Source organism: Ekhidna lutea (assembly GCF_900188325.1).
Classification (GTDB): domain Bacteria; phylum Bacteroidota; class Bacteroidia; order Cytophagales; family Cyclobacteriaceae; genus Ekhidna; species Ekhidna lutea.
Genome location: NZ_FZPD01000001.1, coordinates 575,294 through 632,964, shown reverse-complemented (window position 1 = coordinate 632,964; position 57,671 = coordinate 575,294). Strand labels below are relative to the sequence as shown.

At 39.7% G+C, this 57,671-nt stretch carries 54 protein-coding genes and 2 tRNA genes (2 of these 56 running past the window's edge); 15 read left to right on the top strand and 41 right to left on the bottom strand.

Translation table 11 applies throughout. The features are described 5' to 3' along the window. The 9 genes from atpA to CHB71_RS02740 all read right to left on the bottom strand — a co-directional run. Positions 1–66, bottom strand: the beginning of a protein-coding gene (gene atpA, locus CHB71_RS02780; RefSeq protein WP_089355346.1) for a F0F1 ATP synthase subunit alpha. 1,515 nt of this gene lie to the left of the window's left edge; only the first 66 of its 1,581 coding nucleotides appear in the window; the start codon lies at positions 64–66; its stop codon lies beyond the left edge, outside the window. 34 nt (positions 67–100) lie between these two features. Further along, the gene (gene atpH / locus CHB71_RS02775) at positions 101–640 is read right to left on the bottom strand and encodes an ATP synthase F1 subunit delta (protein WP_089355345.1); all 540 of its coding nucleotides are present in this window, start codon (positions 638–640) and stop codon (positions 101–103) included. Between the two features lie 2 nt (positions 641–642). Continuing rightward, entirely contained in the window at positions 643–1,137 is a 495-nt protein-coding gene (atpF, locus tag CHB71_RS02770; RefSeq protein ID WP_089355344.1) for a F0F1 ATP synthase subunit B, read from the bottom strand. Between the two features lie 86 nt (positions 1,138–1,223). Continuing rightward, complete coding sequence (atpE, locus tag CHB71_RS02765; RefSeq protein WP_089355343.1) at positions 1,224–1,427, bottom strand: ATP synthase F0 subunit C; 204 nt, start codon at positions 1,425–1,427, stop codon at positions 1,224–1,226. 41 nt (positions 1,428–1,468) lie between these two features. Beyond that, on the bottom strand, positions 1,469–2,503 hold the full coding sequence (atpB, locus tag CHB71_RS02760) for a F0F1 ATP synthase subunit A (protein WP_089355611.1): 1,035 nt from the start codon (positions 2,501–2,503) through the stop codon (positions 1,469–1,471). 33 nt (positions 2,504–2,536) lie between these two features. After that, on the bottom strand, positions 2,537–2,875 hold the full coding sequence (locus CHB71_RS02755) for a hypothetical protein (RefSeq protein WP_089355342.1): 339 nt from the start codon (positions 2,873–2,875) through the stop codon (positions 2,537–2,539). Beyond that, complete coding sequence (locus CHB71_RS19165) at positions 2,872–3,039, bottom strand: AtpZ/AtpI family protein (RefSeq protein WP_089355341.1); 168 nt, start codon at positions 3,037–3,039, stop codon at positions 2,872–2,874. The genes CHB71_RS02755 and CHB71_RS19165 overlap by 4 nt, the downstream gene beginning before the upstream one ends. Before the next feature lie 28 nt (positions 3,040–3,067). Next, a complete protein-coding gene (locus CHB71_RS02745; RefSeq protein WP_089355340.1) occupies positions 3,068–3,484 on the bottom strand; it encodes a bactofilin family protein in 417 nt (138 codons plus the stop codon). A gap of 9 nt (positions 3,485–3,493) precedes the next feature. Beyond that, positions 3,494–4,360 carry a M23 family metallopeptidase gene (locus CHB71_RS02740; RefSeq protein WP_089355339.1) on the bottom strand — a complete coding sequence of 289 codons (867 nt, stop codon included), beginning with the start codon at positions 4,358–4,360 and terminating at the stop codon, positions 3,494–3,496. A 104-nt stretch (positions 4,361–4,464) separates the two neighbouring features. On the opposite strand from CHB71_RS02740, the gene porW reads away from it, so the two are divergent. The 3 genes from porW to uvrC are packed head-to-tail and all read left to right on the top strand — an operon-like array spanning position 4,465 to position 11,135. Then, positions 4,465–7,014 carry a type IX secretion system periplasmic lipoprotein PorW/SprE gene (gene porW / locus CHB71_RS02735; protein ID WP_144017308.1) on the top strand — a complete coding sequence of 850 codons (2,550 nt, stop codon included), beginning with the start codon at positions 4,465–4,467 and terminating at the stop codon, positions 7,012–7,014. Beyond that, positions 7,014–9,281: a penicillin-binding protein 1A gene (locus CHB71_RS02730; RefSeq protein WP_089355337.1), complete on the top strand. Its 2,268-nt coding sequence runs from the start codon at positions 7,014–7,016 to the stop codon at positions 9,279–9,281. Before porW ends, CHB71_RS02730 begins: the two co-directional genes overlap by 1 nt. A 54-nt stretch (positions 9,282–9,335) precedes the next feature. Next, entirely contained in the window at positions 9,336–11,135 is a 1,800-nt protein-coding gene (gene uvrC / locus CHB71_RS02725; RefSeq protein WP_089355336.1) for an excinuclease ABC subunit UvrC, read from the top strand. A gap of 32 nt (positions 11,136–11,167) precedes the next feature. Here the strand turns inward: uvrC and CHB71_RS02720 are convergent, their stop codons facing one another. The 9 genes from CHB71_RS02720 to CHB71_RS02680 form a co-directional block, all read right to left on the bottom strand. Then, positions 11,168–11,752 (bottom strand): FISUMP domain-containing protein, encoded by a 585-nt coding sequence (locus CHB71_RS02720; protein ID WP_089355335.1) that lies wholly within the window; start codon positions 11,750–11,752, stop codon positions 11,168–11,170. 33 nt (positions 11,753–11,785) lie between these two features. Continuing rightward, positions 11,786–12,643: a type IX secretion system ring subunit PorN/GldN gene (porN, locus tag CHB71_RS02715; protein WP_089355334.1), complete on the bottom strand. Its 858-nt coding sequence runs from the start codon at positions 12,641–12,643 to the stop codon at positions 11,786–11,788. Positions 12,644–12,665: 22 nt separating this feature from the next. Then, positions 12,666–14,297 carry a type IX secretion system motor protein PorM/GldM gene (gene porM / locus CHB71_RS02710; RefSeq protein ID WP_089355333.1) on the bottom strand — a complete coding sequence of 544 codons (1,632 nt, stop codon included), beginning with the start codon at positions 14,295–14,297 and terminating at the stop codon, positions 12,666–12,668. 19 nt (positions 14,298–14,316) lie between these two features. Next, on the bottom strand, positions 14,317–15,132 hold the full coding sequence (porL, locus tag CHB71_RS02705; RefSeq protein ID WP_089355332.1) for a type IX secretion system motor protein PorL/GldL: 816 nt from the start codon (positions 15,130–15,132) through the stop codon (positions 14,317–14,319). A 44-nt stretch (positions 15,133–15,176) separates the two neighbouring features. Further along, positions 15,177–16,211: a T9SS ring complex lipoprotein PorK/GldK gene (porK, locus tag CHB71_RS02700; RefSeq protein WP_089355610.1), complete on the bottom strand. Its 1,035-nt coding sequence runs from the start codon at positions 16,209–16,211 to the stop codon at positions 15,177–15,179. Between the two features lie 145 nt (positions 16,212–16,356). Further along, a complete protein-coding gene (locus CHB71_RS02695) occupies positions 16,357–17,310 on the bottom strand; it encodes a PorP/SprF family type IX secretion system membrane protein (RefSeq protein ID WP_089355331.1) in 954 nt (317 codons plus the stop codon). Positions 17,311–17,431: 121 nt separating this feature from the next. Then, positions 17,432–18,223, bottom strand: a complete 792-nt coding sequence (locus CHB71_RS02690; protein ID WP_089355330.1) for a uroporphyrinogen-III synthase — start codon at positions 18,221–18,223, stop codon at positions 17,432–17,434. A gap of 21 nt (positions 18,224–18,244) precedes the next feature. Next, positions 18,245–19,327 carry a DUF4271 domain-containing protein gene (locus tag CHB71_RS02685; RefSeq protein ID WP_089355329.1) on the bottom strand — a complete coding sequence of 361 codons (1,083 nt, stop codon included), beginning with the start codon at positions 19,325–19,327 and terminating at the stop codon, positions 18,245–18,247. Next, positions 19,327–20,934: a BamA/TamA family outer membrane protein gene (locus tag CHB71_RS02680; RefSeq protein ID WP_089355328.1), complete on the bottom strand. Its 1,608-nt coding sequence runs from the start codon at positions 20,932–20,934 to the stop codon at positions 19,327–19,329. Before CHB71_RS02680 ends, CHB71_RS02685 begins: the two co-directional genes overlap by 1 nt. 26 nt (positions 20,935–20,960) lie before the next feature. Here CHB71_RS02680 and hemW point away from each other — a divergent pair, with 26 nt between their 5' ends. After that, positions 20,961–22,088: a radical SAM family heme chaperone HemW gene (hemW, locus tag CHB71_RS02675; RefSeq protein ID WP_089355327.1), complete on the top strand. Its 1,128-nt coding sequence runs from the start codon at positions 20,961–20,963 to the stop codon at positions 22,086–22,088. 58 nt (positions 22,089–22,146) lie between these two features. Beyond that, the gene (locus CHB71_RS02670) at positions 22,147–22,512 is read left to right on the top strand and encodes a hypothetical protein (RefSeq protein WP_089355326.1); all 366 of its coding nucleotides are present in this window, start codon (positions 22,147–22,149) and stop codon (positions 22,510–22,512) included. A 131-nt stretch (positions 22,513–22,643) separates the two neighbouring features. Here CHB71_RS02670 and CHB71_RS02665 read toward each other — a convergent pair whose 3' ends face one another. Together CHB71_RS02665 and CHB71_RS02660 are read right to left on the bottom strand one after the other, a co-directional pair. Continuing rightward, entirely contained in the window at positions 22,644–23,354 is a 711-nt protein-coding gene (locus CHB71_RS02665) for a LytR/AlgR family response regulator transcription factor (RefSeq protein WP_089355325.1), read from the bottom strand. Positions 23,355–23,398: 44 nt separating this feature from the next. Next, a complete protein-coding gene (locus tag CHB71_RS02660; protein ID WP_089355324.1) occupies positions 23,399–24,430 on the bottom strand; it encodes a sensor histidine kinase in 1,032 nt (343 codons plus the stop codon). Positions 24,431–24,619: 189 nt separating this feature from the next. Here CHB71_RS02660 and CHB71_RS02655 point away from each other — a divergent pair, with 189 nt between their 5' ends. Next, complete coding sequence (locus tag CHB71_RS02655; protein ID WP_089355323.1) at positions 24,620–24,922, top strand: hypothetical protein; 303 nt, start codon at positions 24,620–24,622, stop codon at positions 24,920–24,922. A gap of 188 nt (positions 24,923–25,110) precedes the next feature. On the opposite strand, the gene uvrA is transcribed toward CHB71_RS02655, so the two are convergent. The 3 genes from uvrA to CHB71_RS02640 are packed head-to-tail and all read right to left on the bottom strand — an operon-like array spanning position 25,111 to position 29,599. Next, entirely contained in the window at positions 25,111–27,933 is a 2,823-nt protein-coding gene (gene uvrA / locus CHB71_RS02650; protein WP_089355322.1) for an excinuclease ABC subunit UvrA, read from the bottom strand. 3 nt (positions 27,934–27,936) lie between these two features. Then, positions 27,937–28,668 (bottom strand): LOG family protein, encoded by a 732-nt coding sequence (locus tag CHB71_RS02645; protein ID WP_089355321.1) that lies wholly within the window; start codon positions 28,666–28,668, stop codon positions 27,937–27,939. A 4-nt stretch (positions 28,669–28,672) separates the two neighbouring features. Next, positions 28,673–29,599 (bottom strand): TIGR01777 family oxidoreductase, encoded by a 927-nt coding sequence (locus CHB71_RS02640; RefSeq protein WP_089355320.1) that lies wholly within the window; start codon positions 29,597–29,599, stop codon positions 28,673–28,675. On the opposite strand from CHB71_RS02640, the gene CHB71_RS02635 reads away from it, so the two are divergent. Next, on the top strand, positions 29,598–30,176 hold the full coding sequence (locus CHB71_RS02635; protein WP_089355319.1) for a hypothetical protein: 579 nt from the start codon (positions 29,598–29,600) through the stop codon (positions 30,174–30,176). The two genes, CHB71_RS02640 and CHB71_RS02635, sit on opposite strands and share 2 nt — an antisense overlap. Before the next feature lie 69 nt (positions 30,177–30,245). Then, a complete protein-coding gene (locus CHB71_RS02630; protein WP_089355318.1) occupies positions 30,246–30,641 on the top strand; it encodes a lysozyme inhibitor LprI family protein in 396 nt (131 codons plus the stop codon). 50 nt (positions 30,642–30,691) lie between these two features. On the opposite strand, the gene CHB71_RS02625 is transcribed toward CHB71_RS02630, so the two are convergent. The 8 genes from CHB71_RS02625 to arsB all read right to left on the bottom strand — a co-directional run bounded on the left by CHB71_RS02625 (position 30,692) and on the right by arsB (position 40,106). Beyond that, positions 30,692–33,553, bottom strand: a complete 2,862-nt coding sequence (locus tag CHB71_RS02625; RefSeq protein WP_089355317.1) for a TonB-dependent receptor — start codon at positions 33,551–33,553, stop codon at positions 30,692–30,694. An 82-nt stretch (positions 33,554–33,635) separates the two neighbouring features. Beyond that, positions 33,636–34,823 carry a hypothetical protein gene (locus CHB71_RS02620; protein WP_245811205.1) on the bottom strand — a complete coding sequence of 396 codons (1,188 nt, stop codon included), beginning with the start codon at positions 34,821–34,823 and terminating at the stop codon, positions 33,636–33,638. A gap of 223 nt (positions 34,824–35,046) precedes the next feature. After that, positions 35,047–36,039, bottom strand: coding sequence for an AAA family ATPase (locus CHB71_RS02615; protein ID WP_089355316.1), 993 nt, complete (start codon positions 36,037–36,039; stop codon positions 35,047–35,049). 93 nt (positions 36,040–36,132) lie between these two features. Then, a complete protein-coding gene (locus CHB71_RS02610) occupies positions 36,133–37,452 on the bottom strand; it encodes an NAD(P)/FAD-dependent oxidoreductase (protein ID WP_089355315.1) in 1,320 nt (439 codons plus the stop codon). A gap of 51 nt (positions 37,453–37,503) precedes the next feature. After that, positions 37,504–38,100: a low molecular weight phosphatase family protein gene (locus tag CHB71_RS02605; RefSeq protein ID WP_089355314.1), complete on the bottom strand. Its 597-nt coding sequence runs from the start codon at positions 38,098–38,100 to the stop codon at positions 37,504–37,506. A gap of 92 nt (positions 38,101–38,192) precedes the next feature. Further along, on the bottom strand, positions 38,193–38,654 hold the full coding sequence (locus tag CHB71_RS02600) for an ArsI/CadI family heavy metal resistance metalloenzyme (protein WP_089355313.1): 462 nt from the start codon (positions 38,652–38,654) through the stop codon (positions 38,193–38,195). Between the two features lie 67 nt (positions 38,655–38,721). Further along, the gene (locus tag CHB71_RS02595) at positions 38,722–39,045 is read right to left on the bottom strand and encodes an ArsR/SmtB family transcription factor (RefSeq protein ID WP_089355312.1); all 324 of its coding nucleotides are present in this window, start codon (positions 39,043–39,045) and stop codon (positions 38,722–38,724) included. A gap of 23 nt (positions 39,046–39,068) precedes the next feature. Beyond that, positions 39,069–40,106 carry an ACR3 family arsenite efflux transporter gene (arsB, locus tag CHB71_RS02590; RefSeq protein WP_089355311.1) on the bottom strand — a complete coding sequence of 346 codons (1,038 nt, stop codon included), beginning with the start codon at positions 40,104–40,106 and terminating at the stop codon, positions 39,069–39,071. 66 nt (positions 40,107–40,172) lie between these two features. Here arsB and CHB71_RS02585 point away from each other — a divergent pair, with 66 nt between their 5' ends. The 3 genes from CHB71_RS02585 (at position 40,173) to CHB71_RS02575 (ending at position 42,908) form a co-directional block, all read left to right on the top strand. Next, a complete protein-coding gene (locus CHB71_RS02585) occupies positions 40,173–40,823 on the top strand; it encodes a DUF4230 domain-containing protein (protein WP_089355310.1) in 651 nt (216 codons plus the stop codon). Positions 40,824–41,051: 228 nt separating this feature from the next. After that, positions 41,052–41,864, top strand: a complete 813-nt coding sequence (locus CHB71_RS02580) for a hypothetical protein (protein WP_089355309.1) — start codon at positions 41,052–41,054, stop codon at positions 41,862–41,864. 114 nt (positions 41,865–41,978) lie between these two features. Further along, positions 41,979–42,908 (top strand): GNAT family N-acetyltransferase, encoded by a 930-nt coding sequence (locus CHB71_RS02575; protein ID WP_089355308.1) that lies wholly within the window; start codon positions 41,979–41,981, stop codon positions 42,906–42,908. Between the two features lie 8 nt (positions 42,909–42,916). Here CHB71_RS02575 and CHB71_RS02570 read toward each other — a convergent pair whose 3' ends face one another. The 4 genes from CHB71_RS02570 to CHB71_RS02555 form a co-directional block, all read right to left on the bottom strand. Beyond that, complete coding sequence (locus CHB71_RS02570; protein ID WP_144017307.1) at positions 42,917–44,434, bottom strand: hypothetical protein; 1,518 nt, start codon at positions 44,432–44,434, stop codon at positions 42,917–42,919. Between the two features lie 175 nt (positions 44,435–44,609). Beyond that, a complete protein-coding gene (locus tag CHB71_RS02565; protein ID WP_089355306.1) occupies positions 44,610–45,545 on the bottom strand; it encodes a mechanosensitive ion channel family protein in 936 nt (311 codons plus the stop codon). A 2-nt stretch (positions 45,546–45,547) separates the two neighbouring features. Beyond that, complete coding sequence (locus tag CHB71_RS02560) at positions 45,548–48,508, bottom strand: ATP-binding protein (protein WP_089355305.1); 2,961 nt, start codon at positions 48,506–48,508, stop codon at positions 45,548–45,550. 124 nt (positions 48,509–48,632) lie between these two features. Then, the gene (locus CHB71_RS02555) at positions 48,633–49,073 is read right to left on the bottom strand and encodes a hypothetical protein (RefSeq protein ID WP_089355304.1); all 441 of its coding nucleotides are present in this window, start codon (positions 49,071–49,073) and stop codon (positions 48,633–48,635) included. Positions 49,074–49,420: 347 nt separating this feature from the next. Between CHB71_RS02555 and CHB71_RS02550 the strand changes: the two genes are divergently transcribed. From CHB71_RS02550 to CHB71_RS02540, 3 genes are all read left to right on the top strand, one after another. Next, positions 49,421–49,493: transfer RNA gene (locus tag CHB71_RS02550), tRNA-Gly, on the top strand. Positions 49,494–49,619: 126 nt separating this feature from the next. Beyond that, positions 49,620–49,853 (top strand): GIY-YIG nuclease family protein, encoded by a 234-nt coding sequence (locus CHB71_RS02545; RefSeq protein WP_089355303.1) that lies wholly within the window; start codon positions 49,620–49,622, stop codon positions 49,851–49,853. A gap of 3 nt (positions 49,854–49,856) precedes the next feature. Beyond that, positions 49,857–49,941 (top strand) — tRNA-Leu (locus CHB71_RS02540). Positions 49,942–50,379: 438 nt separating this feature from the next. Here the strand turns inward: CHB71_RS02540 and CHB71_RS02530 are convergent. From CHB71_RS02530 to CHB71_RS02510, 5 genes are all read right to left on the bottom strand, one after another. After that, positions 50,380–51,300, bottom strand: coding sequence for a phage/plasmid replication domain-containing protein (locus CHB71_RS02530; RefSeq protein WP_089355301.1), 921 nt, complete (start codon positions 51,298–51,300; stop codon positions 50,380–50,382). A 22-nt stretch (positions 51,301–51,322) separates the two neighbouring features. Next, complete coding sequence (locus CHB71_RS02525) at positions 51,323–51,877, bottom strand: hypothetical protein (protein WP_089355300.1); 555 nt, start codon at positions 51,875–51,877, stop codon at positions 51,323–51,325. Next, positions 51,874–52,155 (bottom strand): helix-turn-helix domain-containing protein, encoded by a 282-nt coding sequence (locus CHB71_RS02520; protein ID WP_089355299.1) that lies wholly within the window; start codon positions 52,153–52,155, stop codon positions 51,874–51,876. The genes CHB71_RS02525 and CHB71_RS02520 overlap by 4 nt, the downstream gene beginning before the upstream one ends. 128 nt (positions 52,156–52,283) lie before the next feature. Continuing rightward, positions 52,284–53,420, bottom strand: a complete 1,137-nt coding sequence (locus CHB71_RS02515) for a hypothetical protein (RefSeq protein ID WP_089355298.1) — start codon at positions 53,418–53,420, stop codon at positions 52,284–52,286. Next, positions 53,417–54,475 (bottom strand): site-specific integrase, encoded by a 1,059-nt coding sequence (locus CHB71_RS02510; RefSeq protein ID WP_089355297.1) that lies wholly within the window; start codon positions 54,473–54,475, stop codon positions 53,417–53,419. Before CHB71_RS02510 ends, CHB71_RS02515 begins: the two co-directional genes overlap by 4 nt. A 539-nt stretch (positions 54,476–55,014) precedes the next feature. On the opposite strand from CHB71_RS02510, the gene CHB71_RS18785 reads away from it, so the two are divergent. Further along, complete coding sequence (locus tag CHB71_RS18785) at positions 55,015–55,188, top strand: hypothetical protein (RefSeq protein ID WP_179213287.1); 174 nt, start codon at positions 55,015–55,017, stop codon at positions 55,186–55,188. Here CHB71_RS18785 and mutS read toward each other — a convergent pair. Next, a protein-coding gene (gene mutS / locus CHB71_RS02500) for a DNA mismatch repair protein MutS (RefSeq protein WP_089355295.1) crosses the window boundary here: on the bottom strand, positions 55,185–57,671 show its 3' portion. The gene runs 135 nt beyond the window's last position; the window shows 2,487 of its 2,622 coding nt (coding positions 136–2,622); its start codon lies off the right edge, out of view — the gene reads right to left on this strand; the stop codon is at positions 55,185–55,187. The genes CHB71_RS18785 and mutS overlap by 4 nt on opposite strands.

Genomic DNA, 57,671 nt, shown 5'->3' with positions numbered 1-57,671 from the left:
GGTTTTATGCCCGGATAGCTGCTCTCTTAAAATTGCTGAAACCTCATCAGGTCTTACTTGTGCCATAATTTTATTTGTTTAGCCTGTTGGCTTGAGTTATTTATTTTTTTGAAAACTTCAGTTTTAAATCTTTCAATTGTCCACTCACACTTTCATCCAACTGCAGGTCTCCCATTCTCAGGATATATCCTCCGACAATTTCCGGATCTACCTTTTCTGATAAAAGTGGATCTTTTCCTGTAATATCTTTTGCTAGCTTTTCGAATGCTTTTTTCATATCAGCATCTAGCTCAATGCTAGTAGTAACTGATACCTCAGCAAGTCCTTTTTTCACATTATATAAGTGAAGGAATTCCTCAGCGATATCCTCAAGCAAGTTTTCCCGACTTTTTCTTGTGATAATGTCAAAAGCTTGAAGAGTAAGGTCATTTACTTTGCCAGTAAACACCTTTTTTAGAATATCCGCCTTTTTTTGGTGAGGAATGATCGGGCTTTTCAGCATCAACGAAAAGTCTCTGTTATCGTCGCATACTGAAATGAAAGATTCCATATCAGTCTTAACATTATCAAGCACCTTCTTTTCCTCAGCCAATTCAAGGATTGGAGTGGCATACCGAACCGCTATTCTGCCTACAGACATGCTTAATTAACTTTTACGTCTTTGATAAATTTCTCAACTAATGCTTTTTGAGACTTGTCGTCAGAAAGCTTTTCGCGAAGGACCTTTTCAGCTATCTCCAGGGATAGTGAAGCTACCAATGCTTTTACCTCACTAAGAGCCGCCTTCTTTTCAACCTCTATAGCCTCTCTTGCATCCTGAATCATCTTTGATGTAATATCAGATGTTTCAGCTTTGGCACGCTCAATAATGTGGCTTGCTTCATCTCGGGCTTCTTTTAAGATTGCATCTCTTTCTATTCGTGCTTCCTGAAGGAGGTACTCATTATCAGCCTTGATTTGCTTCATCTCTTCTTGCGCATGCTCAGCAGCTCTTAGAGAATCTTCAATTTGAAATTCACGCGTTTTAAGTGCGCTCAATATCGGCCTCCAAACGAATGCTCGTAGGATAAATAGTACGATCAGGAAGACAATCAATTGCCAAATGATCAATCCAATATCTGGGGTAACTAGTGCCACGGTATATCTATTTTTTTAGTAAATGTCTTTTCAATAAAAGCTGGCCATGCCACCTAATGTGGTCATGGCCAACCTTGTTTTAGGAATTAATTTCCTGATCCAGCCAATAGACCAACTACAACGCCGAATAGAGCTGCACCTTCAATAAGGGCTGCTGCGATAATCATTGCTGTTTGGATTTTACCAGCTGCTTCTGGTTGTCTTGCAATACTCTCAGTTGCTCCTTTACCGATTAAACCGATACCAAGCCCTGCTCCTAATACTGCTAAACCTGCTCCTACTGCTCCCATAATTGTATATTTATATAGTTAAAAAAATGGTTCAAAAATTTTTAATGATGCTCCTGAACTGCCTGACCGAAGTACAGTGCTGAAAGAAGCGTAAAAACGTAAGCTTGTAGCACAGCTACAAAAAGCTCAAGCATATTCATCACTGTGGCAAAAAGAGCCCCAACAACGCCTATTGTAAGACTTTCGAAAATGAAAGCCAAACTGATAATACTAAGTATAAGAATGTGACCAGCTGTGATGTTCGCAAAAAGTCGAATCATAAGCGAGAACGGCTTGGTGAAAATACCAATGATCTCTACTGGCCATAAAATAATGTAAAGCAATAATTTACCTGCCCATGGCATGGACTTACCTAAAGGATCCACAATATGAAGCCAATACGTTTTTCTTCCTGAGAAAAGCGTGATGATCAACGTGATTACCGCAAGCGTAAGTGTAACTGAAATATTTCCAGTCATATTTGCTGCCCCCGGCAACAAACCAAGAAGGTTTCCAAACCAGATGAAAAAGAAAACGGTAAGCAAGAACGGCATAAAGCGCTCGTACTTGTGACCGATGTTATCTCTTGCAATATCATCTCTTACAAAAACAATGATAGGCTCAAAAAACGATTGAATTCCTTTGGGTGCTTTACCCGCATTCTTTTTATATCCCCTGGCTACAGCGGAAAAAACCAGAATGAGAATAAGGGCATCAATGAATAGAAACAATACGTTTTTAGTAATGGAAATATCGAAAACGTGCCCTCCACTTTCAAGGGTAATGTGATCATGATCCATCACATATCCATTGTATGGTTTCACTTCTTCATGCTCGCCAAAGAAATTTGCTGATGAAAAAATATCCAACCCTTTTTCTTCGGAATAAACAATTACCGGAAGATGGACTACTATCCCATGTGTAATTTCCCAAACGTGGGAATCTGAAATGTGGTGATTAATTAATTCGCTTGGATCAAATTGTTCGTCCTCGCCATCTTTTCCTGAACCACCTCCAGCCCATACAAGACCAGGCATCACGAGCAAAATTATTGCTAAAAACTTGTTGATTGTCAGAAAGTTAGATCGCTTCAACATGGAGCCTATTTTCATCGGATATTTGTTCGTTCCTCAATTTCGGCGCAAGTTAGTCAAAGCCTCAACTATTTCAAAGATCATATATATCAAATAGATGATTATAAATTGAATAACGAGATTGTAGAGGTCTTCCTGAGTATAAACCAAAACCAAAATAAAGACCATTGAAGATAAAAGTCGGATAATAATTTTCACGAGTGATGCTTGTGGCTTCCATTCTTTTGGTGCCCATTGATCGACGCGAAAAAGAATGATGGTTTGAATTGCAAAAAATGCAATCATTAAGTTCCATGAAGGATGCAGTTTCACATTCAGAAAGCTAAAGGAAAGCAGAGCGATTGTAATTAAAGCTAGTGTTATCCACTTCTTCATTTCGTAAACCTTAGTAGTAGCCAGATTGTGCCTGATAGTGAAAGAAAAACTCCGGTCAGTATAAAAACAGGACTCGTATTTAAATACTCATCTAAATAAAATCCAGCTATAATTAAAACGAGGTTCATTACCACCAGCTCAAAGGCTAGTGAATAGAACCTCATAAAAGACTTTTCCTGAGAATTTTCAGGATCAGGCTTTGAGTGCCTGTGGCTGCTCTTGTTCTTCGGGCTTTCCAATTTTTATCTCCTTGCTTTTCACGCCCATTTTACATTTCCCATTGAAAGTGGCACCAGATTCAACCAATAGTTTATTGGTAATAATATCTCCATCAATCGTAGCAGTTGCTTTCAGTACAAGCTGCTCGGTAACTTCAATTGTTCCAGCGATATGACCAGCAACCTCAGCATTCTGTGCTAAAACACTTCCATCCACTTGAGACGAATGCCCAAAAGCGGCTTTTGACTTGGTTTTAATATCTCCAATTACCTTGCCCTCCACACGAATATTCCCAAACGTTTCAATGCTGCCGTTTACGATCGTGCCTTTCCCTATTATATTACTCGAGTTACTCAACTCTTCAACTTCTTTTTGATTCTTGTTCAACATAGCCTGATTTTAAAGTGCAATATACTCTTGCGGATTTACAGGGTTACCATTGTGCCACAATTCTAAATGTAAATGTGGACCAGAGGTTAATTCTCCCGTATTCCCTATTGTGGCTACAACTTCTCCAGCCGCCACAAAATTACCAACGTTTTTAAATAATTCCGAATTGTGCTTATATACAGAAATTAAATTGCCAGGATGCTGGATTGCCAAAATATACCCACCATCAAGGGTCCATGATGACATTATCACTACACCATCACCCACAGATCTTACTGGCTCATTCTCCGGCGCAACAATATCAACCCCAAAATGATCCTCTTTAGGGTTAAACCCATCCGTTATGATCCCATCCAGAGGACTGAAAAGGTAAACATCTCTCAATTCGTAAACATTTGAAGATACTGCAATCGGCAAGGCGGTAATTTCCGCAAGCTCTGAACCCTCAAATTCTGCCCTAAACTGCGAATCAACCGGCTGTATACTTCCTGTAAGTTCGGCGGGTTGTAGATCAGATTCCGGACTGGATTCCATGTTTTGATCTATTTCTTCACCTGCAATAATCCTCCTTACGTTTTCTATGTAGATATCCTTATTATTTACCTCTTGCTCCAATGAGTCTATGGTCATCGATAGCTCTAAAACCTGTCGGTTGGCCTCCATTTGAGCGTGACGAGGATCAAGCCATTGCTCAAGCGCTACTGTGACTAAGTATACTGCTAGAGACAATAGCAGCAAACCTACACCTGCCAATAGCAAAAAAAGCCTTGCGTAGTTGAAACTAAAAGTTGTTTTTTCAGCAAAATTTTCCTCATTACGAATAATGAGTAGATATTTATTCGTTAGCCAATTACTAAATGTCTTTCTTGCAGCCATAGATTGCAATTTAAGCCGACAAAGGTATGCAGATCACCCCATGTTTTATCTTTACACCAAATTGAATTTGAGATCGTTAATTATTGAATCAGCTTAAAGTCATTTTGAAGAAAATAATACTCCTTATAATAATCGCGGCATTCATAGGTTGTTCACCGTACAAGAACAATCCTTTAAGCAGTTCATTTCACGATCTAACGGCTCATTATAATGCTTATTTTATTGCCAATGAGCGAATCAATGAAATTGAGCAGTCGATTTTTGAAAGTCAGGATTGGAACTATAATAAAGTTTTACCGATCTATGCACAATTTGATTCTGTTAAGTCTGCTTCTCTGAGTACACAAATTGAAGACTGCATTCAAAAAGCGTCTATTGCCATCCAAAGGCACCCCAACAGTAAATGGGAAGATGACAGCTATATTCTGGTAGGGAAAGCGCGTCACTATGCAATGGAATTTCCTGACGCTATCGAAACCTTTAAGTACGTGAATACACATAGTAAAGATGACAATGCTCGTCATCAAGCACTTACACTTTTGATCAGAACCTTTACAGAATTCAATGAATTCAACAATGCCATTGCTGTAACTGACTACTTGGCTAAAGAGAAATTAAATAAAGAAAATCAGCGCAGACTACATCTCAACTCAGCTTATCTCTATCAAAAAAAGGATGATAAAAGCAAAATGGTGGGAAGCCTGGTGAAAGCTGAAGAATTACTCAATTCATCAGATAAGGCACGCATCAATTTTATAATCGGCCAGGTTTTCCATGAGTTAGAGTTTGAAAGTGAAGCATTCAGGTATTATAAAAATGTGCTTAAAAACAACCCCACATATGAACTTGAATTCTACGCAAAATTATACATGTCGCAGGTTACTGAATTAGCTGATGGAGGTGACCTAAAAAAGATTCAACGATATTTCAAAAGCTTGCTCAGGGATCCTAAAAACAAAGAATACAGGGATAAGATCTATTATGAGCTGGCTGGTTTCGAATTAAAAAATGGAAATCTGGAGGAGGCAATTGATAATTATAAGTTATCTATTAGAAACAGTGTAAACAACAATCGTCAAAAGGCATATTCGTACCTGAGCCTTGGTCAGATATACTACGATACATTAAAAGATTATGTGCTTGCTAAAGATTACTATGACAGCACAGTCAATACAATGCCAAGAGATGAAGACAATTATGCTGAGATAAAAGAGCGCCAGGAAATTCTTGTTGATTTTGTGGAACAAATAGTTACTATTCAGAAAAACGATAGTCTACTACATTTAGCTTCACTACCTCAAGATTCAGTTCTTGTAATGTTTACTGCACAGGTTGAGTCTACCAGAAAAGCTAATGAGGAACGGAAAAAGAAAGAAAAACAAGCAGCAATAAACAGAGCACGTAGTATAACTCAAAGTGCAGGAGATAACCTTATTACAACTGCTTCAACGGGAGCCACCTGGTACTTTAATAATACCAGTGCATTAAGCAAGGGACGTAGTGACTTTATTCGTAAATGGGGTGAGAGGGCATTAGAAGATGATTGGAGACGCAATAATAAAACAGCTAGCAATATTTCAGAAGAAGAAACGGTTGTCGCCAATAGAGAAATATCGGAATCATCCGGAGAGGAAGAGACAGTAGAATCTGCTGCAGATGAAGCTAGAAGAATGATGGAATCACTTCCTACCTCAGAACAACAGCAAGCCACTTTGTTGGGTGAAATAGAAGTTGCCCTTTATAATCTGGGGAACATCTATAACCTAAGGCTTGAAGAAGATGCTAATGCTGCTGAATCCTTTGAAAAGCTACTTTCCCGCTTTCCTGTGACAGAATATGAAGCAGAAGTTCTTTACCAACTATACCTACTTTATAAGAATTTGAACCCTCAAAAGTCGAAGCAGAAAGGAGAACTATTAAAGCAAAAATATCCTGAAACCATCTACGCAAAGTTAGTAGACAACCCCAACTACAGGGAAGAGAGCTTTGCTATCAGTGCGCAGCTGAAAGGATTATATAAGCGACTATATCAAAAATATAAAGCTGGCTCATACAAGGAAATCTTATTTGCCTCCGATAGCGCATTGAGCCTACACCCAGAAAATGAGTTTAGTGATAATGTTGCTTTACTTAAAGTCCTGGCAATAGGACAAACAGAAGAAGATCACAAGTACCAATTTGAACTCGGTGAGTTCATTAATGAATACCCGGAAAGTGAACTAAACGAATATGCTAAATCGCTTTTAACAGCTTCGGAAAATTTTCAACAAAAAAGATACAATAGTGCACGAGCGAGATTCATCGAAGATTTTAATCAAAAGCATCTTTTCGTTATCGCTTACGATATCAAATCAGATATGACTGATAAGCTACCACCAATAGTTGATGAGTATTTAAAAGAGAAAAATTTAACGACATTAAAGACAGGCAATCTGATTTTAAGTGATCAAAAATCCATGCTGCTTGTTAATATTTTTCCTGGAAAAGGTACAGCCATCAGCTTTATGAAATCCATCAATCAGGAGCTGAACTTGAAGGAAACATTTAAAGGCCAGAAATTTGATGTTTTTGTAATTACAGAAGATAACTTTGATATCTTTTATCAAACAAAAGACGTGTCTGCATACCTATCATTTTTTGAAAAGCACTATTGATGAATAGAAAACTAATTAAATATACACTAAGGCCTTTGTGGGTCGTGTTTGTACTTGGTGTTATTGGGATTCCTTCCGTTTTTTTGATGGTGAAAAATGATGCATTCGGATGGTTTGGAAGCCTTCCAAGTCTTGAAGCCCTTGAGCGTCCGGATCCAGACCTGTCATCAGAATTAATGAGTGCAGACGGTGTTTCACTAGGGAAATATTTTCGTAAAAACAGAACACCGGTAACCTATGAACAACTTTCTCCTGAGCTTGTAAATACCTTATTAGTTACAGAAGATGTAAGGTTTAAAGATCATTCTGGTATCGATTTAAAAGGTTTGGCCAGGGCTATTATTGGAAAGCTTACATTCTCTTTTCAGGGAGGTGGAAGTACCTTGACCATGCAGCTAGCAGAAAATTTGTTTAAAACAAATACAGCAGAGCATGGCTCACTATATCGGTCGAGAACACTCGGACAAATAATTACCAAACTTAAAGAATGGATCATTGCTGTACAGTTGGAAAAATCCTATACGAAAGAGGAGATTCTAGCAATGTACCTGAATACTGTAGAGTTTGGAAGCAACTCGTATGGAATCAAAGTTGCTGCAAAAACCTTTTTCAATAAGCTTCCGTCTCAACTGAACTATTCAGAGTCTGCAGTGCTTGTTGGAGCCATTAATGCACCTACTCGATGGAGCCCGGTACTAAACCCTGAAAATGCGCACCGAAAAAGAACAGAGGTACTTTGGAACCTGCATAAATATGGCCTTATAGATAAAGTACGCTACGATACACTCAATAGAGACTCCATTCAATTAAACTATAGAGTTGAAAATCAAAATGAAGGATTAGCAACGTATTTCCGCACAGTTGCTAAAAACTATCTTGTCAGATGGGCCAGACAAAACGGATATGACCTTTTTGATGATGGGTTAAAGATTTATACAACAATTGATAGCAGGCTTCAGCAGTATGCTGAGGAAGCTGTTGCAGAGCACATGGATACATTACAACATATCTTCAATGAACATTGGCAAGGAGAAAATCCATGGATTGATAACGAAAACAAAGAAATTCCTGAGTTTTTGGATGACGCTATTAAACGAACGGAGGCATATAAAAACTTAAGATCTCGATTTGGAGACCAGAAAGACTCAGTTGATTATTATTTGAACAAAAAAAAGAGAATGACAGTCTTTTCCTGGGGTGGTGAGATAGATACTGTCTTTAGTTCTTATGACTCATTAAACTATTACAAGCGCTTTCTACAGGCTGGGTTCATGTCCATGGATCCAAGGACAGGCTATATTAAAGCATGGGTTGGAGGCATAAATCATCAATATTTTAAATTCGATCACGTCCAGCAAAGCAGAAGACAGCCAGGGTCAACATTTAAACCAATTGTGTATACCGCGGCAATCGATAATGGATATTCGCCTTGTTTCCCGGTCGTAGATGCACCAGTTTCATTTAGCTTACCTGGTCAGGACCCACCAACTTGGGTTCCCCAAAACTCAAATGGACGATTTACAGGTGAGGTAATGACCATACGCCAGGCAATGGCGCAATCAGTTAATAGTATTACTGCCTTTATGATGAACAGAATTGGACCTTCAACGGTTGTGGATTATGCTAAACGACTTGGTATTGAGAGCAGACTCGACGCAGTACCATCTCTTTGTCTTGGAGCGGGTGGCGATGTTTCTATCTATGAAATGGTTGGTGCATATTCCACGTTTGTCAATAAAGGAACCTACATTAAGCCATACTTCATATCGAGAATAGAAGATAAAAATGGCAATGTTATCCAGCAATTTGTTCCTGATGAACAGGAAGCTATCAATGAGGAAACAGCATACCTTATGCTGCATATGCTTAAGGGTGTTGTGGAGATGGGCACAGGTCGTGCATTAGATTATGAATTAAAAGTTGATAACGAGATAGGTGCCAAAACGGGGACCACACAAAATGCTTCTGACGGATGGTTTATTGGAGTTACCAAAGATCTGGTCTCCGGAGCATGGGTCGGTGGAGACGACAGGAGCATTCGTTTCAGGCAATGGGTACTTGGACAGGGGGGAAGAACGGCGCTTCCTATTTGGGAAGGCTATATGCAAAGAGTTTATGCTGATGAAACGCTAGGATACGAAAAAGGATACTTCGAGAAACCAACTAAACCACTACGTACCGTCATCGATTGTGAGCGCTATGAGGAGAACACAAATCCGACTGATACTGTTGATTATGATGTTGTGGATGAAGATGACTTCATGTAAGAACTGTTTTTTTTCAAGAAAAAAATCTCACAAATAGCTATCATATTTGAGTGAATGGAGTTTCAGCGATATTCAAAGGATGAGTACTTAAAACTGCCAGAGAGACCAGGCATATACAAATTTTTTGATCAAAGCGGCAACATTATATATGTTGGAAAAGCCAAAAGCTTAAAGAAAAGAGTAGCCAGCTACTTTACTAAAGCAAACCTTGACAATCGAAAGACATACCGTCTTGTTTCCGAAATCCAGGAAATAGAGTTTGTTATCGTTTCTTCGGAATTTGATGCATTACTACTCGAAAACAACTTAATCAAGGAAAACCAGCCGAGATACAATATTCTCTTAAAAGATGACAAAAGTTTTCCAAGCATTTGCATCACCAACGAAAGGTTTCCAAGAATCTATTCGACTCGTAGAATTGATCACACAAAAGGTGAGTACTTTGGTCCATATACAAGCGTAAAGGCGATGAATGGAGTTATAGATTTAATTCGAAAAATCCATAAAATCAGAACCTGTAAGTACAACCTATCAAAGGATAACATCAAAAAGAAAAAATTTAAAGTATGCCTTGAATATCATATTGGCAATTGTCTAGGGCCATGCGAAGGATTACAAACAGAAGATGATTATCTCAAAGATATAGACGAAGCAAAAAAAATACTAAAAGGTAAGATTGGCATTGTGAGCAGGTCTTACAAAGAGAAAATGACTGAAGCTTCGGGTAATCTGAAGTTCGAACTAGCTCAGTCATACAAGGAAAAATATGACCTATTGGAAAAATTCCAATCTCGCTCTTTAATAGTCAATCAGAAAATTACCAGTACTGATGTTTTTACAACAACAAATTCAGATAACAAAAATTCTCAATTCATCAATTATATGCGAATTGAGAATGGAGCTATTATCAATTCTGAGACAATTGAAGTGAAGAAGAAAATCGAAGAAGACGATGCTGAAGTTTTCCGTTTTTCCATTTTTGATTTGAGAAAAAAATATGGCAGCAACAACCCGACAATTTTAACCAATGTGTCCATTGAGCCTTGGGAAGATATAGAAGTAATTGTTCCTAAAATTGGAGATAAAAAGAAGCTTGTAGAATTGTCGTTTAAAAATGCGCTCTACTATAAAAAAGAGAAACTTTCCTCAAAAAGCACTCAGCCCAATGAAGGGATATTATTAAGTCTTCAGGAAGACCTGAAACTTTCAGATCTACCAAAGCATATCGAATGCTTTGATAATTCAAACATACAAGGTACAAATCCAGTGGCGTCAATGGTCTGCTTTAGGAACGGTAAACCATATAAATCTGATTACAGGAAATTCAATATTAAAACAGTTACGGGCCCTGATGATTTTGGCTCAATGAAAGAGGTAGTAGGCAGAAGATATGCTCATCTTAAGAAAGAGGGAATCTCATTCCCAAATTTAATTGTAATCGATGGAGGCAAAGGCCAACTCAATGCTGCCTGTGATGCTTTGAAAGAGCTAAATATTTATGGACAAGTCCCTATAATTGGTATTGCTAAACGACTGGAAGAAATCTATTTTCCTGATGATAACCTTCCAATTCATATCAACAAAAAATCAACTTCTCTTAAGCTTATTCAGCAAATTAGAGATGAAGCTCATCGATTTGCAATCACATTTCACCGACAAAAAAGAAGTAAAGAGTCCATTGAATCATCGTTAGATTCAATTAAAGGGATAGGAGCTAGTACGCGCGAAAAAATAATGCGTGAGTTTGGAAGCGTAGCTCGCTTAAAGCAATCTTCAGAAAAAGACTTAATTGATTTAGTTGGACAATCGAAAGCCAAGATTATTCAACGGGCAATAAAAAAAGGAGTCCTATAAGGACTCCTTTAGAATTAACAAAGAAATATTAATTAATAGTCTTTAACGCAACGACAGCTATTTCTGTGCCAGTCACCTATTACACTATGATATATTTCTTTAGATCCTTTTTGCACAGAAATTAAACCGGATGTATTGTCGGACTTCTTTTCAGCATCCCAATAGTTTCCGCTAATTCCAATGTTTTTGAATACCCTTCCCGGATCACCAAATCCTCCTAAGGCCAGATCTAATCCACTTTCACCACCTTTTTGTAAAGCAACTCCCGCGTCACGTATTCCACCAAAGGTTTGGAATAGTAAATTCCATTCCCCAATGGTAGGGATGTGCCATCCTTCAGGGCATGCCTCTCTTGCTGCCTTGAAAGTATATAATCTACCAAAAGCCTCACAGTAAGCTGGCTCATTTTTGTAACAGAATGAATCTGGAACTTCATAAGCAAGGTTTTGAGCCATCCATGTTCTTTTGACAGTTACTCCTCCTTCAAGCTCTATATCAATAGTTACTGTTTTATAAGTTTTACCATCTCTTGGATCTGTCAGTTCTCCAGATTCTTGTGCAGTTGCAAACAGGCAACCGACTACAGTTATAATGGAGAGTAAATTTCTAATATTCATTTTCCGGTGGATTAGGGTTAGGTTCTATTCAAATTAATATTCCCAGAGTTCTGATTCATACTCCATCAAGTCGTACTCATACTTTTGTTGAATCACGATTACACTCATAGGGTCTTTAGCCATTTCATCAGCGTAAATTTGTCGTATATCCAAATCCTGAGCATTAGATACTTTTATAATTGGTGCATTGAACAACCTAAGCTCAAATGCATCACTCATGTTCATATGCTGTCCTGGATTTTGGTTGTTATAGTATATTGCTTTGTCCGCATATGGCCCTCTGAATAACGCAATTACATCATCATATCTAAAGTGTGCAATTGGTTTTTCAAACCCAGCAGGATTGTAAAGGGAGCCAGCATCTCTAGGCAAAGCAAGGGTTAAAGATCTAATGTAATTGTACATGCGAGATCTGTTTCTATCAAAAATTACATCTTCCTTAAGATACAAAACAGAAAATAAATCTTCTGGGATTGATTCCTGCCTGGGTTCATCCGATTGCTCTTCGCTTGCTTGATCCGCTGAATCATCTCCAAAAGAATCAAATCCTCCGGAATTAAAACCTCCTCCTACAAATGGATTTTCTTCTCTTTCAACAGAAATGTTTGAAACAAAAATAATATCCGGCATGAAGTTGATGCAAGAATCTGATCGGTAAGGTGTTAACAATCCCTCATCGACGGCTTCAATGAGTAATCTAGATACCTCACCATTCAAAGAAAAGAACGGTCTGTTTTGCTTCTGCTTCATGTTCATTCTCCGCCAAACGGTCTTCCGGAACATCACTTGAGTCTCATCCACCTCCGGCTTTACCAATGGTGCCAACTCCTCCTGTGCATAACCAAAGGAGAGGGAGAGACCAAAAACGATTACATAACCTAAATTTTTCATATCTCTGTTTTATCTGACAATTCTATTTCAACGATATGTTGATAAAGCGAGTGTGTTTTGGAAATGTTTCCACTTGCTTTCTAAAGTTTTGTCTTTGTACTTTTTTAATTTCTATAACCAATTGATCACCTTTTCTCCCAGACATACCTCGAAGGTTAACCTCTTGACCTGCTCGAATTGAGCCCCGTCCTAGCCCACCACTAACTAATGTTATTTCAGCTTCAGCTACTTGAAATTTCGCATCGTTTGGCAAAAACTGAGCGAAACTCTCATCAGGAATAGCTCTTAAATATAGTTTAGGAGTTCTGGCAGGGATACCTTCTTTCATATTCACTTCTCCTGCATCAGTGTACACTTTGATGTCCGGAGCTGGGATGGCACGTACACCAAATTCTCTGGATCCGATCACATTGCCCCCACTGGAAACGGTTAACGTAACCTTCTGCGATTTTGGCACTACTGTTACCTGACCTTTTTGAGACCCTTTTATTGCATCACCACCACGTGCTGAAAAAGATGGATTGTACTGAGTTCCAAGAGCCGGCACTTGTACATCCAATGCGTTTCCACAGTTGTAATAAAGCGCGTTTACAGACTGTGATTGAATTTGAATAACTGGCCTTACAACATAATAATCAATTGTATCCACAAATGTGGTATCTGTTCCACCTCCCTGAGGCACTGTAATGGAAGCTACAATCTGCTTCTTAGCATTTCCTTCTTTATCGTAATTCCCAGGAGTAGCTGTGAACTCGACTTTACCAACTCCACCAACAACCGGAGCTTCTTCACCATTATAAGTCATGACTAGCTTGTCGTTCAAACCAGAAGCTGAAGCAGCAATAAACATATCTGCTTTATACTTAGTACCTGCAGCTACATACTGTGATTCTGGCATGATCACAGGTTTAATCTGATCAAAAGTGATGTCTTTCAATCCCACTCTTTTTACAAGAAAATCTAACGCAGAAGTTTCGAATGAAAGCACGTTTGCCTGAAACTCACTAACTGTTGCTAGTCCAGCATGGGTTGGTGAATTCTCAAAAGCAAGTTGCGACCATTTTTTACCTTTCTGATTTTCATCTTTCTGATAAATAGGATCTTCATCAGCATCTAATGCAATTTTATGGTATTGCTTAAGTTTAGATTCATCAGCGCCATTTTTCTTTAAAAGGCCTTGAATGTATTCGGCATATCCATTTAGCATTTCTCTCATTTCTGCGCCATTTCCATCTCCACCTTCTTCAACAGGCATCATGTAATTACCAACCTTATCATAATCAGTTTTGCCCATGATGAATCTTCTATCCCCTTTATGGCCTTCCATATAACCGCCGGTTATCTCTACAAATTTTTCTTTGTACTCTTCCATCTCGGCCATGATTTTGGTGGTTTCAGCTCTGAGAGCTTCAGCATCAGCCACAACCTTCAAATCATCAGCGCGATTTCCTTTATCCTTAGCGGCAGATTTCATTCCCGTGATTGTTCTAGCATTTCGCTGCGATGTTTCGGCATTTGCTCGCTCCAAACTTTCATTGATAAAGGCGAATTTGTCAAGTACAGTGGAACTCACATTCAATGCTAACAATGCTGTTAGCACCAAATACATCATGCCAATCATTTTCTGCCGTGGGGTTTCTTTTCCTCCTGCCATAATTAATTTGTTTTAAGGATTATTGTTGATTACTTCCTCGCATTGCGGTAAGCATATTACCGTATACTTTATTTAAAGCAGAAATGTTCGATGTTAACTTATTTAGTTCTGCCTGGAATGCGGAAGTTTCCTTACCAGCATCAGCCATACTTTCAAGCGCACCGCTAATATTTGAATAGAACTTATTCAATGCTTTCGTATGACTTTGAGCATCCTTCAATTCCATTTCATAAACAGCATTCAACGCACCCAAACTCTTGGTTACATTTTGAACCTGACTATGATATTCTTTCGTGTCTTTTGTCGCATCTGCCATTCCAGACATTGCTTCCATCGCACTAGCGTAGGACTTATTCATTTCTGAAAGCGACTTAGATGCAGACTTTACGTTTGTTGCATATTCGTTTGTTGCAACTGCCGCATCACTAAGGTTTGACATCTTTTTTGCTGATTCCGCCATGTTTCTCATGCCGTCACCCAAACTTTTGATCAATTCTGGTCCAACTTTGGCATCTGCAAGCATTTTATCCATCTGTGCTGATGCACCAGTTGCTTGTGGCACTGCTTTTCTTGGTGCAGCTGATGGTCCATCATAATCGTCAGCTAGCTCCGGATACACTTTTGCCCAATCCGGCTCAGCGTGCTTTGGTTCAAAAGCACTCAAAAAGAAAATAACAGCCTCGGTGGTTAGACCAACCCCCAGCATTAGGGCCGCACCCGGCATGTGAAGAATTTTAAACATCGCTCCCACGATTACAACTGCAGCACCTATTCCATAAATTTTTGGCATTATAGTGGAATAGAGTAGCTCCTGAAATCCGCCTTTTTTGCTCATTGTGATAATATTTAGGTTAGTAATTTATTCGAAATTGATTTTTATTAAAATTCATATCCTGATGATCTACCAAGATAGGTCATTGCACATCTGAATCCAATAGAAGCTCTAGTGGTGTCCTGATGCTCATATGATCTTGTTCCTGTTTCCAGGTAGTACGCGATATCTTTCCATGAACCGCCTCTTATTACCTTAAAAGGAATGTTATCATCAAAATAAGTTGGGTTCAAATCCCACGTAAGTGGCATTGCTGAAGGATTATACGCATCTTCACACCATTCGGCTACATTTCCTGCCATATCGTACAGTCCGTACTCATTAGCGAAGTAAGTTCCAATCGGTGATGTATAAGCATAGCCATCATCAAAGTAGTTACCTCTACCTGGCTTAAAGTTGGCTAACAGACAACCTTTCGCATTTCTGATGTATGGATTTCCCCATGGATATTTCGCCATGTCTCTTCCTCCCCTTGAAGCATACTCCCATTCGGCTTCAGAAGGTAATCTAAAGTTAGGCATAATTGGAAGCCCTACACTTTGACGGTAGTCATTTAAGTAGTTTGTTCTCCACTCACTAAAATACTTAGCGGCATTCCAGTCAACCCCAACCACGGGATAATCATCAAATGCCGGGTGAGACCAATAGTAAACCACTAAAGGATCTCCCATGTGATGAGTGTAGTCTCTTGTCCAGACAGTGGTGTCAGGCATCAAGTCCGCAATAGAATAGCCAGTAGGCAAGTCTATTTCAGAGCTTTCCTGAAGATTTTGAGTAAACTGTCTGTACTCATTGTTGGTGATTTCAGTGTCATCCATAAAAAACGCACCGATAGTCACCTGTTTATTAAAATTAATTTGAGTCGCTGCTACGTCTTCATCGGCTTGACCCATATGAAACGTACCAGAAGGAACTGAAACCATGCCATAAGGCCGGGTCATCTCCCATCCTAGTCTGTCAGGAGCACCTATTAGCTCCCCTCTGTCTCCTTGATCTCCGCCAAAAAGTCCACAACCTGAAAGAATTATGGCGCAGCAAATGACAACACAATTTGATATTGTTAAAACACGCATTTTATTCATAACACCTTTATTGAACATGCAAGTATGTAAAATAAACAAACTTTAGCAAGAATTATTGCACGATATTCTGCCTAAATATATAATCATAAATCGATTTAGGACAAGTTTTGCTTTCAATTTTGGATGAAGCCTTTTCTCAGTATGACTAAAAAGTGAACCGAGGGGTTTTCACAGCCTTTCTTCCACCGAAGATTAAATCAGGTAAATCGTACCTTATAAAGACCTCATGAGATGTGGGCTGCTTTGCATCCTGATCTTTCACTACATAGTCAAATGAATAGCCAGCCTTCAACCGATTGTTTTCCATAAATGAATATCCTAAAAGTAAGCTTAGTGATTCACCTCTACGAAAAGCAAGACCTCCCCACATCCGTTCCTGATATACCGCAACAGCACTGATGTCGTAGGTGTAGGTCTTTAAGTCTGACCTTATAAGAATTGTAGGATTCAGAATTAAATCCCTCATTAGTCCAAACGTTGTTCCTCCCATTAATAAGTAATTGGTCGGAATTATATTTTTAGCATCAGTTCCAAAATCAAATCCTGGTTGCAGAAGGTTTTCCACAGAAGCACCAACGAAATAATCGCGATTAGACTTGAAGTATAGCCCTGCATGAAGATTTGGTTGAAATTGCGATTCACTTCCGCTCGGAATCAAAACATCCCCCTGATCAACGAATCTATAGTTTGCGTTGATTGAAGCCACATTCAGCGCAGGCATTACCCCAAGTGATAACTGGCCGAACCTAAACTCTTTTTTTAGCGATGCTGAAATTCTGGCCTGAACAGAATTAAGCGGACCGGTCTTGTCATTGGAAACAGACAGGCCAAACCCGGAAAATTGTCCCTGAACAGGAATTACCAGGGATAGTAATTGTGTAGTGGGTGCCCCTTCAGGATCATATGATGCATCATACCCTGCCCATTGCGTGCGGTGATGTGCCGCAGCAAATGCCTGATCCTCTGATCCAACCCATGCCGGATTGTAGTAGGAAGGATTAAACATGTAATGGTTGAAGAAAAATTCATTTTGTGCAAAGCTGAACTGTGCCACAACCATCAAGAGAAACACCAAAGAAACCTGAAGGCAACTTTTCATAAGGGCAGTTAAATTTATAGCAATCTTAACATTTAAATCACCTGTAGATGACTATTCTTAAATCACTATGTCTATTACACGTGTAAGTATAACGCTTACAAATAATATACCCTTATTATAATTAAATGTTGTTCGCTTCTTTAATGTAAACCTCAAGCGCACCTGTCATAGACGGGGCATTCGGTAATGGCGCCTGAATATCTAATATCAAATTAGCCTCATTTACCGCCTTTGCTGTGGTCGGACCAAATGCTGCAATTCGGGTATTTTTTTGCTTAAAATCAGGGAAATTATGTAGCAATGATTCAATTCCAGATGGGCTGAAAAATGCAATTACATCATAGGTTACATCATCCAAATCAGATAAATCTGAAGCCACCGTTCGATAGATAGTTGCTTCAGACCACTCATAGCCATTCTCTGTTAAGAAATCCGGGATATGTTCTGTTCTTATATTAGAGCATGGAAAAATGAATTTCTCATCTTTATGCTTTTTTATGACATTTAGCAAGTCTGCGGCTGTCCGCTCTCCTGTGAAAATTTTTCGCTTTCTTATTACGATATATTTCTGTAGATAATTAGCCGTAGTTTCAGAAATACAGAAGTACTTCATATCGGTTGGTATCTCAATCTTGCTCTCTGTCGCGAGTCTGAAAAAGTGATCAATGGCATTTCTGCTAGTGAAGATCACTGCAGTATGATCCAAGATATTTACTTTTTGCTTTCTAAACTCTTTTATGTCAACAGGATCGATTTCGATAAACTGGCGGAAGTCAATTTTCAAATTGTACTTTTCCGCTAATTTATGATAAGGGGAATTAGGATCAGACGGCTCAGGTTGTGAAACTAAAATGCTTTTCACCTCTCTCAAACGCTCTTTATCCATTACCAAACGGTCATCAGTGGCACTCATGTAAGTCTCTGGTTTTTATGATTATTTATAGAACCATCCCAGAAAAATTATGACAGGGATGATTTCCGTGGCACAAAGGTAGGAAATAATCATAAGTTTTTTACGTGGAGAATTATTAACAAACTTTAAAGTAAACCAAACCACAAAAAGTATAATCCCAACTGGGAATAGGGTGATCATGCGATCTGTAATCCAACTCTCTGCTGCTGTGTTAATTATAAAATCTGTGACCAGAAAAAACATTATTGGTAAAAGAAGGATCGTGTGGAAATTAATAAAGTCAAATAGCTGGAAATTTTTAAGCCCACGAAAACGAAATAGTGCTGCAACGGCAGAAATCACAAGCCACTTTATAATGAACAAACCAAACACACCACAAGCAATTTTTAACCAGCTCCAAATAAATTCTGTGAAGCTTGTGGGATATATGAAGAAGTTTAATCCAAGTAAACTATTAACATAAACCGCAACAAATGACAATGACAATGAATAGAACGCTACCAGGCTCATGCTTGAGCTTCCAAAAAAACTAGTGTTTATAAATTCATATGCGCTGACTTTAAATGTGAAAGCTTTTTCCAGCAGGTAAGAGACTCGTCCCGGAAATTTCAATAAAATAAAACCCAGAAAAGCTGTCAAAATAATTAGTGAGCTAATGACAAACTCACTCATGGTATTTCTAACCTCCCGTTGAATAGAAATCTCATCTTTAATAACAAGCAGGTCCTCAAAAACAACCAATTCACATTTTAGATTTTCAAGCGTATGGGGACTGCTGAATGAGAGAAATAATGTATCGGTTTTTGAAGAAAGAAATAAGTCTTTCGATGTATAATACTCACAACCTATAATTAAATCCTGAAGCCTTCCATTCACCCAAATTGAAAGATTCGCCGGATTACAAATCCGTATTCTTCCGTTTGGCACGCCATTGATAAAAACTCCAGCTTGATTTACATTTTCAAGTGATGTAATAGGAAAAAGCTCTCCATTCACATCCGTGCCAACCATAACTTTGGTGTAATCGGTTACCACCACCGTATCTTGTTGGCAAAAAGCCAAGAGTGTTTGGACGATGAAAATCAGGCTAACTATATTTTTCATTAAAATCTGGAGATATATCCAAAATGAACTTTTATTTCTGAAAATGAGGTTTGACCACCGGAGTTGCCAACTGCCAGGGCAAAACTAAACTGGCCAGACGATGTAGCAAGTGCAAATCCAAGTCCAAAACCAAAAAGATAATTGGCATGCACTTTACCAGTCACAAGCATTTGGTCATAAAAAACCTGCAAGTAGCTTTCTTCCTCAAAGAATGACCTGAACTCACTGCGACTCAAAAGGTACTTTTCTGCGAAGATTGACCTCTCGTTAAACCCTCTAAGAGATTGCAAACCTCCTCTTCTATACATTTCGTTTGTCAAAAGCTGGTCGTTTATCAACATACCAACATCAATGTCGTTATAAAATGCTTGCTTTCGTAAAATCCTAACCTGATAGGCAATCTGTGCATTCAATCGATAAAACTCAGTTTCAATATCAATGGAATCATAATACACATCAGGTAGGTTGAGGTTTCTATTGACTTTTTTATTACCTAAAGACATTCCTGCATTCCAAACAACATTCTCATTGAGCTTTTGAAGTGTTCGAATATTTCCAGAACTAATTCTTGCCCCATAAGTGGTACGAGTAAAGTCAGCTAATCCAGCGTTTGCAATGGTTGACAGGTCGGTAGAAAGCAGCGTGCCGTTGGTTTGCTCATATTCAAGGTGTAATTCCGATGATGGGGATATATAGGTGTATAGGCCAAGGGCCAAAGTTCTAGTCAGAAAAGTGGTGTCTTGTTTTAGAATGTTCAGATTGAAAGATGGAGAAATCGAAGATTCAAGTATAAATGGATGTTTATAATAAATATCCAATTGCTGTGATTCTGCTGAAAAACGTTCCCAGGTAAACTGGAATTGCTTTCCTGATTTAAAAAGGTTTTGAATATCGAGTGCCAAATTTCCAACGAAGACCGTATTGCCCGCATCTACCTGCTGGAGACCTAGCACACCTTGAAAAGAATTAGATTCATTCTCTGATATGTCAAGAAAAACGGTTGCTTTTTCGTTTTTGAATGAAATATCTGTTGGTCTGTCCAGATGCAAAATTGAAGTTCTTCTCATTTTTTTTTGAATCGACCTGTAGTTACGTTCACTAAATCGATCTTCGGGAACAATGTCAAGAAGCTTGTACATATAGCCTCGGTCTGTTGTGATATCCTTAAATAGAAAAGCTGAGTCGTATCTAATGAGAGGTCCAGTGTTTATGGACACTTTAGGCATCAAAGTAGATTCAACCATTTGAATTGAATCTAGCCGAATGGATGCAAAAGGATACCCATTGTTGATATGATCAATAAGAACATTTTTTAATTTCCCATGCAGTCTTGATCGTCCAAGCTCAGAGCTTTTATAGGTGTATTTATCTCCTTTATGTAAATAGATATTAACCGTATCGCCTGAATTAACTGAATCAACACCGGTAAAAAAATAACCCCGGTCTAGCCAATCTATTTGATACTTTCTAATGTGAGTCACCAGGTCAAGCGTGTCTTTAAAAGATCGATTTTCCTTTCGCTCATTATCTACAAAAATTTGCGAAGGTACCTGGGCGTGTAGTCCTATCCCATTTATAAAAAACAACAGAATGAAGATTCTTTGCATGGGTCTTTGCAATTTAGCCTGAAATCATGGCTGGCATATACATTCATATTCCTTTTTGCAGGCAGGCGTGTCATTACTGCGACTTCCATTTCAGCACGAACCTAAAAACTCAAAGTGAAATGGTGAATGCAATCGGTCAGGAAATTCGGTCGCGAAGAGACTATATAAACGAGACCATTGAAACCATATACTTTGGAGGTGGCACTCCCTCATTGCTGACTAAAACTCAGTTTGAGCACCTGCTGACAAGCATAAAAGAAAACTTCCGGCTGGGAGATTCACCAGAAATAACTCTGGAAGCAAATCCCGAAGATCTTACACCTGAAAAAGCTTCTGCAATGTATAAGCAGGGCATCAATCGCCTGAGTGTCGGTGTACAAACATTTAATGAAGAAAAACTGACCTGGATGAATCGGGTTCATTCATCAACTGAAGCCAAAACTGCTTATGAGAATGCCAGAGCTGTGGGTTTTGACAATATATCATTAGATCTCATTTATGCGATTCCGGATCATGATCGATCGGACTGGGAGAAGGACTTGAGCACCATTGTGCAATTGGATCCAGAGCATATCTCGCTGTATGGATTGACGATTGAAGACAAAACGGTTTTCGGGAAGTGGGAAAAAGAGAACAGGCTCATACAGGTACCGGAAGATGAAGCGGCTGCTCAATATTTACTTGCGATTGACTTTCTAAAAAGGGCTGGTTTCGTGCAATATGAAGTTTCAAATTTTGGAAAAGAAGGTTTTTACTCCAGACATAACAATGCTTACTGGTCGGGTGTGCCATATCTGGGTGTTGGTCCCGGAGCACACTCATTTAATGGAACGACACGAAGTTTTAATGTCCGAAACAACCCAAAATACATCAAGGCTATAAAAGAAGGCCTTTCCTATTCAGAAACAGAGCAGCTATCAGATACCCAACGACTCAACGAGCAAATTTTAACCCAGCTTAGAACAGCTAAAGGACTGGACTTAATCGCCATTGAGGAACGAGCTGGTGAATCACTTCTCAAACTTCATTCAGGATTTATCGATGAACTTCGGGAAAAAGATTTAGTAGCGACCGAGGGGAATTACCTAAGGCTTAAGTCCAGAGGATTTTTGGTTGCAGACGAAATTGCCCTGAGACTATTTTTTCCTGAGTAATCACACTTACCAAATTACTTAGGGATAATGCCAGATAACTAATACTTTTGAGTCACCAATGGATTCAACGACTAAAAAAGCGCTTCTTCTTCTAAAATCTCTCATCTTTCACTACCATGGATTAGATGAAGAAGAGCGTGAAATGCTTGAGAAAACAGCAGACTCAATTCAGGCAAAGGATGAGATGGAATGGGCCAACAATTTCATAGCGGAAGATTACCTCTCTGCGTTTAAGCGATCCAGGCAGTTTCTTTCCAAAGTTTTTATTCGGATGAATGAATCTGACCGGGTCAAATACCTGATGGAAGTTTGGGAAGAGACCCACAAGAAAGGCTATGTAACCGAAATGGAAACTACAGCTATCCTGACACTTTCCAAAGACTGGCAGGTGGAGAAGAAGTTTTTGGAAAGGGTTAAGGATTAATTCATCCGTATGCCCTTGCGGAAACCTTTAAAAAGGTTGGAGACTTGGGCATCTTCTGTTTTAAAATAAGAATAGAATGCTGAGATTCCCATGACTCGTTTGTGCCTCACTTCGCAAGGGAAATTATTCATCTACAAACTCATCATCTCTCTAAACCTTGCTGATTGTCTTCGGCTTACTTCGATTTTTTCACCGCCTTTGAGTTGCACAAGTAGACCGCCGTTGAACCAGGTATCTATGGACTCAACCCAGCCCAGGTTAATGATGTGTTTTCTGCTGGCCCGGAAGAAATGGCGATCATCCAATCGCTCATCAAGTGCATTTAAGGACTTATGTATCATCGGCTTGAATTTATCAAAATAGACCTTGATATAGTTGCCATCTGATTCGAACAAGCGAACCTCCTCCAGCTTTACAAACCAGCATTTGTCCCCGTCTTTTACAAAAACCTGATCCTTGCTACTCAATTTTTGGTCTTTACCTTCCGATTTGGCTGACTTAATTGTGACCTTATTTAAACTCTCTGTCAAGCGTTCCGGCTGAATCGGCTTTAACAAATAATCAAGTGCATTGTAATCAAAAGCCTTTAATGCAAACTCATCGTACGCGGTAGTGAAGATGACCTGTGGCACGCGCTCCATTTCTTCCAGCATTTCAAAACCCGTCTTGCCAGGCATTTGAATATCCAGAAATACCACATCCGGATCGTGTTTTTCAATTTTCTCAACAGCCTCATCCGGATTTGCTGCTTCATCTACAATTTCAATTTCCGGATGGCTAGCTAGAAGAGATGCTAATTCTTTTCTAGCTAGTCTTTCATCGTCAACAATAATCGCTTTCATACTTACTCTGTTGGTCAGGTTTTGTGAAATAATTTACACTAATCTCAGATAATTCTCTCTGTAGAAGGAAGAACTATGGTCGTCAAAACTGTGGTTTTATCTTCATTTTTAATTTCAAACTTTGCGTCTTCGCCAAAAATCAAAGCCAATCGTTTACGCGTATTGATCAGGCCAAAGCCTTCTTCCACCTTGATGCTGGAAGATAGCTGTCCCGTATTACGTATTTGCAGATGGAGTTGTTTTCGGCGAACTGTCGTACTAATACTAATTTCCCCACCATGTTTTAAGTTCGAAATTCCATGTTTAATTCCATTTTCAACTAAAGTCTGTAACATTAGCGGTGGAATCATATACTTTCCAGAATTTCTATCAATATCAAACTTGGTAGTCAGCCGTTCTTCATACCGAATGGTCTCTAGTGCCAGATAGTCCATTACCGTCTTCAATTCTTCCATAAAGGGAATCATTTTTTTCCTGTCACTTATAAGTGAATTTCTTAGAATATGGGAAAGCTGGGTGATAGACTCCTTAGACTTTCTCGGGTTTTCATCTACCAATGCCCGAATACTATTGAGTGCATTAAAAATGAAATGAGGGTTGAGCTGGGCTTTAAGATTGTTCAATTCTACCTCTCTGGCCGCAGTTTCTGCTTTCAATGATTTATTGTACCTCTCCACGTAGTGAAAAGCAAAGTAGAAAATGGTCCAAATGAAATAGATCGCCCAATAACCCAAGGTGTTTATTAGCACCGTAAGGAACATCAGATCCATTTTTGAAATGGTGCCTGTGAAGTACTCGATGCTAAGCAAATACCCATAATTCAATGCACTTAGTATCAGCGTAACTGCCAGTATCCGCGGTATCAAATGACTTAACCTCAGGTTTAGCCACCCAAACCGGATGATGAGATTTCGAAGTAAGTGTGTGGTGGCGATGAAGTAAAGAACCTGGTAGAGTACACCCAGTGCCTGTGTCACATCAAACCGCTCAGCTATGGTGTACAGGAAAATCTGTATAAACCCATAAATCCCCCACCCCAGGATCTGACACAGCCAGTATATTTTATTCTTGGTCATTCGGGTCTAAAGCTAATCAAGCAGCAACGATTTTAACCAGACAAAATTTCATGGATGAATGCATGAACGGATGAGTGGTTTTTAACAAATCTTTAACTAAATCAACTTCACCGTTAATGATAATTAACAAACCCGGTCATTAATTCGTCGTTAGATACAACGGACTAAAAACTCAATTAAAGACTAAAAATGAAATCACTTTTTCTACTATTTCTGCTCACGGCATCTGCTTTTGTCAGCGCCGAAGCACCAATGCAAACCAATCAAGGATTGAGTATGCAACTTGACACTGATCTTGTGTTCCAAAAAATGGTAAAGGTTTATGGATACGATGGATCATTCATTCGAGAATTTCCATTAACAGAGGTTGCGAACAATCAGATCAGTATGGAAGATCACATGATCCTTCAGGAAAGCGACTTTGCTTTTGATTTCCATGGTGATTATTACTATTTCAGGGAGTTAAATAATATTCAATCAATAGTGAATTGAGGCAGACTAGGCTTGCTGAAAATTCCTGAGTTTCTTGCAATGGAATTTGACTATTCCTTTTGCTAGTGAGGCACGGGCCACTTGGGAATCTTAGAAGAAAAATCCTTCTTCATCAAGAGATTCCCATGACTCGAGCATCCTAAGGGCTGCTCTCCCAAGGGAATACTGAAAGAAGCAAATTGAATTGATTAACTGCTCTCCAGCTCTTCTTTAAGGAACTTGGCCGTATAACTACCCTTGACTTTGGTGATTTCTTCGGGAGTCCCCTGAGCGATGATTTCTCCACCGGCAAAGCCACCTTCAGGGCCCAGATCTATGATGTGATCGGCCACTTTAATCACGTCCATGTTATGCTCGATAATGAGGACGGTATTGCCTTTATCTACCAAGCGTTGTAACACATCAAGCAGGTGTTCAATATCCTGAAAGTGCAGACCTGTCGTAGGCTCATCCAGGATGTAGAAAGTTTTGCCTGTATCCTTTTTGGACAGTTCAGTAGCCAGTTTCACGCGCTGAGCTTCCCCTCCGGACAGGGTTGTTGCATGTTGACCCAACGAGATATATCCGAGCCCAACTTCATCCAGGGTCTTGAGCTTTCTTACAATTCTGGGTTGCTTTTCAAAAAACCCGACGGACTGTGAGACAGTCATATCGAGAACATCAGAAATAGACTTTCCTTTGAATCGAACCTCCAATGTTTCCCGATTGTATCGCTTGCCTTTACAGGTCTCGCATGGCACATGCACGTCTGGCAAGAAATCCATTTCAATCAGACGCATGCCTCCTCCTCCACATGTCTCGCAACGACCGCCTTTTACATTGAAAGAAAATCGGCCGGGCTTATATCCTCTGATCTTGGCTTCAGGTAGCTGGGCAAAAAGGCTTCTGATTTCTGAAAACACCCCGGTATAAGTAGCCGGATTGGATCTTGGTGTTCGCCCAATAGGGGACTGATCTACCTCAATGATTTTATCCAGATGATCCACGCCCTTCACCTTCTTATATGGTAATGGGTCTTTACGACTTTTATATAAATGCTTTTTCAGGAGTGGGTAAAGGGTCTCATGAATCAACGTAGATTTTCCGCTTCCTGAAACTCCGGTAACCAGAATCAGATTTCCAAGAGGAAGTTTAAGGTCTACACCCTTTAGGTTATGACCAGTAGCCCCATAAAGCTCCAACCACTTACCGTTACTGCTTCGACGCTCACTCGGGATTTCAATCTTTCTCAAGCCTTTCAGGTAATCCGCTGTAGAGCTGCCCAACTTAAGAAACTCTTTCGGGGTGCCTTTGGCTACAATCTGTCCACCATGCCTGCCCGCACCGGGTCCTATATCCACAACTTCGTCGGAGGCCATCATCATGTCTTTGTCGTGCTCCACCACAATGACCGTATTCCCTAAATCTCTGAGGTCTTTAAGTGCCTGAATCAACTTTACATTATCTCGCTGATGCAATCCAATGCTTGGCTCATCCAAAATGTAAAGCACATTTACAAGTTGTGTTCCAATCTGGGTGGCCAGGCGTATTCGCTGCGCTTCTCCACCGGACAAGGTTCTCAGCGGGCGATTGAGGTTGAGATACTCTAATCCAACGTCCATTAAAAAGCCAATCCGTTTTCGAAGTTCTTTCAGTACCTCTGTGGCAATGACAAGCTGCCGTTCATTTAATTTCTCTTCAATTCCGGTAATCCAGCTAGTAAGGGCTTTAATGTCCATCTCCGCCAGTTCACCAATGTGCTTATCAGCAATTTTATAGTGGAGTGCCTCTTTTTTTAATCGATATCCTTTGCAATTAGGACAGGTTTTTGAGTCAGTAAATTCCTTTACCCAGGACTGCAATTTCTCCGTACCCCCGTCTTTCTGCTTTTCGAGAAAATTGATAATACCCTCAAATTTTGTATGCCAGTCCGTACCCGGATATTTGACCGAACTAACTGCAACAGGCACGCTATCGCCATAGAGTAATACCTCGATGACATCTTCAGGAATTTTCTTAAGGGGAGTAGATAAGTTGACTTTGTGACGTTTCAGAATTGCTTCAATCTTCTTAAAAATCCAAATGTCACGATACTCACCTAATGGTGCTATTCCTCCCCTGCTGATACTCAAGGATGGGTCTGGTATCACAGATTCTTTTGAGATTTCCTCAATGACTCCAAGACCATTACACTCCTGACACGCTCCGTAAGGAGAGTTAAAAGAGAATGTGTTTGGAGCCGGCTCATCATAGGCCAGACCTGTTTCCGGATCCATGAGGTTTTTTGAGAAGTGAGAAATCGCTCCATCTTCCTTTTGGATCATCATCACACCATCTCCATGTCGCAATGCTGAACTAACAGATTCCCGAATTCGCTTTTTATCCTTCTCGGCAACCTTGATGCGGTCTATCACAATTTCAATATCGTGGGTTTTGTACCTATCAACTTGCATTTTGGGAACCAGATCCTGCACCTCACCATTCACTCGTACTTTCGTAAATCCTAGCTTTCTGATTTGGACAAATAATTCACGATAATGACCTTTACGGCCCTTTACAACCGGAGCAAGAAGTATCAGTTTTTGACCGCCATAATTCTTTAGAATCATGTCGATGATCTGATCCTCCGACTGACGAGTCATTTTCTTGCCGGTCAGATAGGAATAGGCCTCACCGGCTCGTGCATATAGTAATCGGAAAAAATCGTAAATCTCAGTAACAGTACCGACAGTAGATCTTGGGTTTCTGGAAGTGGTTTTTTGCTCGATAGAAATAACCGGGCTCAAACCATTGATTTTGTCCACATCGGGACGCTCCATATCACCGATGAAAGCTCGTGCATACGCACTGAAGCTCTCCATGTACCTTCTTTGCCCTTCGGCATAGATGGTATCAAAGGCCAAAGATGACTTACCGCTTCCGCTGATGCCTGTGATAACGATCAGCTTGTTTCTTGGCAGGGTTACATCTATATTTTTAAGATTGTGCTCTCTGGCCCCAATGATCTCGATGACTTCTTCTCGCTTCTTCAATGATTAGAAGTTCGGGCTTAGGTTGTATTTACTATAGAAATCATCAATTACAGCAACTGCTTCATCTGCTGTATCAACAACATTAAACAAATCCAGGTCAGTTGGGCTAATATTAGATTCTTGCTGAAGCATGGTGTCTTTTAGCCAATCCACCAGGCCCGTCCAGTATTCCCTGCCGACCAGGACGATCGGAAATGCGCCAATCTTTTTTGTTTGAATCAACGTCAATGCTTCAAAAAGCTCGTCCATAGTTCCGAAACCACCGGGAAGCACGATAAATCCCTGTGAATACTTCACGAACATTACCTTTCGGACAAAGAAGTAATCGAAATCGATACTCTTGTCCATATCTATGTAAATATTGTTGTTTTGTTCAAAAGGCAAATCGATGTTTAGACCTACTGATTTTCCTCCCTGCGCGTTGGCTCCTTTGTTACCCGCTTCCATGATACCGGGTCCACCGCCTGTAATCACTCCATATCCGTGTCGTACTACTTTCGCCGCTATCTCCTCTGCAGTCTTATAGTATTTATTATCCGGCTTAGTTCTCGCAGAGCCAAAAATGGAAACACATGGGCCTATTTTGGCCATTTTTTCAAATCCCTGCACAAATTCGCCCATGACCTTGAATATGGCCCAGGAGTCTGCACTCTTGATTTCATTCCAGTCTTTTTCTTTGAATGCTTCTAATATGCGTGCTTCTTCCTCTCTTGTTATCTCTTTCTTTTCTTCCATGTTGTTAATGTAGTAAGTCTTTCAGCGCATGGTCTAACGCCCGAAACTGGAAATTAAATCCCGCCTCTTCAATTTTTTTAGAAGAGACCCTATTTCCTCCAATAAGTATATCAGCCATTTCGCCTACCAATAATCGGAGCGCAAATTTAGGAACATTCGGCAGCCAAAGTGGTCGATTGAGTGATTTTGCTAATGCACCCGTAAATTCCTTGTTAGTTTTGGGGTCTGACGCTACTCCATTGAAGGTGCCTTCCTGTCCTTTTTCAAGTATATGAGAGAAAATTCCACATAGATCCTGGATATGAATCCAGCTCATATATTGTTTGCCATTCCCCAGCGGAGCTCCGAAACCATACTTTACCGGCTTAGCTATTTCCTCCAGTGCCCCACCTTTCTCACTCAGCACTATGCCGATTCTTACTTTTGATACTTTGACATTAAGGTCCGTAAAGGAATCAGCTTCCGCCTCCCAGTCATTTACAACATCTGCTAAGAAGCCACTTCCTTTAGGGTCTTCTTCATGCATCAGTCGATTTCCTGAATCCCACCCATAATATCCAACAGCTGAAGCGGAGATGTAATGCTTCAATCTGGGATTGAGCTTTTCTACACGTTGCTTTAATAGCTTGGTGGAGTTGATCCTACTGTTGTAAATTTCCTTTTTCCATGAAGTAGACCAGCGTTTATCTGCAACTCCAGCTCCAGCTAAATGGATGATAGCATCAGCAGATTTTATCGCTTCATCATCTATTTCTTGTTTTTTTACATCCCAATAGAATGTCTGGTAGCTTTTTTGCGTTGGGTTGCGAGACAGGTGTGTAACGGTGTATCCCTTGTTGGTGAGTAGCTTGCTGAGCTCTGTACCAAGCAGTCCGGTTCCACCAGCAATGAGTACCGTTTTAATTGGGTCGTTTAGATTTGTTGAAGACATGAGAGTAATTCTTTATAAACATACTATCGGATGTTTGCTTTTGTTCAGTTTGAATCTGGTTTTTGCCCAGAAAACTTATAACACTGAAATAAAATCAGCTCGACTAAACCTCGAAGGAAAATCATTAAGTGGTTATTCTACTCAATTTGATTTTGATAGAGAGGATGTGAGAAAAGGCTGGTGGGAGTATGCCAGAGAATTTGGTAGCCCACTAAATATGAAGACCTATTACAAGATTACCATCCCATCAGAAACAACAGATGGCAATGTTGATTTAGAAATTTTCACTCAAACCACTGAGATCAAAGGGGGATCCTCTTTTTTTCTGGGAGTAGCAAACAAAAAGTATGATGAGCAGGCTAAGTCTATGATTCTGGATTTCAAAAAGAATATCTACATCGACTATTATATTGAGTTGATAACCTTCCGGATTGATAAATCAGACGACCTGGGAAAGCAATATAGAGATGAGGAGCTTGAAAGAAAACGAGCTGAAATACTGAAGCAAATCAATCAGCTCGAAGAAGAGGTGGAGTGGTTAAAGAACAAAATTAAGACAATAGAGAAATCAAATTAATTACAATTTGATAATTCACTACGTATGATAAGTACGCTTTGATCTCATTATTTTGCCTGAAAACATTCCATGAAATACCTATTCTTCCTATTTATAGCTCTGACACTATATTCTTGTGACGAAAACCAACCAAAAGATGCGTGTAGTGAATTCGATGCTGTTGATTTAGAAATGCTCAACCTGATCGATCAGATCAAAACCAAGCATGCTGGAAACAAAAAGTTTCTCAGCAGTTTTAATATGGAGCAGGTTTACTGGGTTCAATATCGGGACCACCACCTCAAGAGTATTTACCCGGAAGATTGGAACAGACATTACAGAGAACTACATAGTAAAGAGGTGTTCAACCCATGTAAGTGCAAGGAAATGATCCGATTCACTAAAAGTCGGATAGAGGAATTAGAGCTTTGGCTTACGAATGGTCCAAAAGGGCAGGAGGAATGTCCCAGTTTGTGGAGTGAATAAAAAAGGGGATACAAATTTTGCACCCCCTTGACTTTATAATCTGAACAACCTTAATTGAATGAATATCGGAATCCTACATTTACGGTGGTTCCTAATGATCGCGCTTCAAATGGTCTATCTTCTGCACCAAAACTTTGGTATTCCCACTCTCGCTTATCGTTTAGAAGATTATTAACCTTCAGCGTTAATCTCATTTTTTCATTCTGACCAAACGTCTTATTAGCACTTAAGTTAACACTGGAGAATGGCACGCTATACACATCTGGAATACCATTTACACCGCCTGTGTAAGTAAGTGTTGGGCCTTGCACATTGTAATATAACCCTACTTCCAGGCCGTTTGAAACTCCATCATAGGACAATCCAGTATTGATGATGAATGGCGCCTGTCCCTGAAGTTCCCGCTCTCTGGAGATATTCTCGCCAGCTCTTGCCGATCTCTGTCTCGCTTCAAACTCCTGATCAGTCATTGTGATTTCTGACACAGACAAAGTGGTGTTTCCGCTTAAAAAGAAGTCTGAAAGAGCAGGACTTACAATACCCAGATTTTGTCTTACTTCTAGTTCAGCTCCGTATACAGTTGCATCTCCCACGTTTTGAGGCTGGAAGTTGTTGTCAGCACCAGAAATTTGAACTACTTCTATAGGATCATTGAACTGCTTATAGAAACCAGAGATTGAGAAAATCTGTCCTCTATCGCTAAATCGCTCCCACCTTAAATCGAAGTTATTGATCAACGTAGACCTGATGTCTCCATCCCAAATTTGATTTCCTTGATTATCCTCAATTGGGCTCAAAGAGCCAAGGAATGTTCTTCCAGTAAGCGGATCATAATACTCAATAAAAGAGGCCTCTTTGAACGAGTAACGTGCGATTGTTTTTGTGTATGCGAATCGTACATTTTGATTCTGGCTCAATGAATAAGTGAAGTTACCAGTAGGGAATAGGTTTAACTCATTGATTACTTCTTCATTATTCAATACTACACCGCTTTGGTTTTGACCCGTATAAAACTGAGAATATGCTTCTGCTCTTAGCCCGACTATCGCCTTCAGGTTCTCCAATGGAGCAAATTCATTCGAAGCATAAATGGAGTAGTTACTGGTAGATGCATCAAATTGATTCACATTTCCACCCACATATTGCGCCACATGGAAGTTTGCATCCTCATTTGGCCAAAGGTTTTCATCCTCCATCAGCTCATCGAAGCTGCCGTCAAAATCATTTTGATTCACATCCAAATCAAACTGTCGGATAATAAAGTCCCTCTTTTTGAAAGTAGCGCCTACTCCAAATTTTATGCTGGCATCTCTACCTGAAATTTCATATTCTCTTTTTGCATCCAATCTGTTTGAGAGGTTAGTCTCATTTAGCTCTCTCCAAATTCGCTGAGGAAGACCAGAGTTACCTGTTCCAATCTCAAAACCACCATCATTTGGAAGCACCTCATATTTTGTGAATCGAATATCAGGATCGTCTATTGACGAAATTGTTGGTGAAACCCTCCAGTTCAAAATCCATTTATCTAAAAAGTATTCGCCTGATAGCAATAGGTTCGTCATTGACTTCTGAGAATATTCGAGGTTGGATTGGATACCATTTACATCTGTTCCAATCGCTTCTGTGGTCTCAGAGTTGAAGAAGCCAGTCTTTGACTCACCATTCTGAAGTTTTAGAATATTGAAACGATATTTCGAGTTGTCTCTTTTTAGAGCAAAACCAGCCATACCACCTAGCAAAACATTGCTTACACTATAAGAACCAATTTGCTCTTCAGCCAGCACCAATTCTGACTCATTTTGATCAATTAAATACCTGCTGAATAGCGCATCATCATAAAATTCGGAAGTGCTTCTATAGGTAAATGCAAGGTTGTATCCCAGCGTACCAAGACCAATTTCTTTTTGATTTCCAGTCGAGAATCCAAGATTATAGTTCATGAAATTGGACTTCTGTGAAGCTCCTAACTGCTTATTGAAGCTATCAAGCTGTCTTTTATAGGTCATCCCTTTTTCTGACGAAGGATTCAAAATGTAAGCGTTCTGAACATCAGTTACTTGCGCATCCGAAATGTGCAGCTTTCTTGTGCCATCATCAAAGCCTAACCAATCTGTTTTTCCACCATTATAGGTTAGGAAATCACTATTGAAGTGCATTCTAGGGTTGAAGCCAAATCCTACCTGAGCTGTAGTGGTTTTAATATCCGGCACATCCTGTGTTTCGATGTTTACCAAACCTCCCGTGAAATCAGCAGGAAGATCTGCTGTAAAGGTTTTTGCAACCACAATATTCGAAAGCACATTGGTAGGAAAGATATCCATCTGCAACGTGTTTCTGTCCGGATCCAAACCTGGAATTTCCATTCCATTTAAAAGGGTCTTAGTATATCGATCTCCGAGCCCTCTTACATAAACATATTTACCTCCTTCGATAGAAACACCCGTGATTCTTTTGGCCGCAGAGGCTGCATCACTATCACCTATTTTTCTAAAGCTAGCTGCAGAAATTCCATCGATAAGGTTTGCTGATTTACGCTTTACTGTAATCATTGCAGCTTCGGTTGTTTTGATTACTTCCGCTGTTACAACCACTTCATCCAATAGCTCTACGTCTTCTTTTAAGCTAATTTGATCAATGAGTGTTGTCTCATCTGCCGAAACTTCAAGTCCACTTATTGTTACTGTCTGAAAGGAAACGAATGAAGCTTGTAAGTCATACTTTCCCGGGGTAGTTTGAATTTCAAATTTTCCGTCAAAATCAGTGATAGCGCCATTGGTAGTCCCTTTAATTTGCACCGTCACACCAAAAAGAGGTTCGCCGTTGGCATCCTCAATTACTGTCCCTCTAATAATCCCTTTTTGTCCAAACGCATTGATTGAAATAAGCAAAAAGGCAAGTAAAATGTATCTCATAAATCTTAAAAATTTCTCTATCAAAATGTACAAAAGGCCCGGTGATCGCACACCGAGCCTTTTTTGCAATATTTTTTATCTCTTAAAATGCACTCCTTAGTGAAGCCATTGTCCAGGAGTTAAACTCTGAAGTGTTAGCCCCAACTGTTGGGTTTGACACTAATGTTTCAAAAGCAGCATCTGCAAACTGACCAGCAGTTACAGATCTAGCAGATCCATCATCATCCCATGTGTCAGCTACCTCTATGCTTGTGAATGTGCTGGTAGTAGCATCAAAATCATAAGAGCTACCAGTATCTTCATTCATTCCGTAGAAGTATACTCCTGTGATATCAACATTAGTGTCAGAATCTGTATCGATAGAACCACCGGCTCCTCCTAACATTACAGAGAAGTTGGTAATTGTGTGTGCAGGCTCTTCTGTTCCTTCACCACCATCAAGCTCAAATGCTTTGTCGCCAGGGTTGATGATCAATCCATTGTTGATTGTTCCAACATACCCCTGATCAGTATCAATTGCATCGTCACCGTTATTCCAAACAAGCACGTGATTTACATTAACCGCACCTCCGAAGAACTCTACTCCATCATCCTGATTTGCAACTACTTCGATGTGATTAACTGTAGTGCCAGAACCAACACCGCCGAAAGTGATTCCATTTATTTCGTTTCCTTCTCCGATGTTCGAACCACCGTGTCTTACTGATACATAAGTGATTACTCCAGAGTTGTCATTATTTGCAGTTCCACCGTACAGGCCATTTGCATCTGTTGCAGGAATTCCTTCAATGTTGGTAGACTCAGCGTCTCCAGAAACAGAGATTGTCGCATTTCCTAAGACGATAAGACCGCCCCAAAGACCGTCAACATCATCAGAAAGATTAGGGCTGTCAATTTGTCCTGGCTCAATTTCATCAGCAACGGAAGTCATAATGATAGGAGCGCTAGAAGTACCCTGAGCGTTAATGGTTGCTCCTCTTGCAATAATAAGAGCGGTCGCATTTGCGCCAGTCCCAGCTTGTCCTTTTATGATAGTACCAGCTTCGATCGTAAGTGTAGATCCTGCTTCAACAGCAATTCTTCCAGTCAATACATATACAGAATCAGCAGACCATGTGGTGTTTGCTGTAATGTTGTTTTCAACTAATACACCCAAACCACCTTCTAATTCATTTACCGGCACCTCTATAGTAGTAGTGTCGTCTTCTCCACATGAAACCATCATTAGGCCTCCTGTGATCAACATTGCGATTGCAAATAATTTTTTCATTTCAATTTTGCGATTAAATATTTTGATAGATCAATTTGTACTTGCAAAACTGGATTTCAGATGTTACTTGTGGTCGTTCTGGCTATTATGAAAGGGTTAAAGAATGGCCTGTTTTGTTAAAAGTGTATTAGGAATATTACCAATTTGTTAACATAGCCATTTGCTGAAAACAAAAAAGCCTGTCAGAGCTATTCTGACAGGCTTTTTACATAATGTCTATTATTTATTTAGCGATATTAATCTTAGACAGGATAGTCTTGATAATATCATGGGTAGTTACCTCATCAGCTTCTGCTTCATAATTGAGCAGGATCCTGTGATTTAGCACATCATCTGCGATCTCTTTCACGTCTTCAGGTAAGACATAATCTCGCTCATTGAAGAAGGCCATTGCCTTTGCCGCCAGATTCAGGTTAATGGATGCTCTTGGTGAAGCTCCAAATTGGATATACTGCGCCTCATCATTAAGCTTATATTCAAGCGGGTTTCTGGTAGCAAATACCAATTCAATGATGTACTTCTCGATGGATTCTGAGACCGTAACCTGATTGATTTCATTTCGAATGGAGAAGATATCCTCTTTTGTAAGGATCGTTTCCAGCTGAGGATTAAAGCTCATATTTGAGATTCTTCTCATCACCTCCAGCTCATCATCTTTACTCAAATAATCTACATGCACCTTTAGCATGAATCGGTCAACTTGGGCTTCCGGCAATGGGTACGTACCTTCCTGATCGATCGGGTTTTGGGTTGCAAGAACAAGAAATGGACGGTCCAGTTTGTAGGTAGTATCACCGATAGAAACTGTTTTTTCCTGCATGGCCTCAAGCAAAGCAGATTGCACTTTGGCTGGGGAACGGTTTACCTCATCTGCCAGAATCAGATTGGCGAAGATTGGTCCTTTTTTAACCTCAAATTCAGCCTTTTGCTGATTGTAAATCATGGTACCCACCAAGTCGGCAGGTAATAAATCCGGTGTAAACTGGATTCGTTGAAAGTCCAATTTCAGGACATCCGCAAGTGCATTTACTGTCAAAGTCTTTGCCAGACCCGGTACTCCTTCCAACAGAATGTGACCCTGCGTGAATAGACCAACCAACAATCGATTGACCATGTACTCCTGGCCAATCACTACCTTCCCTACCTCAGAAATAACTTTCCGGATTTTCTCCTGATGTTCTTTTTGAAGATCCTTATCGAGTGCCTGCGCTTCCATGTTTATTCATTTGAATTTGGGTGCAAAAATATTATTTGATTTGAATTAGAAAAGAACCATTTGAATTAAGGATGAATTGCCGGATTTATGGTCTTATTCATACTGCGAAACTTTCCTACGCTGTTCAGCTGAAAATGTTCGAATGATCAATCTTGTTCCCTTATCATAGGTAAAGTAACTCCAAATCCAGTTGTTTAGTGTGATGAGTTTATTTCTGAAACCAATTAAATAGAGAATATGCACAAACATCCAGATCAGCCAGGCAAAAAACCCCTTGAAGTGAAGTCCACCCGGCATATCCACCACAGCCTTATTTCGACCGATGGTTGCCATTGAGCCTTTATCGAAATACTCGAATGGTTCCAGGTCCTTACCTGAAAACAACCGTTTGAAATTTTTAGCTAAATGTGTGCCCTGCTGCATGGCCACTGGTGCCATCATGGGGTGACCATCGGGATAATCTTCGGTTTGCATCATGGCTACATCACCTATTGCGAATACCCGTTCCTGACCTTTTGCACGATTGAATTCATCCACTAAAATCCTTCCCTTGGTAAGACTTTCGGCATTTATCCCATTGATGATATTTCCCTTCACGCCTGCTGCCCAGATCACCGAATCGCTCTCCAGCGTTCCATCATTCAGCTTAATAATCCCATCGTTGAATGATTCTACCATGGAATTTAATCTGACCTTCACACCTAATTTTTCCAACGCTTTTAGGGATTCTTTGCCTGACTTTTCGCTCATCCCATTTAGTAACCTATCGGAACCTTCTACCAGATTAATCTGCATCATGCCAAAATTCAGGTCGGGATAATCTGATGGTAAAATGTGATTGCGCAATTCGGCTAATGCGCCACTTACTTCCACACCCGTAGGGCCTCCACCAACTACTGTGAAATTCATCATTCGATCTCGCTTATCATAATCCTCTGTTAACTCTGCCTGTTCGAAGGTTTGAAGGATATGGCTTCTCAAATCAAGTGCATGAACGACTCGCTTCAGTGGAAGGACCTTCTTCTGAAGCTCTTCATTTCCAAAGTAATTCGTGACCGACCCACTGGCGATGACCAGATAGTCGTAAGTAAGATTTCCAATTTTGGTTTGTACTTCCTGCTTTTCAAAATCCACTCCGGTCACTTTCACCATCCGGAAGATGTAATTGAAGTGGCCTTCAAATGATTTTCGTAAAGGACCCGCAATGGAATCAGGTTCCAATCCTGCGGTAGCTACCTGATAAAGTAGTGGCTGGAACGTATGGAAATTATTCCGATCCAACATGACCACTTGGGCTTTTACTTTTTTGAGTGCTTTGGCTAGTTTAAGGCCTCCAAATCCGCCTCCAATGATAACAATTCTGGGGTGTTCGGTTTCCGGAACACTGAGCTTGAGATGGGTGGGTATCGCCATGAATATTTTGTTTGTTAAACAACACCGACACCCTTTAATAAATTCTGGAAATCAGCTTTTTATTTGAGAAAAAACATAATGCATTTCGGCAGCTATTTGAGCAGACCTTTCACCGTAAATCTTTTCCTCATTTCCGGTTCCATCCGACACTTTTGGGTCTTCGTAAATGAGTTTGATCCGAGCGTCTGCCCCAAAGACAATCGGGCATTCAGCATCTGCTTCTGAGCAAGTCATGATGGCGGCAAAGCCAGAGCTGGGATTGGCAGAATCATCATATGTTTTAGAATAGCAAGTCAATGGTTCGGCCTGATCTGAAAACCCAACTTTGTATGAGGGGTTCTTTCCTTCACCTTTTTGAATTTTGAAACCAGCCCGCTCGATGGCGGCAACTGCATTTGGGTGGAAAGCTGTGGCTTCCGTGCCTCCGGAATACGTTTGTACCTTCACTCCAAAATGGTAGGCCATCGTCTGAGCCCATATCTGACTTAGATGACTTCTTCGTGAATTATGTGTGCAGATGAAGTTGAGCTTAGGCTCTTTTGCTGACTTTATATATTCGACAATTTCATTCAGGATGGATTTTCGCTCATCGGTGATGGTGAGTGACGTAACTTGATCGAGGTAGGATTTAATTGATGGGTAGATCATGGAAGGTTAAAAATAAATAGACTCTTAAAATTTAAATGAAAATAGGAGTGGATTGAAGAACCCACCCCTAGCCCCTCCAGGGAGGGGAATTTTTAGCAGCAAGCTGCGCCAACTTTCTCAGCTTTTTCGCAGCAAGGCTCCCCTTCAACATCTTCACGAGAACCAAAATTTTCATCATCACCAAGGAAGTGATACACTTCCCATTCGTATCCGTCCGGATCATTGACCCAGAATTTATCCTGAATGGCATAGCAGCAAGCTGTTTCAGCTTCTTCCAGCTCTACCAGCTTGTGACCTCTGGCCAAATTCAGCTTTTCATTAAGCTCCTCTTTGGTCTTTACCTGAATGCCGTAGTGGCCGGAGGTATTCACCTTCTCAGGATTTTGAATAAACGAAATGGTAAGTGCCGGAGCATCCAGCTCATATTTGGCATAGTCGTCCTTCACTTTGGCCGCACTTTCGTTAAAAAATTTATCATAGAACGCCACCGTCTCACCAATGTCACTGACAAATAAAGAGATGTGTGTTCGCGGAAATACTGTTTTCTGTTCCATTGTATTAACAATTTAATTATTAAACATTTATATATCGTATTATTACGATTAATTAATTCAAATTTTTTTAACAACAGTTAGGATCGTAACTATCCATCAGTCCCTGAAGTCGGTTTTTTACTTTGTTCCAAACTTCTGCATTGATGCAGTAGCACATCGATGTACCCTCTACCGTACCTGCAATCAATCCCACACTTTTCAGTTCTTTCAGGTGTTGCGAGATGGTCGCTTGTGCCAAACCCAATTCCTCTACCAAATCACTGTTGATGCACTGATTGGCTTTAATCAAGTACTCAATGATCGCAACGCGAGCTGGGTGGGCAAATGCTTTGGCTACCAGCGCCAGCTCGTTTTGTTCAGAAGTAAATAAATCGGTTCGACTAACTCCCATATCGTAATATTACGATGAATAAATTATTTGGTTGTGAAATAATATTTTTTTCTTAGCCAGAAGGCTACCCTCACCAGTAAAATAAGTGCAGGAACTTCAACCAACGGACCAATCACCCCGGCAAAAGCCTGTCCTGAGTTTAGGCCAAACACAGCGATCGCAACGGCAATCGCCAATTCGAAATTGTTTCCTGCGGCTGTAAAAGCCACCGATGCATTTTTGTCATATTCCGCCCCCACAGCTTTACTTATAAAAAAGCCAATCAGGAACATAAGAATAAAATAGACCAGCAGTGGAAGGGCGATGCGCAACACATCCAATGGAATCTCTACAATCAATTGCCCTTTCAGAGAAAACATCACGACAATTGTGAATAGCAGAGCTATCAATGTGATGGGTGAAATAGTTGGAACAAAGGTGTTTTTGTACCAGTCTTCTCCTTTTAGTCTCACCAAAACCCAACGACTCAGCATTCCTGCTACAAAAGGAATTCCGAGATAGATCGCCACACTCTCCGCTATCGTGGCAATGGAGATATCAACGATCGCTCCATCAAATCCGAAATAAGGTGGTAGTATGGTGATGAACAACCATGCATAAAAACTATATCCGAAGACCTGGAAAATGCTATTCAATGCTACCAGTCCGGCTCCATATTCACTACTGCCTTCTGCCAAATCATTCCAAACTAATACCATGGCTATACATCGTGCTAGTCCAATCAGAATCAAACCAATCATGTATTCCGGGTAATCCTGAAGAAACGTGATGGCCAGGATGAACATCAGCATAGGTCCTATGATCCAGTTGAGCAATAAAGACAGGCTCAGAATTTTTACATTCCGGAAAACTTTTGGAAGCAAAGCGTAGTTCACTTTGGCCAATGGAGGATACATCATCAATATCAGTCCGATTGCAATTGGCACATTGGTGCTGCCGGAACTCATGGAGTTAACTGAATCTGCGACACCCGGAAAAAAATAACCGACTCCAACACCTACCAGCATGGCTGTGAAAATCCACAGCGTCAAATTCCTATCCAAGAAGCTTAATTTTTTCATATCTCTATTTATTCATCGCAATATTACAATGAATAGATTAAAGATCAAAAGTTGTATCTTAATGTCATGATCAATCTGGTAAAACTGATTCTGAAAATTCTTCCGTGGCTTTTGGTGGTGGGGTTGCTGAGCTGGATGCTGATTCAGGAGAAAATGAGCTTTTCTAAGGAGCGAATCACTGAAATTGAGACCAACACCATCCTGACCAAAGTGGAGCAACTTGGTAAGATGGAACTGGTGAAATATAATTTTCAGGAGGTTACCGAAATTAAAAAAATTACCAACTCCATTGATTTCAAACTCTTCAAATACAAACCTCTTCCTGACTCGAAAGGCGTGCTGATCAGTCAGGGGAGTGCGGCAGGGTGCATCGACCTAACCCGGATCAAATCAGCTGACATCCAGTCCGAAGGTGACACCCTCTATATCTCGCTTCCCAAACCTGAAATCTGCTATTTCAAAATTGATCTGGAAAAATCCAGGCTCTATGATCTGCAGATTGATTACATGCGCGATGAGGATCGAAAGAATTTCGTACAGGAACTATACAAGGTGGCTGAAGAACAAATACAAAAATCTGCGTTGGAATCCGGCATCCTAGAACAGACCAAGGAAAATGCCCATTCCGTTTTGCGACCTATGCTGGAGAGCATTTCTGACAAAACAATCATATTGAGTTTTGAACTGGATGAGCCAATCATCATTGATGATAATTAATCCAATGATCCCATACTTGTCATATCGAATGAACATGAGATATCTCATTGGTTGTGATTCCTGAATTAAACAAAAACCGTATTTTTTGGATAAAATATTTCTCTCTATCGGTCGAAAAGACAAGTAATTGGGATCATTCAAGAATAACTACTAACATAATGAACTTCTTTTGCCCAAACACTCAAAGCAATTTATCATTGCTGATACACTAGTTTGAAGGCACCCCTGATGGAGAAATTTGTAGAAGTACGGAAGCTGATTGCTGAAAAGAATCCAACCTTATTGAAATGGTTGCCGGGCTTTGTGATCCGTTGGGTGGAGCGAATCATTCATCAGGATCAGGTGAACGCATTCATGGCTGCCAACAAAGATGCGGACGCATTTGAATTTTCTGAAGCTACTGTTAAACTGCTCAAACAAAAACTGAGCATCAAAGGACTTGAGAACATCCCTCAACCTCCACAGAGCTGCATTTTTGTCGCCAATCACCCGTTTGGCGGCATGGACGCCATCACGATTATCCACCTGCTAAAAGACGTGCGTCCGGACATCAAATTTATCGTAAACGACCTGTTGATGGCCGTTAGAAATCTGAAAGAAAAATTTGTGGGGGTGAACAAAGTGGGAAAGAGTGCCGCGGAATCCCTGCAAAAAGTAGAAGATCAGTTTGCGTCAGATTCTGCAACTTTTTTGTTTCCTGCCGGCTTAGTGAGCCGAAAGATTGACGGAGAAATCATGGATCTGGAGTGGAAGAAGACGTTTGTGACTAAAGCCAAAAAATACGGCAAACCTGTGTTGCCCGTGCACATAGACGGCAGGCTGACGAATCGTTTTTACCGACTGGCCAGCATCCGAAAGTTTTTAGGCATTAAATTGAATATTGAAATGTTCTTTCTGGTGGACGAGCTCTTTAAGCAGGAAGACAAGGAGGTGAACATTGTCATTGGAGCTCCTGTTTTACCAAATACCTTCACCCGGGACAAGACGGATTTGGAATGGGCACAGTGGATGAAGGGAGAAGTATATAAATTAAAGGAGTGAATATTTTACGATTCCTCCCTTGAGGTCGGACAAACGTTTTGAGGTTAGGAGGGTGACATTGTAATTACCTACTAGGTCACCCCTTTCATCCCCTCAAGGGGAAAATTTTAAAAAATGCAAAAAGAGAAAGACATCATACCGCCTGTAGATCGTGACCTGTTAGAGAAAGAGCTCAATGAAGAGCGGTTTGTCAGGGATACGAACAAGGGTGGAAATAAAATTTACATTGTCAATCATCACAACTCTCCTAACACCATGCGGGAAATTGGGCGCTTGCGCGAGGTTTCCTTTCGCTATGCCGGAGGTGGAACCGGAGAAGAGGTAGATATTGATGAAGCAGATACCCGCGAACGATGTTACGAACAGCTGGTGGTCTACAGTCCGGAGGATCGGGAGATTATCGGAGGCTATCGGTTTATTACGGGTGAACGAGCTGAAAATCCGAGCTCTGGTGATTTTGAACTTTCCACCGCTCATTACTTTGACTTTTCAGATCCGATGAAAAAAGACTTTCTTCCCTACTCCATTGAGTTGGGAAGATCGTGGGTACAGCCCAACTATCAGCCGGGCATCAACCCACGGAAAGGATTGTTTGCACTCATGAACATTTGGGATGGGCTTGGCTGCCTGGTGACCAATTACCCTGAAATTAAATACTTCTTTGGGAAGGTGACGATGTACACCAGCTACAATAAAGAAGCACGGGACATTCTACTTTCGTTTATGGCCCACTACTTCCCCAACCGCATGAGTTTGTGTGAACCCAAGTCGGAACTGAAAGCCGGGTTTAATGACTCGTTGTTCAAAGAACATTTCGCTACTGAAATGAACTACCAGGACGGATTCAAACTGCTACATAAACTGCTGAAAGAACGAGGTGAATTTGTGCCTCCACTGATCAATATCTACATGAGCCTATCCGATACCATGATGACGTTTGGAACAGCCCAAAATCCTGATTTTGGGGATGTGGAAGAGACCGCTATTCTGGTTACGATTGCAGACATCCATCCTGAAGTGATTGATCGGCATGTGAATTATTAGACATCTCTTTAGTTTTTAGAAAACTTTCTTGTTGCTCTAAGAAAATAATAAATAAAATACCCAGATGATACTCTCATTAGGAAGTCCACTACAGAATAAACAATCTCTCCGCTTGAGTTGACCAGATAATGAGCTGGGTTTATTAAGTAAAGAAAGTAGGAAGGATTACACTCTCCACTTAAGGAAAAGCAAATTTCCCGACCAAGACTGTCTGTCCCAGAAACTAGAATGTAAAACCATATTGTATGAAAACCGAATAGCAAGGCCAATGGTATAAAAACCCATTTACCAAATCCAGAAAACCATTTATTAGTCCACAGAACTATAAAATCCATGAGATTTGAAAATGAAATGTCTTTATTTTGAATCCTATTGAATAGATATCTATAATAGCACTCCAATTCGCCAACTCTGAATACTTCAGCATCAATTGCATTACTTTTTTCAATAAAAAACTGCTTGAAATTTCTGCATGTATTGATCAGTTCCTTATTAATATTAATAAGCTCTAACTCTTCGTCATCGAAGCTTCTATCGTAGAATAATGTGAATTTCTTAGACCATTCTATGTATTTAATATCCCACATACTTATTGAGCAATCTATAACACTCAAATTTTCAATTTTCAATTGACTTAATACAAGTGCTGATTCTATCCTATGAAGAGATAGCGTTTGAAGCTCTTTGATTTTGTTGACTTCCAGTCTAGAACTTTCATTCGATCCAAAAACGTAAGAAATTCTAAATTCATTGAGTTCACAATCGGTTACAGTTAAACTTGATAATGCAAAATCAGTGATTGATATCACCTTACTAACCTTTGATTTTCTAAAAGTGATAGAGGGTTCAGTCACTCCGTTGGTTCCATCAATAAATATTTCTTTCAATCTAGATTGCCAAACATAAATAGCTCTAATATCCTGAAGTACACTTGAATATTTTACTTCTGAGTTTACAATTGAAATATCTCCTTCATAATGCTTGCCAACAACTTCAAACACATGAACATTTGATTCATCTGTTATCGAAAGATTGGTGAAAGATGAAGCCCACAAAACCTCTAAACGATAAATTTTTGAAGACTTCACCTCCAATGACTTTATATCTCGTTCACACGTTATTCTATTAACCTTGGTATTAACTATCCTAATATTACCAGAGGTTAACCCAAGGGTTTTGTTGCTAAGATTATAGCTATTTATAATTGTAAATGAATAATCCCCTTTTTCTGGGAATGCGATATCACCAAGAAAATAGCATTTATAGAAAGTAACTCCAGCTTTTACATGGATCAAATCTATTCCCTTACTAAAAACACAATTTCTGAATTTGACATTTTCCTTATTTGTGAGAATTACCTTGTCGTCAAATTGGCAAAACTCAACATCAATCATTTCAACACCTTTCTTAGAAAGGTTTAATCTTTCGCCCTTAAAAAGAAAGTATTTATAAGCCTTTACATTTCTTAGGTCAGTTGTTCGAGTAAAGAACTCCGTTAAATCTTTAAAGCTATGATGCAGGTTCACCACTTAAAAATGGCAAATCATTTACACTACTCAAAAATATCTACCGTTTTGTTCCATTAAAATATTGGCTGCTAGATTAAATTTTCATCAAAAGGGCCTAGTTTTACTCCCACTCAAAGTCACTCGCAGAAGACTCTCAAGAATCGAAAATCTGACAACTTTCGTATCAAGCCTATCAACTAGTCTTCAAAATTTTCTCCTCCAGTAGTCGCTTAATGACCACTTCCGTCACCTCGCTTTTGAATTTAAATTCATCCCGGATATCCAGGACGTAAGCTTTGATTTTCATCAACAAAACTGATTGTCTGTCTTTGAATTCATTGCTAAATACAATGGTGATCGGTTTGTTCATATACACATATTTGGAGACCTTGGCTGCCTGGCTGGCAATTTCCCGGGCAACTACCGTGTTGGCATCAATCGGCAGGTAAATTTCAGAAACAACCTGACAATTGGATTCACCTGCATTGGCATTGGAGACCGAATTATTCATGATCTCACTATTGGGAATGGATACAAGGTTATCGTCGGGTGTTACCACCCTGGTGGACCGCAATCCAATCTCAACGACTTCTCCATAATACCCGCCAACATCAATCTTATCTCCAACCATAAAAGGCCTGTCGAACAAGATCATTACGCCTCCAAAAATATTTTTGAGGATGTCCTGTGAAGCAAAGCCTATGGCCACTCCCACTGAAGCAGAAAACGCCAACACAGTAGCAGCTGGGGGCTGAAAAATACCCACTACCACAATGAAAATAAGCCCGATCCAGCCCATGATTTTGACAACCGGAATGTAGCTTTTGATGGTGATCCGGTAGTTGGTGCTACGCTCAGCAAACACCTCCAGAATTTTCGAGGTTACCCGTATGAAGATGTATCCGCCTACAAGGAAAATGATGGCCCAAATAATTTTAGAAATCGAAAATATTTCCCCAATCGGTGGAGGTCCTAAATCCTCCAGTGTTTCATTGGGTGAATCTGTCTGAGTGGCAAGCTGAATGGTCGAATCTCCTGGCAGCTTCACTTGAGCAGCATTGGTTGAATCGGACTGTGCAAACAGTCCGAAGGTCATCATCCAAAAGCATAGCATTGCGATAATTCTCATCTTCAATGAATTAAATTTTTTGATCTAAGCATCAATACTGTGTTTCTATACACTATTGGGTTCACCAGGAAAACAGTCTCCTCTTTCATAACGATACCATCTTCGAGCAGTGCCAAAAGGTTAAGCTGGCTCATTGATTCTGAGATATTGAGTACTTCAGCCAATTGCTTTTCTGTGAGGCCGTCATGCAAAATGAGTGCATGAAGGGTATACACCTTATCCATAGATAGCACATTGATGAAATTGAGGTCCGGGTTTTTAAAGTGACTAATCGTGATCGTGCTTTCATCTACCTCTTTGGTAGATAAGAGCCAGAAAATAAGTGCCAGACTAACATTGCTTTTAGCAAAAGCATTAAGCGCATCGAAGTATTCTTTCTTCAGTAAGCTTTGCTGATCCCGCGCTGAAAGTTTGAGGAATTTCTTTTCTACAGCCAGTTTCTCTGATGGCTCGAATTGAATATTAAACCCACTAATGCGATTTCTTTTCCATACAATGTTCACAATTTCATCGTTAGACAGCTCGCCCATTTCAATGGCATAACTGAAATACTCATCTATATTGATTGCTTTACTGAGATACTTCCAGGCATAGATTGTGCAGGTTGTAATCCAAAAAACACGCCCATAGGTTCGTGCCATTAATTCGAACAATAGTCTTAATGCTACAAACCCGTCGATCTTTCGGAGATAGAGACTTTGCAAATCTTCCAGTACAATGATCCTTTTTGGACCTTCATTTAGAAATTGGATGATTTCTTCCAGGTTTTGGAAAGAATCGTTTTTCAGAATGATCTTCATGAAATCGATCAAACTGCTCTTTGTCGTGATGTTATCTGTGGCAGAAAATCTTGTGATGCTAAAAGGGTACTTTGAACGGCTGATCGCAAAATTCACAAACGAAGTAAGTCCACCCCATTTTTCACCCAAAACCACCGTTCCGGCATAGCGTCCCTTGTTCCAGTTCTCAAAGGCCTCATCCAGCTTCTTCAGCTCATTTTCACGTCCTTCGAACAACTCAAGATCTTCCAATGGTTCTATGCGATAGAGACGCCTGTAAATCAGGGGGAGACTGTTAATCGCACTTTGTGAGGAAAGTAGAAAATCGGATACCTCTTTTGTAATCTCAGGTTTTGATGCTGTAAGGATGAAGCTGTTGCTTATTTTACTCAAGAGTGTTTTTATCCGCTCCTGTGCATCCTTCCAAAAAATCACCAACTTATCTTTTTGGGCGACTATTTTATCTTTTATCCCCTCCTTCAGTTCTGCAGCCTGCTGTGCTGCTTTTGCCTTGGCAATCCTTAGACGCAATTGAATGACATTTTCATTGTCTGTCAATTCCAATATACTCTCACAGAACGTATTGATGATCGCTTCAACCTGATCAGCCGTCTTTTCAAGACTGCTGGTAAGCTGATCTTTAGAAGTTGTTAATCGGGTCAATGCTCTTTTGAGACCTTCGACGGCCAGTTCTTCAACTTCCTCCTCGGTTTTCCCTTCTTCTTCCAACGTCGCAATAGCCGCTCCCATATTGAAGGTGATGATATTATCCAGATCAGAAATGCTACTCACTGTATCTTCCAAAGACTGGAAGAGTTCTTTTTTTACTATTTCTAAATCTTCCTGTAAGCGATTCAATGTCTCGAAAGAGATCAATTCATAAGGAGAAATCTTCTTCAACTCGTCAGACTTCAGCGCCACCGCGTAATTATTTGACGGAACAATTACATGCTCATTATCCAGCTCTTCAACATATTGACTAACCTCAACTTCAAGTTTGTTAATTAGGTTGACTATATTTTGACTGGTGAGTTTATCACATAGCTTTGGAACCAGATCTTGTCCCAGCTTTTTGCCTGCCTGGTAGTTGACATTCTTAAGTGTCTTAGAAAGACTCCCATCCTCCTTAGCAACAATTGATTTTTCTGCATCAGAGATGAAATTATGTATGAAGGCAATTTCTGGACTTATCTGCTCATCTAATTTTTTTAATTGTGAACTTTGAAATTCCGCCAGAAGCGCATGTGCTTTATTCTTTAAAATGTGAATGTCAAGGTCAAGTCGCCATTCCTCAAATAAAGCAAAAACAGTATTTTGCCATTCTTGATTATTTCTGGCCCACTTTTTACTCGATATACTATTGTAGCTCTTTATCGAAATATCAGAGTACTTTCGGGCTGAAAGCTCGATGGTTCCCACTCGTTCCGCAGCACGCTGAAATTCTGAAGTTTTAGAATCGAGTACTGCATCTATCCCTTTTTCAACCTCGGCAAGAATAGACTTTGAACTCCTGGTAATCGAGGATTTGATTTGGGTGGTAGTTTTTTGCGCATCGCCTTCTAACACCTCTTCTTCAAATTGTTTGATCATCAGGTATTGCTTACAAAGTCCGATATAAAACTGATCTGTGACCGGGGTTAGGTCCCTCAGCAGGCTACCTCCAAAATAATAACTGGCCAGGTTTTTTAAAGGGATTGAATGGTCCCAGTAAACCGGTGCTGTCCCTTTCTTTTTAGTGCTTTTTCTCCCAATAGTAGATAGCTTGAAGGCTAAAAGTTTTACTTTTTTAACATTCCTCCAGAAGAAATTATCATCATCCTGTGGATTAAACCGCTCACTAGATTGTGGCTCATGAATCACTTCGGGCAATTGATCAAAAGTAGCCACCAAAGCCTCTTTAAACTTCTTATATGGTTCTTCTGAATCCTCCTTTTCTGGTGAATCCCATGATTTGCTCAACGCATCATAAACTTCTTCCTTGGTGCGAGAGATCACTTCCGGTTGTGTCCGCTCCCCTATTGGTAGAGCTTGAAATGCGTCCGCCAAGCCCAGAATTTCTTTCATTTGTGAGCTCTCCCTCTTGAGGTCTTCCTTTAATACAGTAATGAATTGATCCTTGAGGACAGACTCCACCTGCTGTCTAATGGCGGTGACTTCTAAGGCAGTATATTTTCTTTTTTTCATTGAAAGATCCGACTAATTAGACCGAGGGAAGTTGGACAATATACTCAACAAAATATGTGGTTGGAATTCGATTGACCATTTTATGAATTAACAAATTGAGTGAAGATAGATTTCACAATGCTATTTAAAGGGAATTTTTATCTAATTGTTTACCAATTCTTAAAATCCTTTTGTCGACTTCTTTGATGCTCAAAATCAATTTCTCGGACTTTTTAGTAGTGAGGAATCGCTTGGAAACTGTGCCATTCTTTCTGAACTCATGATAAACAGCGTCACCCAGAATGGAACAGAGTTCTTCTTTTTCCTTTGACAGCTGTTTGATCTCTTTCTCCCCCTGAAATTTCTCGACATAGCTTTCTACCACCCCGGAAGCTTGTTCAAATTTGTCTGAGCCTTTTTCATAAAGTTCTTCTGCTTTCTCTTTGGCTTCCTCAAAAACTTCAGTAGAAATAGTAGCTAAAACTCTGGCCCCCTCACTGAGATTTTCTTTAACCCCCTTAAAGAATGTGCTGATTTTTGATGCTACAGGATTGTTTTCGTTTTCATTATTCTCTTTCTTCTCCATTTCAATTTTTATTTATTCACGTGCAATCGTCTGATCCTCCGCTTAAAACTTTTTGAATTTTAATTAGTGTTCCTTCTACCTAATGAACACGTGGTTTGCTGTCTTGTTACAATTTAATTGCATTTCTCATTAGGGCTTGAACTATTATTTACGTTTTCCATGATCGAAACTTGAAATCTATACTCAAAACAACTCTCAAGTGTCCGTTCCTTCACAACATCCACGGTGCGTCCTGAGTGGAGCAAATAATCTTTAAAAAATAGTTAGGCAAAAAGAGCCTGGTATTCTTATTGTAATTTTAAATGGTTCATATAAATTTGCAGTCCTTTTCAAAGGAAGTAGGATAAGCGAGAGTAGCTCAGCTGGTAGAGCACAACCTTGCCAAGGTTGGGGTCGCGGGTTCGAATCCCGTCTCCCGCTCAAGAGCCGCACTAGATGCGGCTTCTTTTTTGGTACCAACCAAATGCCTCGGTGGTGGAACCTGCCTGCGGCAGGCAAGCCTGCCTACCGAAGGTAAGTTGGTAGACACGCAGGACTTAAAACGATATGTTTTACGTTTACGCAATAAAAAGTGAGGATAGAAACTACATTTATGTAGGTCTTTCAAATAATCTCGAAAGGAGGTTAAAAGAACATAATGAAGGAAAGAATAAGACTACAAAGCCATATCGGCCTTTTGTTCTAATTCATTCAGAAACCTTCGAAACAAGAATTGAAGCCAGAAAGCGAGAAAAGTATCTTAAATCTGGCATTGGCAGGGACTTTCTTAGAAGTCTATAAAATGCCTCGGTGGTGGAATTGGTAGACACGCAGGACTTAAAATCCTGTGACCATTGCGGTCGTGCGGGTTCAAGTCCCGCCCGAGGTACTTCAAACCCCTGTTAATCAGTTGATTTTCAGGGGTTTTTGTTTTTTAGGGTTACAATGGAGTAACAAAAGTGATTTCGATTTTTTTGACTTACTTGAAGTTATGGATCTAAAATGGTATGAAATAATAGCTTTGATTGCTATTTGGGTAGGTTCAATGTGGCTTTATTCAAAATATGATTCTCATAGAAAAAATAGATGGAGAAACAAGTAGATTGAATTGTCTTATCCTAAGACCCCCCTCATGGAAATCTGTTGCGCAAAAAAGTAGATGGGGATAGGGTTAAGTGGGGTGATAGTTTCCTAACATTTGACTTACCCCCCTCCCAATCAAAATTGAATTATTGTAATAAATGGTTTTCAAAAATTCATCCCCTAAAAAAGTAGATGGGGATAGGGTATGAAAAAGCGATTTTATGAAAACAATTAAGGCTTCCCCTTACCTGTAGTTATTTTTAAGTGACAGAACTTTTAAATCTAGCTCTTTGATTAGCTCTGATTCCTCAGAACATTTGCTTGTAGTTAGATTTCTAATTTCTTTTTTAAGTCTACTGTAATACTCCTTATTCTTAAATGCTTTTCTATGCTTAAGCTCCTTTATCATTTGAAAAGCTTCATCACCTAATTGATTGTAAGCCATTGAGAGTATTTGATTGTGAAAGTCTTTAGGGCTATTCATGTGTTCTAGATTAAATGTCACAGATCTATTCTTTTTGATTGCATCATATTGCATCAAGTAAGTATCTATAAGATCCATGTAATTCTTTTCAGTAAAGAGATCATCAAAATTACTATGAGCCCATTTAAGGCTTTTAGAAACTCTTTTTGTAATTCGATACTCATACCTTAAGGTGTTTTGATTTAGCCATACAGAAGGCACCTTAATGCCTTTCTTTTGAATCTCTTTTATCTTGTTATAGAAGACAATTTGCTTTTGAGTATTTTGATAATAGAGGCTTGAGGGTTGTGTTAATCTTTCAAAATATTTACTCTCACCCAAGCAATTAAAATAAGTCTCTGGAGCATGATTCATTAAGAAGGTTTGAGCAATATCAAGTCTACTAATTGTCGCTTTGCTGAATGGCATTTTAAGTTCATCACTAAGCTTTTCACAAGATTGCTCTAAACTTGATCTTGATAGGGTTTGAATATTATCACTGAATAGATATTTGGGTAAACTCCCCTTTACAGATACACCTTCCTTCAATAGTGAAACTTTCAAGTTTTGAATGCTACCTGAGAATGACACAATAGAGTTTCTTTTGTGTTCTGCTCCATGTTCTAATAAGGGAAGAATGGCAGTCGGGTTATAGTTCCCAACCGCCTCTTCACTTAACCAAAGGTGTATAGTGTCAACCATTATTGATTAATAATGTCAATGATTACCTATTACTATAAGAGAATAATGCTGTTGCCCTTTCTCTAAGCTCATCCAGTTCTATACAGAAATCGTCATTCAAAAACCTTTGGTAGAACGATAACCATAGATGTCTCATTTCTGGAATGACAATCAATTCTATTTGACTCCTTTCTTGATTCATTATAAAAATGTAGAGGTCATTTTTAAAGGCAAATAAAGGGTTGGGCTTTTCCCCTTTTGAACCTAACATTTTCTTATTCGAAGGCCAACCATATCCAATATCTATCCTATCAGGTATATCAATATAGATGCTTGAGATATTGTATGAATTACCCTTAACAGAATTTATCAATGCAAGATCCGTTTGCCTTTTAATGTCAGCATTAACAAACGATCTAGGTTGACTCTTATTCATGTAGAGCATTCCTTTAAAATTGACAAAAAATGTATACCCTCTCAATGTCTCATCTGGACTAAAGTATGATATGCAATCCAGTCTATTTTTTGATCTTATCTTATATGCTTGTTTTACCTCCTCTGGAAGCTCTACAAAGTTGAAATAACTCCAATTACTCATGACTTGATAGAATTTAGAGTTACATAATTTCCAGCCTCAGAATCTAGCTCCTCAGTAGTTTTTATTCTTTTGGACTTTAGCCAATTCTCAATCTCAACTCTATCAAAATAGAGGTGCTTTGCCCTCTTATAGTGAGGGATTTTATTTGTGCATGTAAACTTGTAAATAGTGCTTTTACTGAGACCTGATAAAGTTGTTAGGTCATCAATAGTAAGAACTGTTTTTTGTGATTTGAGGAGGTCTTCTATTGCCTCCAGCTTCTCTAATACTATTTCCATTATCTTAATTATTGAATTAAAAAAATGGATAGCTGCTACCCTTTTATTGTACTATAGTATCACAAAAGTGAGAAGTATGGGAAAGTATAAAAATGGACTTTGTAGGATTTAAGCAGTCCACATTTTATCTACTGAATAGAAGAGATTAGTTTCACCAATTCTATCCATTTATCTGTTTTGGTTTGATTACCTCTGTAGTAATCATTTTTCAAATTTCTAATTTTCTTCCCTTTTTTATTTAAGAATATTGGAATAGAGTGTTCCCACTTAGAAGGATGATTTATGAATATCTCATTTATAAAGCAGGATAATTGAACATCTTCTTTTGCCCAAGTAATCCTTTTGGATGAAGACCCTTTAACAATGATGTTGACTAAATCATCCTCAGTTGCATCTTTGAAATAATTCAAAAGCTCACTTGAATGCTTTCTTATTTGAGTTTCAGTGAAGCGGGGTATGAAATTTTCTTTTTTTCCCTCCTTCGGTATTATCCCTTTTGATCTAGCTTCTATTTCATTTATTCGGTTGCCTATCTTTTGGATAGCTTCGGTCTTTTCATTCAGGTGCTTTACACTTTCTCCAAAGTGAAACCTAGGAGACAAGGCTTCAATTTCCTTTAATAGTGGGTGGGTCTCTCTAATCTCACAAATTTGACATTCATAATCCCATCTTCTTTTGAAGTGATTGAATAGAAACTTAGCATCATCAAAACTTCCTGCAATAATTATAGGTTCAAGCCTTGACTTTAATTGTTCAATATCGAAATTGAATGGATATTCACTTTGGATTACATATCTCCGCAACCAATCATCTTGATTTTCAAAACAATTATCAAAATATGCTAGTCTTAGATCACTTAAGTAGTTTTCATTTCTTCCTCGCAAATCTTCTCCCCAGATATAGAAAAATCTATCTAAATCCCTTGTGTCATCTTTGTTTTTTCTTATGCTATTTAAGTAATCAAACCAGCACTTAGACCAGGAAATATCTAGCTCAATTTGAACTTCATTTTCATAGTGTCTAATCCAATTAAATAGAACTGTTTTTCGACTAGCTGGGTATTCTGTAAGCCAATCTTCTATTTCATTTTTAAAACCTTTAAGTAGGGTTTCAAGGGATTCAATAATCCCTTCCCAAATTATGCTATGGTTTGATTCTTCCAGCTTTTCAGCAAAGAAGGAATCTTCATCATATGCTGTTACAAATGCTTTATTCAATTCTAGAAATAGCTGATTGATTCTTCTGATTTTTTGAGAAGTATTCATAAAGAAGGGAGATCTGCTATTGCTTTAGTCTTTAGGCCATCTACATAATTGAGATACATGGTAGTATGCTTAGTTGAAGAATGTCCCATGCAATTGGATACAGTCAAAACATCAGCGCCTGATAGTAGCAATTGAGTTGCGAATGTATGCCTTGCGCAATAGAAGCTTATATTCTTTGTTATACCTGCTTTCTTAGTCCAGTTTTTCAAATTTTTGCTTACTGCTACATTGCTAGGTAGCTTGAAGATTAGATCCTCATTTTTGCCCCTATCACCTAGAAATTGAATTGCAGATTTAGGAATATCATTAATGATTTGCTCCTTAGACTTTTCTCTAAAAATCATGATTTTATCTTCCTTCAATATTCTGCTCCAAGTCAGCTTTCTAATTTCAGCTTCTCCAAGGCCTGAAAAACATGAAAAAAGGAATGCTCTTTTTACCTCCTCATTTCCACATTCAGTATTATTTAAAGACCTGATTTCATCAATTGATAATACTTGTTTCTTAAGTTGATTGCCAATTCTTTTAATAGATAATTCTGAAATAGCTAGGTATCTGTTTTGATCTATTAGTCCATCTTTAAAAGCCTTTTTTAGCACTCTTTTGAACCTAGCAAAATAATCATAGGGTGTTTCTCCAGTTAAGCCAGCTTTCTCCTTTAGATAATCTCTATACCCTTCGATAAGCTGAAAATCAATTTGATAAGCTGCTATTGATTTATGTCCAGAATAGTCCAAGAATTTTTCATAGGCATAGCGAAACATCCTTTTATCCTTCTTAGTGTATGAATTAAGAAATTCTTGGTAGTAGTCATTGAAGTTTGCCTTTTTTCTATGTTTTGGTATTGTTCCATGAACATAGTTTTCAAGCTCTAATTCCCTTTTTGCTCTTACTCTTTCAGCAAGTTCCTTTTTCTCCTTTCTGTCATTGCTTGTAGCATTTTTATCTATTCGAATTTCAAGAAATTCAAAGGTTCTTTGATTGTTGTGATAAATATCTAAGTAGAAAGTCTTAGTTCCACTTTTATACTCTTTAAGTCTTAGTTTGACTCCCATAATTTTTAAGGGTTACATAGGAGTTACAAAAATACAGATAATATAGGAAGCTATCAGAAAGTATCGAAGTGCTAAAACATGATTATAGGCTATTTAGAAGCATTATATCTATAAATGATTTCTGATATTTTCAGGGTGTTGTACCCGCCCGAGGTACTTATAAGCCTGATAATCGATTGATTGTCAGGCTTTTTTTTGCGATCAGTCGTCCCACCACTTAGAGTGGTTGGACGACTTTTTCTTACAGGGACTTATACCCTCACCACCTGCCACACCCTTCGACAAGCTCATTGGCTGAAATCCTCTTTAAGGACATTAATTTAATTTCAAACAAACCGCAACTTCTTTCGATCAATCAGACATAATCTTTCGACAAAACATCCTCTTGATTAGAGATACAAAATCAGCGAAAAACAAACTAGTTATTTTGACTAGGTGAATATTGATATTTATACAGGATTTACAGCTCATCCTTTTTATCAACTTTGTATTGTCCTGAAAAGGCAAAAAATTACAAACCCCAAAAAAAAAGAAAGATTATGTTTAACGAGGAGATTGAAATGACCCTGGAATGCGCAGTTAAAGTGAGAAAACACTTAGTGAGAATTCTTGAAAACAGAAATGATGCAAGGTTGGAAGCTAAGCTACAGTATGTAAACAGTTTAATCATGCAAGCTGACTCCATGCAAAACAAAATGCTAGCGGTAGCTTAAGATCCTTTTAACACATCTTTTAACTCATTTAGCTTGAGTAACGCCTCCACAGGCGAGGTGGTGTTCACATCAATATTCCGAAGGATATCCAGCATGCGCTCCATGCGAGGATCCGCTTCAAACAAATTCATCTGGAACTGCTTGTCCCGATAACTATCGGGAGGCAGTTCTTCTAGTTTCTGACGGTCTGAGTCCGTTAGCTTTTCTTTTTCCAGATGCTTTAATATCTCATTTGCCCGGATCACAATTTCATTCGGCATTCCGGCCATCTGTGCCACATGAATTCCAAAGCTATGCTCACTCCCGCCTTCCACCAGCTTCCGCATAAAGATCACCTTGTTTTCCAGTTCTTTAACTGAAACATTGAAGTTCTTCACCCTTGGTAAATCTTTCGCCAGCTCATTCAACTCGTGATAGTGTGTCGCAAACAAGGTCTTGGCTTTGGCCTTCGGGTGATTGTGCAAATGCTCCACAATGGACCAGGCGATGGAGATACCATCGTATGTGCTTGTCCCTCGACCAATCTCATCCATCAGTACCAGCGAACGGTCGCTGAGGTTGTTCAAAATACTGGCAGTCTCGGTCATCTCCACCATGAATGTGGACTCCCCTCGTGAAAGGTTATCCGAAGCTCCAACGCGTGTAAATACTTTATCCACCAACCCGATCTTGGCATAACCGGCAGGAACAAAAGAGCCCATCTGTGCCATCAATGTGATAAGGGCTGTTTGTCTTAGCAATGCCGATTTACCGGCCATATTTGGTCCGGTGATGATCATCACCTGCTGCGATTCATTGTCGAGGTAAAGGTCATTGGTAATGTAATCCTCACCGTCCGGCAGGTTTCGTTCGATGACCGGATGCCTACCTTCTTTGATGTCAATGATTTTTTCTTCCGAAATATTCGGTCGGCAATACTGATACGATTGCGCCTGCTCTGCGAAGCACGATAAGCAATCGAGCTGCGCGATCACGCGTGCATTTTGCTGAATCGCATCGATGTAGGAATGTGCAAAGGCTACCAGTTCGGTGTAGAGTTTTTGCTCCAGCACCTGAATCTTGGACTCGGCTCCCAGGATTTTTTCTTCGTACTGCTTTAGCTCCTCGGTGATGTACCGCTCTGCATTGACGAGCGTCTGTTTCCTAATCCACTCTTCCGGCACTTTGTCTTTGTGAGCATTGGATACTTCCAGATAGTAGCCAAAGACCTTGTTGTAAGCGATTTTCAAGGAACTAATTCCTGTTCGCTCTACTTCACGATCCCGGATGCCGGAAAGAAAATCTTTTCCGGAGGTGGAAATGGCTCTTAAATCATCCAGATCGGCATTTACGCCTGTTTGAATGACATTGCCCTGATGCAGTTGTAGCGGCGCATCCTCTTTTAGTTCTTCCGTTAGCTTTTCAATGAGCTTTTCGCACGGATTTAACAAATCATGAAAGGCATTGAATGACTTTTGTCCATTCAGTAAATCCCGAACCGGCTGAACCTGAGATAAACTTTTCTTGAGTTGTAACAGCTCCCTTGGATTTACGCGACTGGTAGCTACTTTCCCCACCAATCGTTCCAGATCTCCGATTTTTTCCAGGTGATCCCGAAGGGATGACTGCAGTTCGTCTTCGGTGGTTAGCGTCTCCACCACATCCAGCCGCTGATCTATTTCCGGCTTGCTTTTCAGTGGCAGCACCATCCATTTTCTAAGCAATCGCCCGCCCATTGGGGTAAGCGTCTGATTGATGGTGTCGATGAGCGAGATGCCATCCGGTTGCGCTGACTGGATCAGCTCCAGGTTCCGAATGGTAAAGCGATCAAGCCAGACGTATTTATTTTCATCAATCCGCGAGATGGATTTGATGTGGTTGGTTTCCTTGTGCTCGGTTTCGTCGAGGTAATATAGGATGGCACCTGCTGCCAGAATCCCCTCCGTTAACTCTTCAATTCCATAACCCTTCAGGTTGGGTACATTGAAATGGGTAGTTAGCTTTTCATAGCCATAATCCTTGCTGAAGATCCAGTCTTCAAGTGCAAATGAGGAGAAACTGGTACCGTATCTTTCTCCATACCAATCCCGGTTTGGTTTGGGGTAGATGATCTCCGAAGGTTGAAACCCACGAATGAGTTTGTCTACATAGTCTTCCGCACCGGCCGAAACCATGAACTCCCCGGTAGACAGATCTAGAAAAGCTACCCCACATTTTTCCTTGTGATAATAGACCGAAGCAAGGAAATTATTTTTCCGCTGATCCAGTACATTGTCGTTGAGCGAGAGCCCGGGAGTTACCAGTTCGGTCACCCCCCGTTTTACAATTCCTTTAACAGATTTCGGGTCTTCCAGCTGATCGCAAATGGCTACCCGATAGCCGGCACGTACCAGCTTGGGCAGGTAATTGTCCATGGCATGGTGTGGAAATCCTGCCAGCTCCATTTCTTTTTGCGAACCATTCGCCCGCTTGGTTAGCACGATATCCAGTGTTTTACTGGCCTT

What these genes read in the sequence shown, in the direction of transcription:
- CHB71_RS02605 (WP_089355314.1), bottom strand. Translation starts at nt 38,100, where the DNA reads ATGATCTACCCATCAATTAAATCCTACCTCGATCAAGTTACGTCACTC.
- CHB71_RS02755 (WP_089355342.1), bottom strand. Translation starts at nt 2,875, where the DNA reads ATGAAGAAGTGGATAACACTAGCTTTAATTACAATCGCTCTGCTTTCC.
- CHB71_RS02555 (WP_089355304.1), bottom strand. Translation starts at nt 49,073, where the DNA reads ATGGAGAAGAAAGAGAATAATGAAAACGAAAACAATCCTGTAGCATCA.
- CHB71_RS02560 (WP_089355305.1), bottom strand. Translation starts at nt 48,508, where the DNA reads ATGAAAAAAAGAAAATATACTGCCTTAGAAGTCACCGCCATTAGACAG.
- CHB71_RS02660 (WP_089355324.1), bottom strand. Translation starts at nt 24,430, where the DNA reads ATGACCAAGAATAAAATATACTGGCTGTGTCAGATCCTGGGGTGGGGG.
- CHB71_RS02595 (WP_089355312.1), bottom strand. Translation starts at nt 39,045, where the DNA reads ATGGGAGTTAGTCGAACCGATTTATTTACTTCTGAACAAAACGAGCTG.
- CHB71_RS02685 (WP_089355329.1), bottom strand. Translation starts at nt 19,327, where the DNA reads ATGAAAAATATAGTTAGCCTGATTTTCATCGTCCAAACACTCTTGGCT.
- CHB71_RS19165 (WP_089355341.1), bottom strand. Translation starts at nt 3,039, where the DNA reads ATGAGGTTCTATTCACTAGCCTTTGAGCTGGTGGTAATGAACCTCGTT.
- CHB71_RS02615 (WP_089355316.1), bottom strand. Translation starts at nt 36,039, where the DNA reads ATGGAAGCGCAGGCACTCGATAAGGATCTTCAAAAAGAACATCAGGAG.
- hemW (WP_089355327.1), top strand. Translation starts at nt 20,961, where the DNA reads ATGGCTGGCATATACATTCATATTCCTTTTTGCAGGCAGGCGTGTCAT.
- CHB71_RS02580 (WP_089355309.1), top strand. Translation starts at nt 41,052, where the DNA reads ATGGAGAAATTTGTAGAAGTACGGAAGCTGATTGCTGAAAAGAATCCA.
- CHB71_RS02620 (WP_245811205.1), bottom strand. Translation starts at nt 34,823, where the DNA reads ATGAAAAAATTATTTGCAATCGCAATGTTGATCACAGGAGGCCTAATG.
- CHB71_RS02565 (WP_089355306.1), bottom strand. Translation starts at nt 45,545, where the DNA reads ATGAGAATTATCGCAATGCTATGCTTTTGGATGATGACCTTCGGACTG.
- CHB71_RS02510 (WP_089355297.1), bottom strand. Translation starts at nt 54,475, where the DNA reads ATGGGAGTCAAACTAAGACTTAAAGAGTATAAAAGTGGAACTAAGACT.
- CHB71_RS18785 (WP_179213287.1), top strand. Translation starts at nt 55,015, where the DNA reads ATGTTTAACGAGGAGATTGAAATGACCCTGGAATGCGCAGTTAAAGTG.
- CHB71_RS02530 (WP_089355301.1), bottom strand. Translation starts at nt 51,300, where the DNA reads ATGGTTGACACTATACACCTTTGGTTAAGTGAAGAGGCGGTTGGGAAC.
- CHB71_RS02695 (WP_089355331.1), bottom strand. Translation starts at nt 17,310, where the DNA reads ATGAAAAGTTGCCTTCAGGTTTCTTTGGTGTTTCTCTTGATGGTTGTG.
- CHB71_RS02520 (WP_089355299.1), bottom strand. Translation starts at nt 52,155, where the DNA reads ATGGAAATAGTATTAGAGAAGCTGGAGGCAATAGAAGACCTCCTCAAA.
- CHB71_RS02740 (WP_089355339.1), bottom strand. Translation starts at nt 4,360, where the DNA reads ATGGCTGCAAGAAAGACATTTAGTAATTGGCTAACGAATAAATATCTA.
- CHB71_RS02655 (WP_089355323.1), top strand. Translation starts at nt 24,620, where the DNA reads ATGAAATCACTTTTTCTACTATTTCTGCTCACGGCATCTGCTTTTGTC.
- atpE (WP_089355343.1), bottom strand. Translation starts at nt 1,427, where the DNA reads ATGGGAGCAGTAGGAGCAGGTTTAGCAGTATTAGGAGCAGGGCTTGGT.
- CHB71_RS02640 (WP_089355320.1), bottom strand. Translation starts at nt 29,599, where the DNA reads ATGTCTTCAACAAATCTAAACGACCCAATTAAAACGGTACTCATTGCT.
- CHB71_RS02585 (WP_089355310.1), top strand. Translation starts at nt 40,173, where the DNA reads ATGATCAATCTGGTAAAACTGATTCTGAAAATTCTTCCGTGGCTTTTG.
- CHB71_RS02670 (WP_089355326.1), top strand. Translation starts at nt 22,147, where the DNA reads ATGGATTCAACGACTAAAAAAGCGCTTCTTCTTCTAAAATCTCTCATC.
- CHB71_RS02600 (WP_089355313.1), bottom strand. Translation starts at nt 38,654, where the DNA reads ATGGAACAGAAAACAGTATTTCCGCGAACACACATCTCTTTATTTGTC.
- CHB71_RS02720 (WP_089355335.1), bottom strand. Translation starts at nt 11,752, where the DNA reads ATGAATATTAGAAATTTACTCTCCATTATAACTGTAGTCGGTTGCCTG.
- CHB71_RS02745 (WP_089355340.1), bottom strand. Translation starts at nt 3,484, where the DNA reads ATGTTGAACAAGAATCAAAAAGAAGTTGAAGAGTTGAGTAACTCGAGT.
- arsB (WP_089355311.1), bottom strand. Translation starts at nt 40,106, where the DNA reads ATGAAAAAATTAAGCTTCTTGGATAGGAATTTGACGCTGTGGATTTTC.
- CHB71_RS02645 (WP_089355321.1), bottom strand. Translation starts at nt 28,668, where the DNA reads ATGGAAGAAAAGAAAGAGATAACAAGAGAGGAAGAAGCACGCATATTA.
- porM (WP_089355333.1), bottom strand. Translation starts at nt 14,297, where the DNA reads ATGGCAGGAGGAAAAGAAACCCCACGGCAGAAAATGATTGGCATGATG.
- CHB71_RS02635 (WP_089355319.1), top strand. Translation starts at nt 29,598, where the DNA reads ATGAGAGTAATTCTTTATAAACATACTATCGGATGTTTGCTTTTGTTC.
- CHB71_RS02665 (WP_089355325.1), bottom strand. Translation starts at nt 23,354, where the DNA reads ATGAAAGCGATTATTGTTGACGATGAAAGACTAGCTAGAAAAGAATTA.
- CHB71_RS02545 (WP_089355303.1), top strand. Translation starts at nt 49,620, where the DNA reads ATGTTTTACGTTTACGCAATAAAAAGTGAGGATAGAAACTACATTTAT.
- atpH (WP_089355345.1), bottom strand. Translation starts at nt 640, where the DNA reads ATGTCTGTAGGCAGAATAGCGGTTCGGTATGCCACTCCAATCCTTGAA.
- CHB71_RS02690 (WP_089355330.1), bottom strand. Translation starts at nt 18,223, where the DNA reads ATGAGTGCCACTGATGACCGTTTGGTAATGGATAAAGAGCGTTTGAGA.
- porL (WP_089355332.1), bottom strand. Translation starts at nt 15,132, where the DNA reads ATGAGCAAAAAAGGCGGATTTCAGGAGCTACTCTATTCCACTATAATG.
- CHB71_RS02610 (WP_089355315.1), bottom strand. Translation starts at nt 37,452, where the DNA reads ATGGCGATACCCACCCATCTCAAGCTCAGTGTTCCGGAAACCGAACAC.
- porN (WP_089355334.1), bottom strand. Translation starts at nt 12,643, where the DNA reads ATGAAAAATTTAGGTTATGTAATCGTTTTTGGTCTCTCCCTCTCCTTT.
- atpB (WP_089355611.1), bottom strand. Translation starts at nt 2,503, where the DNA reads ATGTTGAAGCGATCTAACTTTCTGACAATCAACAAGTTTTTAGCAATA.
- porK (WP_089355610.1), bottom strand. Translation starts at nt 16,211, where the DNA reads ATGAATAAAATGCGTGTTTTAACAATATCAAATTGTGTTGTCATTTGC.
- CHB71_RS02575 (WP_089355308.1), top strand. Translation starts at nt 41,979, where the DNA reads ATGCAAAAAGAGAAAGACATCATACCGCCTGTAGATCGTGACCTGTTA.
- CHB71_RS02625 (WP_089355317.1), bottom strand. Translation starts at nt 33,553, where the DNA reads ATGAGATACATTTTACTTGCCTTTTTGCTTATTTCAATCAATGCGTTT.
- CHB71_RS02630 (WP_089355318.1), top strand. Translation starts at nt 30,246, where the DNA reads ATGAAATACCTATTCTTCCTATTTATAGCTCTGACACTATATTCTTGT.
- uvrC (WP_089355336.1), top strand. Translation starts at nt 9,336, where the DNA reads ATGGAGTTTCAGCGATATTCAAAGGATGAGTACTTAAAACTGCCAGAG.
- CHB71_RS02730 (WP_089355337.1), top strand. Translation starts at nt 7,014, where the DNA reads ATGAATAGAAAACTAATTAAATATACACTAAGGCCTTTGTGGGTCGTG.
- CHB71_RS02525 (WP_089355300.1), bottom strand. Translation starts at nt 51,877, where the DNA reads ATGAGTAATTGGAGTTATTTCAACTTTGTAGAGCTTCCAGAGGAGGTA.
- CHB71_RS02680 (WP_089355328.1), bottom strand. Translation starts at nt 20,934, where the DNA reads ATGCAAAGAATCTTCATTCTGTTGTTTTTTATAAATGGGATAGGACTA.
- CHB71_RS02515 (WP_089355298.1), bottom strand. Translation starts at nt 53,420, where the DNA reads ATGAATACTTCTCAAAAAATCAGAAGAATCAATCAGCTATTTCTAGAA.